Consider the following 57,671-nt stretch of genomic DNA (forward strand, 5'->3'; position numbering starts at 1 on the left):
TGAATAACGTTTGAGAAAACGCTTTCTTAATCTGCGATTTATGTTATACTATTTTCATAAAGTATAACACATAGACAAGGGGTGCTTTCAAATGACGACAAATATTGCAATTAATGGCATGGGAAGAATAGGTAGAATGGTATTGAGAATCGCGCTGAAAAATGAAGATTTAAATGTAGTAGCGATTAATGCGAGTTATCCACCTGAAACCATTGCCCATCTTATTAATTATGATACTACGCATGGTGCATACGATTTAAAAGTAGAACCCACTGAAAATGGTATCAAAGTTAATCAACAAGAAATAAAATTAGTATCTGACAGAAATCCAGAACATTTACCATGGCAATCGCTAGGGATAGATGTAGTAATTGAAGCGACAGGTAAATTTAATCATGGAGATAAAGCTGAAGCACACATTGCAGCAGGTGCTAAAAAAGTATTGTTAACTGGGCCATCTAAGGGTGGACATGTACAAATGATAGTGAAAGGAGTTAATGATGATCGTTTAGATATAGAAAATTATGATATTTTTAGTAATGCGTCATGTACTACCAATTGTATAGGACCAGTTGCTAAAGTATTAAATGATCGATTTGGTATTCAAAACGGTTTGATGACTACAGTACATGCGATTACAAATGATCAAAATAATATAGATAACCCACATAAAGATTTGAGACGTGCGCGTTCTTGTAATGAAAGCATTATACCAACTTCCACTGGCGCAGCGAAAGCCCTTAAAGAAGTGTTGCCGGAGTTAGAAGGCAAATTGCATGGTATGGCATTACGTGTACCAACTAAAAATGTGTCGTTAGTTGATTTAGTGGTTGATTTAGATACAGATGTTACAGTGGATCAAGTTAATCAAGCGTTTAAAGACCACGACTTAAACGGAGTTATTTCCACAGAAGATGCACCGCTTGTATCGATGGATTATAACACAAACCCTCATTCAGCTATCATTGATACACAAAGTACAATGGTAATGGGAGAAAACAAAGTGAAGATTATCGCTTGGTACGATAATGAATGGGGTTACTCTAATAGAGTAGTAGAAGTGGCAGCATATATTGGACAATTATTGAAAAATGATATTGCAGCTGTAGTAAATTAACTTGTTTGAATGTCAAAAGATACTATAAGAATTGTAGTGATATATAAAATAATCTAAATAGTTACTCCTTTTAAAGCGTTACGTTACTTCGTAAAGTGTTAAAAGGAGTGTTTTTTATGAAATAAAGATAACTGATAGTGATGATAACAATAAAGAGCAGTTCTTGTATCTTCGTAGATAATCCACAAATATTAAAATTAAAATTTTAGATGTTAACGTTTGTATAATCATTTTGCTTTTATGTATTCGTTGTATAAGTAAAATGTGTAATAGGCATTCTTTTGTGACGTACATATTTATAGTATAATGGAATATAATCAAATTGAGAGGGTGATAATTCGATGAAATGCCCGAAATGTAATTCGACTCATTCTCGTGTTGTAGACTCTAGACATGCAGATGAAGTTAATGCGATTCGACGTAGAAGAGAATGTGAAAAGTGTGAGACGAGATTCACAACTTTTGAACATATAGAAAAAAGACCGCTAATTGTAGTCAAAAAAGATGGTACAAGGGAACAATTTTTACGTGAAAAAATATTAAACGGTTTAGTACGCTCATGTGAAAAAAGACCTGTACGATATGAACAATTAGAAGAAATTACGAATAATGTTGAATGGAAGTTGCGCGACGATGGGCACGCTGAAATTTCATCAAGAGAAATAGGAGAACATGTCATGAACTTACTCATGCATGTAGACCAAGTATCCTATGTAAGATTTGCATCTGTGTACAAAGAATTTAAAGATGTTGATCAATTACTACAATCGATGCAAGGTATCTTAGCCGAAAATAAACGGAGTGATTCATAGATGGCTTTACAATCATATGATTATGGTTTACGACCGCACGACAATTTCACAGTTATACGGCATTTTCACATAAATCATAGTCATTTAGAAATTTTAAATCGTTTGTATACGCCGATGATAGGATCAAGTGCGATTGGCTTATATCATTACTTAGATCAATTTGTTGAATTTAAGACAGATTCAGTGCTCACACATTACATTATCATGAGTGAATTAAAAATAAATCTTTTAGATTTTAGAAAAAATATGGATTTACTAGAAGGTATCGGTTTAGTTAAATCGTTCGTAAAGCATGATGCACAACATTCTTCGTTTGTATATCAACTGATACAACCGCCTTCCGCAAAGCAATTCTTCTCAGATCCAATGTTATCCGTGTATCTTTTTAGTGAAGTGAGTAAACAACGTTATCAACAATTAAAACAACATTTTGAAGATAAAGATCAATTAGATATGACACTATTTCAAGATGTGACACGCCAATTTACAGATGTTTTTAAAATTCCTAATCAAGAACTACAGAGTGATACTAGCTACATTCAGAGTGAAGAAACATATGAAGGATTAAATTTATCACGTGTGAAGTTTGATTTTGAAACACTTTATGATCTATTACAATCACACTTTGTGAGTACGAAAATCATCGATAAAGAAGCGAAAGCGTTAATCATACAAATTGCTACATTATATGGTTTAACTGCTGAATCAATGAAACGTATTATATTGAAATCTATTACGAGCGCTCAAGAGCTATCATTTGAAGAATTAAGAAAGCATGCAAGAACATTTTATTTGATAGAACATGAACAACAGTTGCCTAAATTACAAGTTAAATCCGAGTCAGCTCAGTCTCATTCATCTGAGACTCTTACTAAGGATAAACAAAGTGAATCAAGTCATTGGTTAGAACAATTAGAAGAAACAAGTCCAATAGATATGTTGGCGTCTTGGTCAGAATCTGAACCTACACCACAACAAAAGTATATGATTGAAGAATTAGTGGAACGTGAACAGTTATCGTTTGGTGTGATTAATATTTTATTACAATTTGTTATGTTGAAAGAAGATATGAAACTGCCGAAAACCTATATACTTGAAATTGCATCCAATTGGAAGAAAAAGGGAATAAAGACAGCAGAAGAAGCATATAACTATGCGTTGAAGGTAAGTCAACCTAAAGATGAACATAAACCAAGCAAACCATATTATAAACAAAAGCAATTAGCTTCAAGAGAAATGACGCCTAAATGGTTAGAAGAACGAGATAATACAAATCAAAATGACAAATCTATGAATCAAACTGAAGATGATGAAAAGTTGAAAAGCGATAGAGAAGCATTTTTAAATCAATTAAAAACAAGATGGAAGGAGGATACTGAATGAAATCCTTTAATAATATCATGGGTGAGTCCAATGATTTGACCAGACGCATAGCTAAAATTAAAAAAGATGTAGTTAGTGATACAGATGTGAAGCAATTTTTAGAATCGCATCAAGCAGAAGTTACAAATGCGATGATTGACGAGGATTTAAATATTTTACAAGAATATAAAGACCAATTGAAACATTATGATGGTCATGCTTATACAGATTGTCCTAACTTTGTGAAAGGGCATGTGCCTGAATTATATATTGAAAATGAGCATATCAAAATTCGTTACTTACCTTGCCCATGTAAAATCAAACATGATGAGGATAAATTTAATGCACATTTAATTACTTCACATCATATGCAAAGAGATACATTAAATGCCAAGCTCAAAGATATTTATATGGATAGAAGAGATAGGTTAGAAGTTGCAATGGCAGCAAATAAAATCTGTGATCAAATTACAAATCACGAGCCACAAGTTAAGGGGTTATATCTACATGGCCCATTTGGCACAGGTAAATCATTTATTTTAGGTGCCATGGCAAACCAATTAAAAACTGAGAAAGTGCCATCTACAATTGTATATTTACCTGAATTTATTCGTTCTTTAAAAGGCGGTTTTAAAGATGGTAGTTTTGAAACAAAATTAGCACGTGTAAGAGAAGCTAACGTATTAATGTTAGATGATATAGGTGCTGAAGAAATTACCCCTTGGGCAAGAGATGAAGTAATTGGACCTTTGTTACATTATCGTATGGTTCAAGAATTGCCAACATTTTTTAGTTCTAATTTAAGTTTTGATGAACTTGAATATCACTTATCTGTAACACGGGATGGGACTGAAAAAACTAAGGCCGCAAGAATCATGGAAAGAATAAAAACATTATCTACACCATACTACTTAGAAGGAAAAAATTATCGCAACGATTGAAATCTAGCATAAATGTTGTATAATATAGTTAAATCTAAATCGAAACGAAATAATACAAAGACACGATGGATAAATCACTGCTTCACAGAAAGCCAATGTCTGATGAAATTTTGGCAAGTATATTTATTGATTACTACTTTGTAAATGATGTCGTAATAAACATCCGGCTCAAGACCGTTATCTTAAGTAGAGTAAAGACGCGTTTGCAAGTTGCGAACAGTTCTTTAATTTAGGGTGGTACCACGAAGACCTCGTCCCTTTCCGGGATGAGGTCTTTTTGTGTACTTCGAAGATAATGGAGTTGTGTTTTGATTTAAGAGCTTGAATAAATTGGAGGGTATTTCATGGATCAAATTAATATTAAGTTTCCTGATGGTAATTCAAAGGTATTTGATAAAGGAACAACTACAGAAGATATTGCACAATCTATAAGTCCTGGACTAAGAAAAAAAGCAGTTGCTGGTAAATTTAATGGTCAACTAATTGATTTAACAAGACCCATTGAGGCAGATGGAGCAATTGAAATCGTAACACCAGGAACTGATGAAGCACTAGAAGTATTGCGCCATTCAACAGCACACCTTATGGCTCAAGCATTAAAACGTCTATACGGAAATGTAAATTTTGGTGTTGGTCCTGTAATTGAGGGTGGTTTTTATTATGATTTTGATATGGAAGAAAGCATTTCTTCTGATGACTTTGAAAAAATTGAAAAAACAATGAAACAAATTGTTAATGAAAATTATCTGATTGAACGTAAAGTTGTAACACGAGATGAAGCTAAAGCCTTTTTCTCAAATGATCCATATAAATTAGAATTAATTGATGCGATTCCAGAAGACGAACTTGTGACTTTATATTCACAAGGTGAATTTACTGACTTGTGTCGTGGTGTCCATGTACCATCAACATCTAAAATAAAAGAATTTAAATTATTATCTACGGCAGGCGCATATTGGCGCGGTGACAGTAACAATAAAATGTTACAACGTATTTATGGTACAGCCTTTTTTGATAAAAAAGAGCTTAAAGCGCATCTTCAAATGTTGGAAGAGCGTAAAGAACGTGATCACCGTAAAATTGGTAAAGAATTAGAATTATTTTCTAATAATCAATTGGTTGGTGCAGGATTGCCATTATGGTTGCCAAATGGTGCAACAATACGTAGAGAAATCGAACGTTATATTGTCGATAAAGAAGTGAGCATGGGATATGATCATGTGTACACACCAGTTATGGCAAACGTGGACTTGTATAAAACATCTGGACACTGGGATCATTATCAAGAAGATATGTTCCCTACAATGAAATTGGATGAAAATGAAGAAATGGTCTTAAGACCAATGAACTGTCCTCATCATATGATGATTTATGCAAACAAACCGCATTCATACCGTGAGTTACCAATTAGAATTGCTGAGTTAGGAACAATGCATCGTTACGAAGCAAGTGGTGCTGTATCAGGTTTACAACGTGTGAGAGGGATGACACTTAATGATGCGCATATATTTGTCAGACCTGATCAAATTAAAGAAGAATTTAAGCGCGTTGTTAACTTAATTATTGATGTTTATAATGATTTTGGTTTTGATAATTATAAATTCAGGTTAAGTTACAGAGACCCAGAAGACAAAGAAAAATATTTTGATGACGATGAGATGTGGAACAGAGCGGAAAGCATGTTAAAAGAAGCATCTGATGAACTTGGCTTAGACTATGAAGAAGCGGTGGGAGAGGCTGCATTCTATGGTCCAAAATTAGACGTTCAAGTACAAACAGCTATGGGTAAAGAAGAAACATTATCTACAGCACAATTAGACTTCTTATTACCAAAAAAATTCGATTTAACTTACATTGGTAATGATGGTGAACATCATAGACCAGTTGTTATTCATCGTGGCGTAGTATCTACTATGGAACGATTTGTCGCATTCTTAACTGAGGAGACTAAAGGTGCATTCCCAACATGGTTAGCGCCTAAGCAAGTAGAAATTATCCCTGTTAATGTAGATATTCATTACGATTATGCAAGAGCCTTACAAGATGAGCTTAAATCACAAGGCGTTAGAGTTGAAATTGATGACCGCAATGAAAAAATGGGTTACAAAATTAGAGAAGCGCAAATGCAAAAAATACCATACCAAATTGTTGTAGGAGACAAAGAGGTAGAGAATAATGAAGTTAATGTAAGAAAATATGGTTCACAAGATCAAGAAACTGTTGAAAAAGATACTTTCATTTGGGATTTAGTAGATGAGATTAGATTGAAAAAACAAAGATAGTCTTGAAAGTCTTGTTAAAATCATGTATATTACTGATGAGTGAAATAAATTAATATTCATATCAAATTTGAGTTAGAGGTTGCATCTTCAAAGAGTAATTATTCAGAAGCTAAATGGGGCGTATGTTGAAATAATGAAAGGTGGAAATGCCGAAACTTGTATTGACCATTTACAATGCGAGTTGGGACAGTTTTCGAAAGAAACTGGACTGTCACATGCGTGATGTGCTACCTATATAAATGCTATTATTAAAATGGTTGCATATCTATTAGGTATGCAACCATTTTATTTTGGGCAAAAATTTATAATGCATATGTTTTCGGGATAGAGCAAAAGTTTATAGTTAAACGTGTAATCGAATGGACTTCATTACAATAAATTGATTGTATACTATAAATGAGACAATCTTAAGCATATAGAAAGTTAACCTCTAAGTTTATAAAGAAAGGAAGCTTCTATGGCAAAACAAGAAATTCAAAATGATGGAATTCAAAGGGGACTAAAAGATCGTCATATTTCCATGATTGCAATCGGAGGATGTATTGGTACTGGTCTATTTATGACTTCAGGAGGCGCAATACATGATGCGGGTGCTTTAGGTGCATTATTAGCCTATGCAATTATTGGTGCGATGGTTTTTTTCCTTATGACATCATTAGGAGAAATGGCAACATATTTACCTGTATCAGGTTCATTTAGTACTTATGCTACACGATTTGTGGATCCTTCCCTCGGATTTGCATTAGGATGGAATTATTGGTTTAACTGGGTAATTACAGTGGCGGCAGATGTTACTATTGCTGCTCAAGTTATACAGTATTGGACGCCGCTGACAGGCATACCAGCATGGAGTTGGAGCTGTCTATTTTTAATTATAATTTTTGGACTTAATGCTTTATCCGTAAGAGTTTATGGTGAAAGCGAGTATTGGTTTGCATTAATTAAAGTAGTGACGGTAATCATCTTTATTATTATTGGATTGTTAACAATACTAGGTATTATGGGTGGAGAATTTGTAGGCTTTGACATCTTCACTAAAGGTGATGGCCCTGTGTTAGGCGGTAATCTTGGAGGTAGTTTGTTAACTATTTTAGGTGTGTTCTTAGTTGCAGGATTCTCATTCCAAGGTACAGAATTAATTGGTATTACAGCTGGAGAATCTGAAAATCCAGAGCGAGCAGTACCAAAAGCAATTAAACAAGTCTTTTGGAGAATATTATTATTCTATATACTTGCGATATTTGTAATTGGCATGCTGATTCCATACGATAGTGCTGCTTTAATGGGTGGCGGAGATGATGTAGCAACATCGCCGTTTACACTTGTATTCCAAAATGCAGGTTTAGCATTTGCTGCATCATTCATGAATGCAGTAATCTTGACTTCGGTATTATCTGCAGGTAATTCGGGAATGTATGCTTCTACCCGAATGCTATATTCAATGAGTAAAGATAAACTCGCATTCCCTGTATTTGGTAAAACAAATAAGAGTGGTGTGCCTTATATGTCATTACTCGTTACTGCAGTGATAGTAATTGGTATTTTTGTTTTACAACACTTGAGTGGTGATGCGTATGAGTATATTGTTGCAGCAAGTGGAATGACTGGTTTTATTGCATGGGTAGGTATAGCGATTAGTCATTATAGATTTAGAAAAGCATTTGATAAACAAAATTATGATAAATCTAAATTGAAATATAAAGCGAAGTTATTCCCATTTGGTCCAATATTCGCAGGTTTCTTATGTGTGATTGTAATCATTGGTCAAGATGTAGACTTTATTAAAACGGGCGCATTTGATCTTAATAGATTCGTTATTACGTATATGGGGATACCAGTATTTTTAGCATTTTTCATTTATCATAAACTGAGATATAAAACAAAAATTGTTCCTTTAGAACAAGTGAATTTAAGACAAGATGTAAAAATGGATAATAAATAAAACATGAAATATTAGAAAAGCTATTGACTTGTCTCGAAATTGTTGCTAATATAGGTAACGTTGAATACGAAACGAACCAAGTAGAAGCTCCCGCTTCTCACCTGTAGCGACGCTAATTGCAGTTGGCAGGTCTATATATACATGGTTATGTCATGTGTAGAAGAGAGCGGGTATATTGTATACTCGCTCTTTTTGCTTGGGATAATTTCGTAAAAATCTTGGAGGTGTCAACCATAGCAAAAGATCAGACTCAAGTTAACGAAAAGATTCGCGCAAAAGAATTACGTTTAATCGGACAAGATGGAGAACAAGTCGGCGTAAAATCTAAGGCTGAAGCTTTAGAAATGGCTGAACGTGTTGGTTTAGATGTAGTCATAATGGCTCCAAATGCTAAACCACCTGTTGCTAGAATTATGGATTACGGAAAGTATAAATTCGAGCAACAGAAGAAAGAAAAAGAAATGAAGAAGAAACAAAAAACAATTAACCTTAAAGAAATTCGTTTAAGTCCTACAATTGAGGAACATGATTTCCAAACTAAATTGAAAAATGGACGTAAATTTTTATCTAAAGGCGATAAATGTAAAGTTTCTATTCGTTTCAGAGGTCGTGCGATTACGCACAAAGAAATTGGTCAACGTGTTTTAGAAAAATTTGCAGAAGAATGCAAAGATATCGCGACAGTTGAGCAAAGACCTAAAATGGATGGGCGTCAAATGTTTATCATGCTTAATCCGATAAATGAAAAATAAAAAAAGATATTACAGGAGGAAATGAATCATGCCTAAAATGAAAACACACCGTGGAGCAGCTAAACGTGTTAAAAGAACTGGTTCAGGCCAATTAAAACGTTCTAGAGCTTTCACATCTCATATGTTTGCAAACAAAACAACTAAACAAAAACGTAAATTACGTAAAGCTTCATTAGTATCAAAATCAGACATGAAACGCGTAAAACAATTATTAGCTTACAAAAAATAATGACTAAAATGTCATAACGTATCAATTTGAAAGATTGAACATATTTAGAGGAGGAATTTATTATGCCACGAGTTAAAGGTGGAACAGTAACAAGAGCTCGTCGTAAAAAGACGATTAAATTAGCTGAAGGTTACTTCGGTGCAAAACGCACATTATACAAAGTAGCAAAACAACAAGTAATGAAATCAGGACAATACGCTTTCCGTGACCGTCGTCAAAGAAAACGTGATTTCCGTAAATTATGGATTACACGTATCAACGCGGCAGCACGTCAACATGATATGAGCTATTCAAGACTTATGAACGGTTTGAAAAAAGCTGAAATCGATGTTAACCGTAAAATGCTTTCTGAAATTGCTATTTCAGATGAAAAAGCTTTCGGTGAATTAGTTGCTAAAGCTAAAGACTCTTTAAAATAATTATCTAAAATAAAGAGATGTACAACTGTGTACATCTCTTTATTTTTGTTTTGATATCTATCGATCATTTGATAAAATAACAAAGAAGTCATATACGAAGGAGAAACTGATGTCTAAATTTGATGAAATGATTACAGTTGTTCCAAGAACAATTTTATTTAATAATGAAAAGAATCAATTTAATGGATTTCTTGATAAAAACTCTGCTAAGGGTCAAGAGGTTTTTGATACGCTTTCTAAATACGAAATTAAGCGACGTGGAGATATGGAAGAAGATCCAACATATAAACAGTTGATTTCATATTGTATTTTAGAGAATGAACATGATGAAATATTGGTTTATGAGCGCTTATCAGGTGGCGGAGAGTCACGTCTTCATGGTCAATCTTCTATTGGTGTAGGCGGTCACATGAACGATGTACTAGGTGCTGAATCCATTAATGAAGTGCTTAGAATCAATGCACAAAGAGAGCTAGAAGAAGAAGTGGGTTTACCTGATCATAAATCTCAAAATTTAGCTTACATAGGTTTTATTAATGATGATACAAATGAAGTTGGAGAAGTTCATTTAGGTGTAGTGTTCAAAATTAAGGTGAGCAGTATCGATGTAGAAGCTAAGGAAACAGATACATTAAGGATTAAATGGGTTGACCAAAGTAAGATAGACAACTATGATGAATTTGAAACATGGAGTTCTTTAATATTAGAAGCATTACAGTAGGGGTGTTTAATAATGTCTGACATCATTCCTTTTCCGCGTTCAAAAGATAAAATAATACGAGAAATTAAACAGTCCTTTAATCAAAATGATTTTGATCAAACTTATGAACTTTTTGAAGTGTTCGAACAACAATTTGAATTAGATGAGCAAATGTCTTTGTTAAAATGTGCGACACTTTATCGAATGGAGCATTATCTTGAATTACGCGAGGAGGCTATCATTTTATTAAAGCAAGGTGTCACTAAATATGATGATTTGATGGTTTATTATGTTAAGAGTTTAAATGGTTTAGGTCAGTATTATGAAGTGATTGAAGTAATTGATCAAATTATGGATGAAGTTAATGAGCATAAAACGAGAATGGAACTTTTTCCTATAAAAGAATATGCTTTAAGTCAAATTGATAAAGATAATGAACATGCAGCGACAATTTTGCAACGATTTGAAACATTGTCGCTGCGTGAACAAATCAATACGATGCTTACTTTAATTGATCATAATCAATACCGTTATACCGAATCGGTAGTCAATTTATTACAAGAAATTTCATTGGCACCTAATGTTATTTGTATAATGCTTGAATATTTACGCTTCGCCGGATACAATCAAAGCATTCGTGTTCAGAAGTTCGGTCACACTATGGAAGTGCGACCAAGCCAACTTTCTGGACTTGAACAAACGGTACTAAAAACAAAAGTGCTTCCAGCAGTTGTTCGTCAGATTGAAGATGACGCAGCGCAACTTATGGATGAAGCAAACCACGTAATGAATAATCATGCTATATTACTTTATCCATTAGATATTGAAAGTATCGCTTCAGTGGATGAGTGGGTGAATGCCTATATAAATTATTTTAAATCAATGTTAGGCTTGGAAGATCTAGACACAACTAATAGTGTTGTCAGTTTTATTGCAACAATAGATTTACCAGAATAATTAACAATTTATAATTTGGGTAGTTAATTATAGTAGTATTATAAAATTAAAATTAATTTCAACTAGCCATATTATATACTTCGTAATTTCATTGTTTGTGTAGAGCAATCACGTATGCTATAATAGTGAAGTTGAAAAAATAAAATAGGATAATCATGGAGGTTTTTATACATGACAGCAACTTGGGAAAAAAAGGAAGGTAACGAAGGAGTTTTATCCGTTACAGTTCCAGCAGAAAAAGTAGACAAAGCAATTGATCAAGCTTTCAAAAAAGTAGTTAAACAAATTAATGTACCTGGATTCCGTAAAGGGAAAGTGCCACGTCCAATATTTGAACAACGCTTTGGCGTAGAAGCATTATATCAAGATGCAGTTGATATCTTATTACCAGAAGCATATGGTGAAGCTATTGACGAAACTGGAATTAAACCAGTTGATCAACCTGAAATCAACGTAACTTCAATCGAAAAAGGTAGCGAGATGACATTTGAAGCTACTGTAGTAGTTGAACCAGAAGTTGAATTAGGTGAATACAAAGGTGTAGAAATCGAAAAACAAGAAGTTGAATTAACTGAAGAAGAAGTTCAAGAATCAATTGACCACCAATTAGGCCACTTAGCTGAAATGGTAGTTAGAGAAGATGGTGCTGTTGAAGATGGCGATACAGTAAACATTGACTTTGATGGTTATGTTGATGGAGAACAATTCGAAGGTGGACAAGCTGAAGGTTACGACCTTGAAATAGGTTCAGGTTCATTTATCCCAGGATTCGAAGAACAATTAGTAGGCGTTAAAACTGGTGAAGAAAAAGACGTTACTGTTACTTTCCCAGAAGAATACCATGCTGAAGAATTAGCTGGAAAAGAAGCTACTTTCAAAACGAAAGTTAATGAAATTAAATATAAAGACGTTCCAGAATTAACAGACGAAATTGCTAATGAGTTAGATGCAGAAGCTAACACTGTTGATGAATACAAAGAAAATGTACGCAAACGTTTAGCTGAACAAAAAGAAACTGATGCTGAAAATGCTCAAAAAGAAGAAGCAATTAATAAAGCTGCAAACAACGCTTCAATTGAAATTCCAGAAGCTATGATTAATACTGAGTTAGATCGTATGGTTCAAGAATTTGGACAACGTATGCAACAACAAGGTCTTAACTTAGAAACTTATTTCCAAATTTCTGGACAAGATGAGTCTCAATTAAGAGAACAAATGAAAGATGATGCAGAAGAACGTGTTAAAACAAACTTAACATTAACTGCAATTGCTGACGCTGAAGCTGTTGAAGTAACAGATGCTGATATCGATGCTGAATTAGAAAAAATGAGTGAACAGTTTAATATGTCTGCTGAAGACATCAAACAAACACTTGGTAATACAGACATCATCAAAAATGATGTGCGTATCCAAAAAGTTATCGACTTATTAGTAAAAGAAGCGAAATTAGTAGAACCATCTAAAGATGACTCAGAAGCGTAACTAAATATAACGAGAGCAAATATTTTGTGAATTATATGTTAGTCGTTTAATATAGTAAACCAGTAGCAGATGCATTCAATTAATGTATCTGCTACACTATTTTGTGCAAATAACTTGTGAAATCAACAAGTTGCATATTAAAATACTATCTAGTATAGTCTTTAGGGAATAGGGGTGTAAATAGAATGTTCAAGTTCAATGAAGATGAAGAAAATTTAAAATGCTCTTTCTGTGGTAAAGACCAAGATCAAGTTAAAAAGTTGGTTGCAGGAAGTGGTGTATATATCTGTAATGAGTGTATTGAGTTGTGTTCAGAGATTGTAGAAGAAGAATTAGCTCAATCAGAAACTGAAGGTTTAACAGAATTACCAACACCTAAAGAAATTATGGATAGATTAAATGATTATGTTATCGGTCAAGAGAAAGCTAAGAAATCGTTAGCAGTGGCTGTCTACAATCATTACAAACGAATCCAACAATTAGGACCAAACGAAGATGAGATTGAATTACAAAAGAGTAATGTCGCTTTAATTGGACCTACTGGTAGTGGTAAAACGCTTTTAGCGCAAACGTTAGCTAGAACATTGGATGTACCATTTGCAATAGCAGATGCAACAAGTTTAACAGAAGCTGGTTATGTCGGTGATGATGTAGAAAACATTTTATTACGTTTAATCCAGGCAGCTGATTTTGATGTTGATAAAGCAGAAAAAGGTATCATCTATGTCGATGAGATAGATAAAATAGCTAGAAAATCAGAAAACACATCTATTACTCGTGACGTATCTGGTGAAGGCGTGCAACAAGCATTACTAAAAATATTAGAAGGCACGACAGCTAGCGTACCACCACAAGGTGGACGTAAGCATCCAAACCAAGAGTTAATTCAAATAGATACGACAAACATCTTGTTTGTACTTGGTGGTGCTTTTGACGGAATTGATGAAGTTATTAAACGTAGATTAGGTGAAAAAGTGATTGGTTTCTCAAGTAGTGAAGCTTCTAAATATGATGAGGATGCAATACTTGAACAAATCAGACCTGAAGACTTACAATCTTATGGTTTAATTCCTGAATTTATTGGCCGTGTTCCGATTGTTGCTAACTTAGAAACATTGGATGTAAGTGCGCTTAATAATATCTTGACGCAACCTAAAAATGCACTAGTGAAGCAATACACTAAAATGCTAGAACTTGATGACGTGGAATTAATATTCACTGACGAAGCTTTAGCAGCTATTAGTAGTAAAGCAATAGAACGTAAAACAGGTGCTCGTGGCTTACGTTCTATTATTGAAGAAGCATTAATTGATATTATGTATGATGTTCCTTCATCTGAAGGTGTTGTAAAAGTCATCATAACGGATGAAACAATTAATGATGAAAAAGAACCTGAATTATACGATAAAGAAGGAAACCTTGTGAACAAGGAACAAACTTCTGCTTAATTTAAGCGTGTGAAAAGCCCTAAGTTGTATATATGCAACTTAGGGCTTTTATTTTATAATAGAAACAACAGATATCATAAAAATACGTATTCATACATGTAATTGTGTAATATAATGGAACAGTTAGTTTAGAAGAAAAGAGGGTCGATAATAATGAAAGTGAATCCTAATGAAATAGAATTATTAATTAGTGCAGTGAAACCAGAACAATATCCTGAAACTGGCTTAAGTGAAGTCGGACTAAGTGGTAGGTCTAATGTTGGTAAATCGACATTTATTAATAGTATGATAGGTAGAAAAAATATGGCGCGTACATCACAACAGCCTGGAAAAACACAAACGCTCAATTTTTATAATATTGATAATCAACTTGTATTTGTTGATGTGCCAGGTTATGGTTATGCGAAAGTAAGTAAAAAACAGCGTGAAGCATTTGGTAAAATGATAGAAAAATATATTTCTAGTAGAGAATCATTGAAGTTAGTCATACAGCTTGTTGATTTAAGACATAATCCATCAGAAGATGACATATTAATGTACAATTACCTTAAATATTTTGAAATACCTACACTTGTAGTAGCTACTAAAGAGGATAAAATACCAAAAGGTAAAGTTCAAAAACATCTAGCTAATATTCAACAAAAATTAGAGATGGAACCAGAAGATGAAATCGTAAGTTATTCTTCTGTTAAAAATAATAAACAACAATTAATATGGGATATGATTGCTGCTTATTTGTAATTACTCAAAAGTAATAATCATATGCTGAAGGTCATTTGTTTATTATAAGTACAATTTATGACAACAATTTGAATGTAAATTATAATTCTTCTAATTTACTAGGCAACTTACTTAAATCATGTCATAATTGTGTTATAATTTACTTATTGTAATATGTATGGAGGGCGTTATAAATGCATTTAATTGCGGTTAGCATTAATCATCGTACAGCAGATGTAGCACTGAGAGAAAAAGTTGCTTTTAAAGATGATGCCATACGTTCAGCCAATGTTGATTTATATGAAACAAAATCTATTTTAGAAAACGTGATATTATCAACTTGTAATCGCACAGAAGTATATGCTGTTGCTGATCAAATACACACAGGTCGCTATTATATACAAAGATTTTTAGCGAGATCTTTTGGATTTGATGTTGAAGAGATTAAGTCTATGACTGAAGTAAAAGTGGGGGACGAAGCAGTAAATCATTTATTGCATGTCACTTCAGGTTTAGACTCTATAGTACTTGGAGAAACTCAAATTCTTGGCCAAATTAGAGATGCATTCTTTATTGCTCAAGAAGAAGAAACAACAGGTACTATTTTTAATCACTTGTTTAAACAAGCAATTACTTTTGCGAAAAAAGCACATAATGAAACTGATATTGCAGATAATGCGGTGAGTGTATCTTATGCAGCTGTTGAACTAAGTAAGAAAGTATTTGGCAAAATTAATAATAAGCAAGCTTTAATCATTGGTGCAGGGGATATGAGTGAACTATCACTTTTAAATTTAATTGGTTCAGGTGTCACTGATATTACTATTGTAAATAGAACGTTAAGTAAAGCTCAAAATTTAGCAAGAAAACATCAAGTGAATTATGAACCGATGGATTCATTACCAAATCTTTTAGCTAAAGTTGATATTGTAATCAGTTCGACGAGTTCAGAGGAATATATAGTAACAAATGAGATGATGCGCACGATCGCTTCTGAACGTAAAAATGATTCACTAGTATTAATTGACATAGCGGTTCCGAGAGATATAGAGCCTAATATAGATGTAATACAAAGTGTTTTTAATTATGATGTAGATGATTTGAAGGGGTTAGTAGATGCTAATCTCAGAGAACGTCAAAACGCAGCAAATGAAATCATGCAGAAGATTCCAAATGAAATTGTAGCTCATAATGAATGGGTGAATATGTTGGGTGTTGTGCCTGTGATTCAGGCATTAAGAGAGAAAGCTATGAATATACAATCAGATACGATGGACAGCATAGATAGAAAATTGCCTGGTTTGACAGATAGAGAGCGTAAAATCATTTCAAAACACACTAAGAGCATCATTAATCAAATGTTAAAAGATCCTATCAAACAAGCTAAAGAATTGAGTAGTGATAAGAAAAGTAACGAAAAATTAGAGCTTTTCCAAAACATTTTTGACATAGAGGCTGAACACGCTTATGAACCTAAAAAGACAAGAAATAAAGTGAGCAGTAGTCAAATTTTAAGTTTTGAATAAGCATATACAAATGGTGATGATATGCAAGAAATTCTGTTCATAAGATTAAATGAACTAATATTATTGATTTATTTATTTAGTATTGCTTGTTATTTTTTCGACTTTGTAAGTAAGCATTATATAGTTAGAAAATTTGGTTTTGTTACATTAGGGATTGTTTGGATGTTACAAACAATCTCTTTATCTTTTTATATTAATGTAACTCAGCAAGTACCATTAGGAAATATTTTTGATGTCTTATTTGCTCTCGCGTGGTTGATTATTTCTATTTCAATTGTGATAAGTGTGATTAAACAAATTAATATTTCTATTTTTTTATTTAATTTAATCGGTTTTTCATTAATTGCGGTTAATACATTTCAACCTATGAATTATCAAAGTTCAGGCAGCAAAATCAATATTATAAATGAATTGCTGATTGTTCATATTGCTTTAGCAACTATAAGTTATGCTTTATTTGCTTTTGCATTTGTAAATTGTGTTTTATACTTAATTCAGTATAAAAACTTAAAGCAAAAACGTTTTACGCAAAAATATTTTAGAATTGGTAGTGTAGCCACACTCGAACAAGTTGTCTTTTATAGTAGTCTAATAGGCTTTATTTTTATCATCTTAAGCATCATCTTAGGTGCACAATGGGGATTTAACACTTTGGGTGCCAATATCTTAATAGATTCTAAGGTGATTATGTCTACAATTATTACTATATTATATGGCGTATATATATATTTAAGAGTTAGAGGGACTATAAATAAAAATAAATTAATATATTTTAATATCTTTTTGTTTGGTTTAAGTATGATAAATTTATTTTTTGCTTCTCATATTTCAGAAATACATTAATTTGGAGATATGAATAATAGCTAGGAATGATTAAGTGTAAATTGCTTAATCATCTATAGGAGGATGTACACGATGCGTAAGTTAGTCGTTGGTTCGCGTAGAAGCAAGTTAGCCATAACGCAAAGCCGACAATTCATTGATAAATTAAAATCTATAGATCCGGATTTAGAAATTGAAATTAAGGAAATAGTGACCAAAGGTGATCGTATTGTCGATAAGCAATTATCTAAAGTTGGTGGTAAAGGCTTATTTGTAAAAGAGATTCAAAATGAGTTATTTGACCACAATATAGACATGGCGATTCACTCATTAAAAGATGTGCCTAGTGTCATTCCTGAGGGGCTGACATTGGGATGTATTCCAGATCGTGAAAATCCATATGACGCATACATCGCTAAAAATCATATACCATTAGATGAACTACCAGATCAAAGTATTGTAGGTACAAGTTCATTAAGACGTGGGGCTCAAATACTTGCTAAGTACCCTAATTTACAAATAAAATGGATACGTGGCAATATTGATACACGTTTAAGTAAGTTGGAAAATGAAGATTATGATGCCATTATACTTGCTGCTGCAGGTCTTAAACGTATGGGTTGGTCAGAAGACATAGTGACGAGTTATTTAGATAAAGGTACTTTAATACCAGCCATTGGACAGGGTGCATTGGGTATTGAGTGTCGTGCAGACGATCACGCATTGTTAGAATTACTTCAAAAAGTACACAACAGTGATGTGGCGGATTGTGTTACAGCAGAGAGAACATTCTTAGAACGCATGAATGGAAGCTGTCAAGTCCCAATAGGTGGTTATGCAACTAAAGACAATGATGGTACTATCGAGTTCACTGGATTAATCATGTCCCCTGATGGTAAAGAACGCTATGAACATACAGAACGTGGTAAACATCCAGTAGAATTAGGTGAAAAAGTAACGGCAGTATTGAATGAACAAGGCGCATACGATGTAATTAAAGCACTGAACGAAGCAGAATAACCGTTTGAGGTGAAAATAATGAGACCAGTTATAGTTATGACACAAACTAGTGAATTTAAAAAAAATGATACGTGTATTCTACATATGCCTTTTATAGATGTAGAGCCACTACCTTTTGATTTAAGTTTATTAGAAAATAACTATGACTGGCTTATTTTTTCGTCAAAAAATGCTGTTAAATATTTTTATCCTTATTTATCTAAAGTCAGTGTATCTCATATTGCTGTAATCGGTGAAAAAACGGCTGAATATTGTCATTCTTTGGGGATAAAGGTGGATTTTTGCCCTGATGATTATTCGCAAGAAGGGTTTCTAAAAACGTTTAAAGCAGCAAAAAGCAGTCATATTTTAATACCTTCTAGCGCATCAGCAAGGACATTGTTGCAAAACACCTTAGCACAACAACCCTATAAAGTTAGTAAAATTGACTTATACCAACCGATTCCACATACTGAAAATATCATTGCAGTTAAAAGATTGATGAGAGACAAAAAAATAGATGCAGTAACCTTTGCAAGCTCTTCCGCAGTAAGATATTTTTTCGAAAATAACGATGTGCCACCTTTTGACAATTATTTTGTTATTGGTCAACAAACATTAGAAACGTTGGAACAATACAATATATGCGCTACAATCGCAGATATTCAAACACTAGAATCCTTAGTAAAAAAAACATTAGAAAGTTGGAAAGATAATGCAATTTGATAGACACAGAAGATTACGTAGTAGTAAAACTTTGAGAAACATGGTAAGTGAAACACAAATCCGTAAAGAAGACTTAATTTATCCTATATTCGTTGTTGAACGCGATAATGTAAAAGAAGAAATAAAATCTATGCCAGGTGTTTATCAACTTAGTTTGAACTTATTAGATGAAGAAATTAAAGAAGCTTACGACCTCGGTATTAGAGGCATCATGTTTTTTGGTGTTCCAAATGAGAAGGATGCAGTAGGTACAGGAGCATACGACCATAACGGTATCGTGCAAGAGGCTACAAGAAAAGCTAAAGCGATGTATAGTGATTTACTGATTGTTGCAGATACTTGTTTATGTGAGTATACAGATCATGGACACTGTGGCGTGATAAATGAACACACCAAAGATGTTGATAATGATAAATCATTGCCATTACTTGTGAAGACTGCAATTTCTCAAGTAGAAGCTGGAGCAGATATCATTGCACCGAGCAATATGATGGACGGTTTTGTCTCAGAAATAAGAGCTGGTCTAGATGAAGCGGGTTATTATAATATTCCTATTATGAGTTATGGTATCAAATATGCTTCAAGTTTCTTTGGACCATTTCGAGATGCAGCAGAATCAACACCACAATTTGGTGATCGTAAAACGTATCAAATGGATCCAGCAAATAGACGCGAAGCACTTAGAGAGCTTGATAGCGATTTAAATGAAGGTGCAGATATGATGATTGTTAAACCAGCGTTGAGCTTCTTAGACATTATAAGAGACGTACGTAATACAACTAATGTACCTGTAGTAGCATATAATGTAAGTGGTGAATATAGTATGACCAAAGCTGCTGCATTAAATGGTTGGATTGATGAAAAAGCAGTAGTGATGGAACAAATGATTTCAATGAAACGTGCAGGCGCAGATTTAATCATCACATACTTTTCAAAAGATATTTGTAGATATATTGATGAACAATAAGGAGGTAATTTATAATGAGATATAAGAATTCTGAAAAGGCAATGGAAGAAGCTGAGCATTTGATGCCAGGTGGTGTCAATAGTCCAGTACGAGCTTTTAAATCAGTAGATACGCCAGCAATATTTATGGACCATGGTAAAGGTTCTAGAATTTATGATATAGATGGTAATGAATATATTGATTACGTTTTAAGTTGGGGTCCGTTAATATTAGGCCACCAAAATAAACAAGTGATTGATAAGATTCACGAAGTTGTGGATAAAGGGACAAGTTTTGGTGCCTCAACTGTTCAAGAAAATAAATTAGCAAAACTTGTTATTGATCGTGTGCCTTCTATTGAAAAGATAAGAATGGTGTCATCTGGGACTGAAGCAACTCTTGATACTCTTCGTTTAGCACGTGGCTACACTGGTCGTAATAAAATTGTTAAATTTATTGGCTGTTATCACGGTCATAGTGATTCATTATTAATCAAAGCTGGTTCGGGAGTTGCAACGCTTGGTTTGCCTGATTCACCAGGAGTTCCAGAGGGAATCGCTAAAAATACAATTACTGTACCATATAATGATTTAGAAGCTATAAAAGTTGCTTTTGAAGAATTTGGTGATGACATAGCAGGTGTAATTGTTGAGCCAGTAGCTGGAAATATGGGCGTAGTGCCACCAGTAGAAGGCTTTTTACAAGGCTTAAGAGATATCACAACTGAATATGGTTCATTATTAATTTTTGATGAAGTGATGACTGGATTTAGAGTAGGTTATCATTGTGCCCAAGGGTACTTCAATGTAACGCCAGATTTAACTTGTCTAGGCAAAGTTATCGGCGGTGGATTACCTGTAGGCGCATTTGGTGGTAAAAAAGAGATAATGGACCAAATTGCACCGACTGGGGATATTTATCAGGCTGGCACATTGTCAGGAAATCCTTTAGCAATGACGAGTGGATATGAAACGCTCAATCAATTAACACCTGAGTCTTACGATTATTTCAATCAACTTGGTGACTTATTAGAAGAAGGTTTGAAAGAGGTATTCAATAAGCATAATGTGCCAATTACTGTAAATCGCGCTGGTTCTATGATAGGATACTTCTTGAATGCAGGGCCAGTTACAAATTTTGAACAAGCGAATGATAGCGATTTAGAAATGTTCAGTCAAATGTATAGAGAAATGGCAAAAGAAGGCGTATTTTTACCACCTTCACAGTTTGAAGGTACATTTCTTTCAACCGCACACACCGAAGAAGATATTAAAGCAACGATACAAGCATTTGATACTGCGCTAAGTAGAATTGTATAAAGTTTTATTTGCGCCCGAGCAACGATTGCGTTGAACGGGTGCTTTTTATTTGGAATCATGTTTAAATAAAATGATATATGAAAGTTGTGAGGACATGAGTAAGCAATTGAGAAACAATTTAATTGTTTTAACAGTAGCAATCCTATTAAGTTTATTACTTCATGCATTACATGTCTTATTACCATTCATGTTTGGACCAATCATTGCTAGTGTGATTTGTATTAAGGTTTTTCATTTAGAAATTCGTTGGCCATTTTGGTTAAGTCAAATTGGACTTATTCTACTCGGTGTTCAAATAGGTTCGACATTTACAGATACGGTTATCGATGATATTAAAAATGATTGGTTTACGATTGTCATGATTACAGTCATGTTACTTGTGCTTGCTTTGCTGATAGCTTATTTTTTTCAAAAGATTGCTAAAGTTAATATTGAAACTGCAATACTTAGTGTAATACCTGGCGCCTTGAGTCAAATGCTCATTATGGCAGAAGAGAATAAAAATGCTAATATCATGGTTGTAAGTTTAACGCAAACCTCAAGAATTATTTTTGTGGTTATTCTTGTTCCGTTTATTTCCTATTTTTTCAAAGACGCTAATGGACATTCATCACTAGGTACAACTGCAACAGAAAAATTAACAGAGGCACTAACGTTGCCCAGTATAGTATGTTTAATTTTAGCTATTATCATTGTTTATTACTTAATGGGGAAAATTAATTTTCCTACTCGACAACTGTTAGCACCAATTGTTGTGTTAATAAGTTGGAATCTAATCACGGGTGTAACATTTACATTAGATAATTACATCATAGCTGCAGCTCAAGTCATTTATATGATAAGAATTGGCATACAGATTGCTAATTTAGTGGATCAAATGAAAGGACGTATAGCTGCTGCAATAGCATTTCAAAATATTTTTCTTATTTTATTAGCCTTTGTTATGGTGTGGTTAATATCAATGTTTTCAAATCACTCTATTAATGAGTTGTTTTTAGGGGCCGCTCCAGGCGGTATGAGTCAGATTGTATTAGTTGCTATTGAAACAGGGGCTGATGTGGCTATGATTTCGAGTTATCATATCTTTAGAATTTTCTTTATTCTCTTTTTAGTAGCACCAATGTTAAACTATTTTCTTAAATATAGAGAAAGAACTCATGCTAAAAATAAATGATATGTAGAATGATTAGACGATTAAATTAAGCTCAGGTTATAAAAATATAAAGTCATTTATTCAGCAATATATACCAATCAGATATAATAATCTGGTTGGTTTTTTTGGTATGATAACCATTAAATTTCAAAATTAAATTCATTATAAAAATAATTTTTTAATGAAGTAAACTCATGGTGTTTTATTATATTTTTTTGAATTATTTGAAAATAAAGTGGCATTTAGATGAAAAATAACTATCAAATACAATTGTGAATTGAGTTAATTTACACTTCGGCACAAAATATCAAATTACACCAAATTATAAATTTTACATTAATATAATAATCGGAATTTTCTGACTGTTAAAAGATTTTAAAACGTTTCTTACGTTTACTACACTGTGAGTAAGCGATTTCTTTAATTGTATCAATTATTTTCTCGCTATTGACGTATTTTTGATTAGTGCTAAAATGACTTCTTGTAATTAAAAGGAGTGTATATGTCATGAAATTTAACAAAAGGAAAATTAACACTGTAGACATAAACCAAGCGAAAAAAAGTGTTTTTGCAACTGGGATTGGAAATGCTATGGAGTGGTTTGACTTTGCTTTATATTCATACTTAGCAGTAATCATTAGTAAAAACTTTTTTAGTCAAGTTGATAATGATGAATTGAAGCTGATTTTTACTTTCGCAACGTTTGCGATTGCATTTTTACTAAGACCAGTTGGTGGTATTGTTTTTGGTAAGATAGGTGACAAATATGGAAGAAAAATTGTATTGACAACTACAATCATGTTAATGGCATTTTCTACATTTTTAATAGGAATTTTACCTACATATGATCAAATTGGCATTTGGGCACCAATTATTTTATTAATTGCTCGTATATTACAGGGCTTCTCAGTTGGAGGAGAATATGCTGGAGCGATGGTTTATATCGCAGAATCTTCACCGGATAACAAACGTATCAGATTAGGTAGTGGCCTTGAACTAGGTACACTGTCAGGTTATATCTTCGCATCTGTGCTTGTTACAATTATGTTTTGGTTAATTCCAAGTAGTAGTATGGAAAGTTGGGGTTGGAGAATACCATTCTTCATTAGTATTCCAATTGGATTATTTGGATTGTACTTAAGAACGCATTTAGAAGAATCTCCTATTTTTGAAAATGATTTGGCACAAGAAGAAGAAGAGGGACCAGGATTCCTACAAATCATTAAAGAAAACAAACGTGATATTTTAATATGTGTGGTATTTGTAGCATTCTTTAACATCACAAACTATATGTTATTAGGCTATATGCCTTCATACTTAGACGAAAATATTGGTATCAAAGATACAATTAGCACGCCAATCACTGCGATTGTATTAATTATCATGTTACCTTTTGCTATTATGTTTGGTCGTTTAGGCGATAAAGTAGGAAATAAGAAAATTATTAGTATTGGATTAATTTTAGGTATCGTATTTTCTGTGATTGCTTTCCAATTCTTAAATATGGGTAGTCTTGCATTCCTATTTATAGGATTATTAATGATTGGTATTGTGTTATCTGTTTATGAAGGGACAATGCCAGGTACATTACCAACATTATTCTTCACAAATGTTCGATATAGAACACTTTCATGGACATTCAATATTGCAGTTTCAATTTTTGGTGGTACAACACCGTTAGTTGCTTCGTGGCTTGTACATGAAACAGGAAGTAATTTAGCACCAGCATTTTACTGGTTAGCATTTAGTATTATAGGACTAATTGTAGTTGTATTTTTATTCAAAGATACTTCAAAACAATCGTTAAAAGGGTCTTATCCAACAGTAGCAAACGAGAAAGAATTTGAAATTGCTGTTGAAAATCCAAAAGATTCACTATGGTGGCATTCAGAAATTAAATAAAAATAATAGCAGCAATGGCTATCGTTTTAATATTAAAAAGGAAATGAATTTGAGTCACTTCCTCAAACTGTCGACAAAGTCTCTGACTTTGTCGACAGTTTTTTTACGCACGCTTTCCTGTAGTCTATGGCTAGTAGTTTTCCCACAGAATCCTGAACAAATAACTGACCAGTATTAAGCGAGACATATTATAAGGTGTGTAAGTTAAATATCAGGGATGTTTATCATGTTGAATAAATAAATTGATAAAAGAGATTAATATATAAATAAACCCTAGGTGAAATGTCACTTAAGGTTTATTTATGTTATAAATTATTTGGATTTTTGGGACAACACTGCAAATGAGCATTATAGAGTCCAGCAGCTTCAAGAAAGGAGAATACAGTTACTGGGCCTAAAAATTTAAAACCATAACTTTTTAGTTTCTTTGATAATTGGGTGGCACGCTCATCTACAGTAATTCGATCACTTGGATGCGTATATTGAAAATCTACAGGCTTACCATCTACATAAGACCAGAGAAAATCACTGAAACTGCCATAATCTTTTACGATTTCAAAATAACCTTTTGCTTGTCCTACAATAGCTTCTAGGTTTTTTCGATTATGCACTATATTGGGAAATGACATTAATGCATCAATGTCTTCCGAAGTCATATTAGAAATTTTTGCAGGATCAAAATTATAAAAAGCTGATTCGTAAGATTCTTTTTTCTTGAGAATCATTAACCAAGATAATCCAGCATGTTGTGATTCAAGTGCCATCAATTTAAATAATTCAAGACTGTCGTATAGAGGCTGTCCCCATACTTCATCATGATACTGTAAATAAATGGGATCTTTCGTTCCAAAAGCACATTCGTTCATAAATTTTACCTCCATTGCATTGACTTATCTTCACATCCATTATACTATAATTAAGGAAACAAATATTGTCTACTGGGAAGAGTAAATAGTGTTAGATTTGACAGAGAGTACATGATTGCTGAAAATGTACAGTTTAACTTATTGAAGGTAGCCCACATTGAACTTTAGCTGAACTGATACAATAATCAATTGTATATAAACTAAGTTAAAGCGTGTTTGAGCGTTAATCATAATTTAAAGTGCATGAAGTTAGCGAACTAATTTCATGAATTTAGGTGGTACCACGGAATATCCGTCCTATATATGTAGGGCGGGTATTTTTATTTTTTAAGGAGGATTTTAACGAATGGAAATGAAACCAAAATATAATCCGAGCGAAGTTGAGTCTGGGCGTTATGACCAATGGGTAAACAACGGTTACTTTAAAGCAGCAGAAGATCATTCAAAAGAAACATACACAATTGTTATTCCACCACCCAATGTAACAGGTAAATTACATTTAGGACATGCATGGGATACAACATTACAAGATATAATTACTAGAATGAAACGTATGCAAGGGTACGATACATTATATTTACCAGGCATGGATCACGCTGGTATTGCTACACAAGCTAAAGTTGAAGCTAAATTAAATGAACAAGGTTTATCACGTCATGATTTAGGAAGAGAAAAATTCCTTGAAAAGGCCTGGGATTGGAAAGAAGAATATGCTGACTTTATCAGAAACCAATGGGCTAAATTAGGACTAGGTTTAGACTATAGCAGGGAGAGATTCACATTAGATGATGGATTAAGCAAAGCAGTTAAAAAAGTTTTTGTTGATATGTATAACAAAGACTTAATCTATCGCGGTGAATATATTATTAACTGGGATCCTATAGCAAGAACGGCTTTATCGGATATCGAAGTTATTCATGAGGACGTACAAGGTAAGTTTTATCATTTTAAATATCCTTATGCAGATGGTGAAGGGTACATTGAGATTGCGACGACACGCCCTGAAACAATGTTAGGTGACACAGCAATTGTTGTAAATCCCAATGACGACCGCTATAAAGATTTAATTGGTAAAAAAGTAATCCTACCAATCGTCGGTAGAGAATTACCTATTTTAGCTGATGAATATGTAGATATTGATTTTGGTAGTGGCGCAATGAAAGTTACACCTGCACATGATCCAAATGATTTTGAAATCGGTAATCGTCATAATTTAGAACGTATTATTGTGATGGATGAATCTGGTAAAATGAATGACAAGGCTGATAAATACGAAGGCATGGATAGATTTGATTGTCGTGAGCAACTTGTTAAAGACCTAGAAGCAGAAGGTTTGGTCATTAAGATAGAAGAGCATGAGCATTCAGTTGGTCACTCTGAACGTTCTGGCGCAGTGGTAGAACCTTATTTGTCAACGCAATGGTTTGTGAAAATGAAACCATTAGCTGAACAAGCGTTGAATAATCAAGAAACTGATAATAGAATCGATTTTGTGCCTTCAAGATTTGAAAAGACATTTAATCGTTGGATGGAAGAAATAAGAGATTGGACTATATCACGCCAATTATGGTGGGGACATCAAATTCCAGCTTGGTACCACAATGAAACTGGAGAAATTTACGTTGGTGAATCAGCACCAGAAGATAGTGAAAATTGGACACAAGATGAAGATGTATTAGATACATGGTTCTCAAGTGCATTGTGGCCATTTTCAACATTAGGTTGGCCAGATATAGATAAAGAAGACTTCCAACGTTATTTCCCAACGAATGTACTAGTAACGGGATATGATATTATTTTCTTCTGGGTAGCTAGAATGATATTCCAAGGATTAGAATTTACTGGAAAACGTCCGTTTAATGATGTATTATTACATGGATTAGTGCGTGGCGATGATGGGCGTAAAATGAGTAAATCATTGGGTAACGGCGTTGATCCGATGGATGTTATTGACGAGTATGGTGCAGACAGCTTAAGATATTTCTTAGCCACTGGCTCATCTCCCGGACATGATTTACGTTACTCTACAGAAAAAGTCGAATCCGTATGGAATTTCATCAATAAAATTTGGAATGCTGCGAGATTCAGTCTTATGAATATCGGGGATGATTTTAAAGTGGAAGATGTTGATTTATCTGGTGATTTATCATTAGCCGATAAATGGATTCTTACACGTTTAAACGAAACAATCGCTAATGTGACTGATTTAAGTGAAAAATATGAATTTGGTGAAGTAGGGCGTGCGCTTTATAACTTTATATGGGATGATTTCTGTGATTGGTATATTGAAATGAGTAAAATTCCTATGAACGGTGAAGATGAGGCGCAAAAACAAGTTACGCGTTCAGTATTGACGTATGTCTTAGATAATACAATGAGAATGCTACACCCATTCATGCCATTCGTGACTGAACAAATTTGGCAAAATTTACCTCACGAAGGTGAAACAATCGTGAATGCAGCATGGCCAACAGTAGACGATGCACTTACTTTTGATGAAAGTAAAGAAACAATGTTACAACTTGTTGAAATCATTAAATCTGTAAGAACATCTCGTTTGGAAGTTGATACACCACTTTCCAAAGCTATTCCTATTTTTATTCAAGCAAAAGATGAAAATATTAAAGCGACATTGCAAAATAATTCAAATTATATAGATAGATTTTGTCACCCAAGCGAGTTAACGATTGAAACTTCTATTGAAATTCCTGAAAAAGCCATAACATCTATTACTACTGCAGGCGAAGTGGTGCTACCATTAGAAGGCTTAATTGATATGGATAAAGAAATTGAACGTTTAGAAAATGAACTTGCAAAATGGGAAAAAGAATTAGATCGAGTAAATAAAAAATTAGCTAATGAAAATTTCGTAAGTAAAGCACCAGAAAAAGTAATCAATGAAGAACGTGAGAAGAAACAAAATTACCAAGAAAAATATGACGGTGTTCAATTACGAATTAATCAATTAAAAGCATAGGAGTCCTAAAACATGAATTACCTAGATAGCTTATATTGGATACACGAAAGAACTAAATTTGGCATTAAACCTGGCGTGAAACGTATGGAATGGATGCTTGAACAACTGAACAATCCTCAATTTAATATAAATGGTATTCATGTTGGTGGAACCAATGGGAAAGGATCTACTGTTGCATATCTTAGATCAGCTTTAGTTGATAATGGGTATGAAGTTGGAACTTTTACTTCACCATTTATTGAAACATTTAATGAACGGATTAGTTTAAATGGCGTTCCAATTAGTGATGATGATATTGTTGAATTAGTTCAAAAGGTAAAACCAGTGAGCGAAGCATTAGAATTAGAAACAGAACTTGGAACAGCAACAGAATTTGAGATTATAACCACAATGATGTTTTTATACTTTGGAGAATTGCACCCAGTAGATTTCGTAGTTGTTGAAGCGGGATTAGGTATAAGAAATGATTCAACAAATGTGTTCAAACCGATATTGTCTATTTTAACAAGCATCGGTTTAGATCACACTGAGATTTTAGGAGACAGTTATGTTGATATTGCTAAAGATAAAGGCGCAATCGTCAAACCTGATACGCCTGTAATTTATGCAGTCAAAAACGAAGAAGCACTTAAAATTATTCGTGGTTTTGTTGAACAACAAAACGCAGAAGGTATCGAACTTGAACGAGACATTAGTATTGTTTCTGAAGGTGAAGAATTTACGTACCGCTATAAAGATTACGAATTAGAAACGCTATTACTTAATATGTTAGGTGAACACCAAAAAGAAAATGCTGCTTTAGCAATAACAGCGCTTATTGAATTAAATGAGTCCGGTATTGTGGATTTAGACTTTAATAAAATGATAGATGGTATTGAATCTGTAAGTTGGACTGGTAGAATTGAACGTGTCAAAGAACAGCCACTAATGATTGTGGATGGTGCACATAACAATGAGAGTGTTGAAGCATTAATCAGTACTTTAAAAGGTTATTATCATGTAGAACAATTAGATATTTTGTTTGCTGCTACTAAAGGTAAACCAGTTAATGTAATGGCGGATCAACTAAAAACAATCGCTTCAACGTTTTATATAACTGATTTTGATTTTCATAAAGCTTTAACAAAAGAAGAAATATTTGATGAAGTACGTTTTGACCATAAAGAATTGGTTGATGATTATGTTAAATTCATTGAGGATTATCAAGGTAAAGGACTGATCATTACTGGGAGTCTTTACTTTATAAGTGAAGTTAAAGCTAAGATAAAATTTTAAATGTAAATAAAAGTATTAAATATGAGTAAGTTACTGTTTATAGTCTTTAATGGGATGTTGCATTTAGCATCGTAAAGAAGATACTCAGTAACTTGCTTATTTTTTTTGTTAATGTGCAGGATTCAGAATTATTCAATTCATTATAACAATATATCAATTTGTAGGGTTTTTTATGGGTGAAACTAAGGTTAGTGAGAATTTTATTAAGTAATTAAATTGACCATGATATAATTTTATCAGGAGGCGCTATATTGATATTACAACTATTATTTTGTCCAATATTGTTTAGTTACCTTTACCAATTATGTCACGTGCAATCATTTAAGTTAAACTATTTATTATTAAGGTCTCGTTGTGATTATTGTCATCAGCAACTCAAATTTATAAATATGATACCTATCTTAAGTTACATGATGCAAAGGGGAAAAACGCGATGTTGTAATCATAAATTAAGTTGTTTTTATATTATTGGAGAGTTATTGGCACTTCTTCCCACAATTATACATACATATATGGCCCTGAATGTAAATTATGCTACGTTCTTACTGATATATTTATTTCTTCTGGTTTTTTCTATTTATGATATTCAAACTTTGACTTTACCGGTACACGTTATTATTATTTTCATTTTTTGTGGCATATTTATTACACATGGAAATCTTTATACATTCCTCTATATAACGATATTACTTCACATATTTTACTTTATTTTTTATCAAGCTATAGGATATGGAGATATCTTACTATTTTCAATATTATCGTATCTATTACCGTATACTATGTTTGTATTAACAATATTGATGACTTTTCTTATAGCAGGGTTATTTGCTTTGGTTGGTATGATGGTGTTCCATCAAGCTAAACGTAAAATACCACTTGTCCCTTTTATATTTATTGCTTTTAATTTTTTAATTATTTTCAATGAACCATTAATATAGGAGTGAATTTATTTTGATGATAAAAGACCTTGCTGATTATCAGAAACCAAGAGAACGTTTACTTAATCATGGTGCCTCACAGCTATCACACGCTGAATTATTAGCTATATTAATAAATACTGGTAGAAAAGGCAGCTCTAGTATAGATATTGCGAATGAACTTTTAAAAACAGTTGATAGTTTAAAGGAATTAAAATCGTTATCGATTAATGATTTGAATAAAATTAAGGGTGTTGGATTATACAAAGCGCTCATTTTAAAAGCAGCTTTTGAACTTGGTGAACGTATGCATTCAAGGACTGTGGAAGATAAAATACAAATCACACATCCACAAGATGTAGCAGAATTTATGATGGGCAAAATGGAACATCTTACACAGGAAAAATTTGTCGTACTTTTTTTAAATTCTAAAAATGTTGTTATCAAGCAAAAGGAGATATTTAAAGGGACGTTAAATAGCTCAATTGTCCACCCACGTGAAATTTTTAGTGAAGCTGTAAAGCATGCAAGTAATGCTATTGTTTTATTACATAATCATCCTTCGGGTGATGTGACACCATCAGGTGAAGATATCAAGACAACGGAAAGGTTGAGAGCATGTGGTGAAATGCTTGGTATAGATGTGTTAGATCATCTTATTATTGGTGACCATGACTATTTAAGCATGGTAGAAGCAGGATATTTCGATTAGATAAAGCAATTTCCGTAGTATATTGATAAGATTAAGGAATAATGCAAATTAGGTATATTTGCTCTGTATCGTCTTTGAAAAAGAATATAATAGGTTATATCATTAATTCAATAACTTTAAACAGCTTTATTTTTCTGGTTGCTTATAAATGGTGGTAGGAGTAGCTATATAGTAGACGAATTAACGTAGTATACAAGGATTAAATGCTATGTCACAAATGATGCGCTGAGTTAGTTTGTTTTCAATATAAACTTGCGATTCAAAATTAGTGAATTTCTTTTTGCATTAAGTATTGTTTTACGCCATAAGTTGTAATGGTTTGACCAGTCTTATGAAAGCCCAAGCATTTATAAATGTTATAGGAAACTTCGTTTGTTTCATTAACTACTAAAGCAATATAATGTATATCCGAGAAATTATTTTTGATATAGTGATTTAATGATTTTATACAGGATTTTGCGTAACCCTTTCTAAGGTAACGCATATCAGTAGAAAAGGATCTAAAAAAAACAGTGTTTTGAGGATTGGTAGCAAAATGTTCTAAGTAGTCACTATTTCTATCTAAAACAAAAAATGTTACAAGTTGGTCATGTGCATCAAAGCCTAAAATACAGTGACAATTTTCATCCTGGCAAGATTGATTAATATGGTATGAAGGTGTCTTTGGAAAGTGTAACTGGTCCTCTTGTAGTTGATAGTCATTTATATTTTTTTCATAACATTTTTTGTATTTTACTAAATGCATGTGCTTCCCTCCATTAAATATTTAACAAATTTAAAGAATATTCCGATAATTAAAATGATTGATAACGTCTATTGATATGTGAAATGTTCCTTATAAATAAAATAATTATACTTGTTAATGTATTTAAATGCAATATAGAAAGTGGCTTTTTAAATATTTTTGAAATACTAAGGAGAAGTGATTAGTATGTAGTTTCAAAATTTAAGTAGTAATGAATCGATTAAAGTTTTACAAAAATAAATGCCGAATTAGCAACGAGCTAATTCGGCATTTATTTACATCTAGTTATGAAATGACCATGGAAACATTGTAATTTGCATGATTGTTTAAGCGTTCTAAAAACTTGTTTAAACTATTATTGTCTGGAAATCTACATTCTAATAAATAACAAGCATCACCAATAACTTTGTAATTATTTAAAATAAAAATAGTTTCTTTGTTTACAAACTCAAGATATGAGCGGTGAGAAATTTTATGCGTATATATATTAATAAAGACATGTACTTTGCAGTCTAATGCTTCTTGATTTAAATCAATGGTATAGCCAGTAATGATTCCAGCATCTTCTAATTTTTTCACTCTATTATTGGTAGCTTGACCAGTTAAGTTTATCTTCTTACCAAGGTCATTCATTGATATCTTACTATTTATTTTTAATTCACTTACGATTGCTTTATCTAATTCATCCAATATTCTTCCTCGCTTTCAAATTCCAAGTAATTAATCAAAATGTTTTTCAATTTTATATTTAAACGGCAGTGGCCTCCACGTAGAATAAATATATAAATTTAATTGGAGGCACATTTATGAAAATAAATCATATCAGAAATGCAACAAGTATAATTGAATACGCAAATACGAGATTTTTAATTGATCCTATGTTAGGAGAAAAGGGTTCTTTTGGGGCATTTCCAAATGCACCTAGGATAGATCAAGGTAATCCAATCGTTGATTTACCGATGTCGTTAGACAAAATCATCAATAACATTGATGCAATTATTTTAACACATTTACATCTTGATCATTTTGATGAAGTAGCACAAAAGGTATTAAATAAAAATATTAAAGTTTTCACGCAAAATGAAAATGAAGCGAGTCAAGTTCGTAATGTAGGTTTTAAAGATGTAGAGGTTTTATCTGAGCATACTACATTTAATGGTATTAAATTAATTAAAACGCCTGGAGAACATGGAAGAGGTGAAATAGTAGAAGACATGGGTCCTGTGTGTGGAGTCATTTTTGAACATCAAAGTGAACAGAAACTGTATATCGCAGGAGATACAGTTATGTATAGTAAAGTTAAAGAAACAATAAATCATTTTGAACCAGAAATAATCGTCGTTAACGGTGGAGACAATCAATTTTATTATGGTAGTTCACTCATTATGAACGGTTATGATGTTTATCAAGTAGCAAAAGCAGCGCCAAATTCAAAAGTCATTGTTGTTCATATGGAAGCTGTAAATCATTGGAACTTATCTCGTCATAGTCTAAAAGAACTTACAAGAGACATGGGTATCGAAAAACAAGTTTTAATACCAAATGATGGAGAGCAATATACTTTTAATAGCTTATCATAATATTGATATAGTCTTGACTTATGGAAAATCCAATATAAAACGAGTTACAACAACTTCGTTTTATATTGGATCTATTTAGAAAGGAGGTAACATGACAAATAAAATATGGACAAAGGATTTTATAATTTATTCAGTTATTAATTTCCTGCTAATATTAGTATATTTTCTATTAAATTCTACTATAACCACTTACGCTCAAAATGAATATAATGCTTCTAGTAAAATGATGGGGCTGTTAGCAGGCATATTTATAGTTGGTGCACTTTTAGGTAGGGTGACAATAGGATTTTTAAAAATAACGAAGAAAATATTAGTCATTAATACATTACTATTAATCTTATCGATAATGTTATATTTTATAAAATTAGACCAATATTTCTTGATGATAGTCCGTTTATTAAATGGTGTATTCATTGGTATTACAACAACTATTGTGGGTACAATTGTTGCCACAGTAATACCCAATCATAGAAAAGGTGAGGGAATCAGTTATTTTGCGGTGAGTACAGCTTTAGCTACTTGTTTAGGACCATTTATAGGTATATCTTTAACGAGCAATAATAACTTCATGAATATATTTTATATTAGCTTTTTATTAGGTATTATTAGTTTTGTCATTACATTACTTTTAAAAAACCAAGAAATTAATAATAAAAAGAAATTTTCATTCAATAATTTATTTGATAGACAAGCTTTACCCATTGCATTCATTATATTCTTAAGTGCTTTATCATTTTCCGGTATAGTATCGTATATAAATTTATATGCTATTGAGATTGATTTGGTAAAAGCAGCGAGTTACTTTTTTATTATCTATACTGCTGCAGTGTTAATTTCACGACCCTTCACTGGTAAAATTGTAGATGCATATGGAGCCAATATTATTATTTATCCAGCAATTATATTATTTGTATTAGGATTATGCTTATTAGGAATAAGTCATAGTGCTTGGTTACTACTTGTTTCGGGACTATGTATTGGATTAGGATTTGGTAATATTTCCTCAATTACTCAAACAATAGCAGTAAGTCATGCTAAACCACATAATATTGGATTAGCAACCTCTACTTTTATGATTTTTATGGATTTAGGGAATGGTATTGGACCATATACTCTAGGTTTGATAACGCCTTTTTTAGGTTATGCTGGTATGTATAAATCGTTAGCCATTTTGATGATATTTACGTTTGTTTTATATTACTTTATCTATGGTAAACATAGTAAAAAATTTAAACATTAGATTTCTTGAAGCAGCAGATAAATATTCATGCTGCTTCTTTCACGATAATAACTGATAGTGTAATTTAACGGAAAGTAGAAGTTGCTACTTGTTCAATGAAAGAAAAATTGAAGCTTTGTTTGGGTATGACTTATTATAGAAGTTATACTGACAACCCAATCTATGTTTAACTAAAGGCTTGAACAATGTCTTGATAAGCTCATTTCAAAATAAAAATTAAATGTTCTTTTATGACTTAAATTTAGAAAACATTAAACAATATAGATGTTAAAACCTTTTATTATGTAAGTAACCACAACCATTTTAACTAAATGGATGTGGTTTTTCTGTATCTATAAAGTCATTTATGACTTATTTCTGTTTAGTATAGATGTTTGTACTTTGGAATAATGTTTTATTTTTTAATAATGTGATAGTATTTTAAGAAAGGGAGGGAAAGATTAAAATGACAGATAAGAAATTCCCAAAGGATGCAATGCGCGTGTTAAAAGAAACAAGCCGTACATTTTATATTCCAATTACTTTTTTAGAAAAAGAATTAAAACATACGGTGGTATGTGGTTACTTAGTAATGAGAGCGATAGATGAAATCGAAGATCACGAAGAAGTTGAAAATGATGTGAAATATACGATCTTAATGCAAGTGAGCGATCTATTAAAGAAACCTTTTGATGAAACAGAATACTTCCGAATACTTGGGCCAATAAAAGAAATGATGCCTGAAGTTACTGTGCGTTTAGGTGATTGGTTAGATGCATGTCCAAATAGTACATTACCAATTGTTACGGATGCTTCTAGTGAAATGGCATTCGGGATGGCGAAATGGGCAAAAGCAAATTGGGAGGTCCATACTCGAGAAGATTTAGATGATTATACATATTACGTTGCAGGACTTGTTGGAGTAATGCTTTCAGAATTATGGGAGTTTTGTGCTGGCATCAAGACTGACCGAGATTTAGCCATTGGTTATGGGCGTGGGCTTCAGGCCGTGAATATTTTAAGAAATGAGAAAGAAGATTTAGAAGAACGTGGCGTGAATTTCGTACCAGATGGTTGGACACGCGCAGATTTATTTGATTATGCTGAGCAAAACTTGGCAAAAGCTGATGAATATATGAAGGCGATTAATAAGAGAAGTATTATACTTTTCTGTCGTTTACCTTTAGCACTTGCACATAAATCTCTAAAAGCTATGAGAGATGGGCGCGAAAAGATGTCTCGTAAAGAAGTGGAAGAAACGGTAGAAGAAGTTAAGAAAGACTAATAGTTGAAAACTGAATAAGTATTTAAATCTTAAAAAATGAAGATAATAGAAATGCTCAAAATAATAGGATAAGCTATAAGTAATATATACTTATAGCTTTTTTGTGATTTTATACATTAATAGCAAGTAGGAAAAAATGTGGCATTTTTCATAATAAGTGAAAGCATTAGTATATAGTTTTTGTTAATGATAGGGAATAAAAAAGGAATGATTATAGGGGGGTTCTTATTAAAGCGTTTGAAGCATATCAATCACTGAAAATATTTGAGATGATTTCAGATTCCATGGACAATATGAAAATTACAAATGTTGAAGTGGAATTATGGAATAGGGATTATGAGGCAATTAATTTATGCTACGGAAACACAAATGTAAAAAGTAGATTAGCAAAAAAGACACCTAAAAAGAGAGGGTATTTTATAGCTGTTTGGAGAAAAAATAATGCAAACATGAATGAGCCGTTTACTTATCAATCGTTTCAAGATAGGTTAGTGATCAATGTCAGTGATGGTCATTACAAAGGACAGTTTGTTTTTCCAAAAAGTGTATTAATAGAGCACGGCATTGTAAGTTCACAAGATAAAAAAGGTAAAATGGCGATGCGTCTTTATCCTTCATGGGAAACCGATTTAAATAAAACAGCATATCATACGCAATGTTGGCAAACTAAATATTTTGTCGATTTAATAAAAGTAAATGAACTCTATTTTCTAAATAATAATTTAAAGTAAACATACAAAAAATGCGACTTATTTTGTGTTGAAATAGAAGTGTACGAGATAATTCTGAAAAGTGTAGTATAGGAAAATGAAATCAACGAGTAATCTATTAGGAATGAATGTGAATCTTATGAACAATGATTAATTCGCTGACGTATTGATCTGTGGGATAAAAGTGTAGTGATTTTTGAAAATAATATAGATATGTGAATTTTAATTTTAATTCATATGTTGTTGGCCGAAATTTTGCGTTTATATAGAATATCAATATAGGAGTGATTAGATGCTAATGACTAAACGACTTATAATGGTAAAGCCTGATTTAAAATATGCTGATGAACTTTTTAATATACATTCAGATCTAATTGCTACACAATTCACACCACTAACTAGACATTTAACAATTGAAGATACAAATCAAATGATACGGAATTGGATTAGATATTGGGATGAAAATAATTATGGGTATTTTATTTTTATAGATAGATGTAATGGAAATGTATTGGGGAGCGGAGGAGCTATAAAGAAAGAGTATTTTGGCGATATATTTTTAAATGTTTATTATCGTATATGTCCTAATTATACAGGGGAAGGATTAGCTTATGAAGCTATGAATAAAATAATTGACTGGTTAAAATCAAATGTAGATGATAAGTCAAAATTTATCATAAGAACGGATAAAAACAATGTAGCTTCCATTAAATTAGCAGAAAAGCTAAACTTTCAATACAGGTCTACAAGAGATAATCATTTAAACTGTGGTGATATATTTTATATTAAATAAATAGCAACATCAGAAAATACTATTATCGTAAGAAAAATTATTTGTGAGGAGGGATTAAATGGAAATTAAAGTAGCCACAAGCATGGATGTAGCACTAATTAATTATATTATGAAAAGTGCTTTCGCAGAATATAAAGCAAGTGAATTACCTTCGAGTGCACTTCAAGAAACGGAAAAAATGATTTTAAATGCTTTTAAACAAGGGGAAAAAGCACTCATTGCTTACGATAAACAAGAACCGGTAGCGATGGTTCGATTTAAGCAAATAGGTAATAATATACATTTTACGCGTTTATCTGTTATTCCTGACAGACAAGGGGAAGGGATTAGTAAAATGTTATTAGTATCATTGGAGCTACGTGCCCAAAAATGTGGTATGACTAATATAGTGTGTAAGGTACGCGCAAACGTACCAAGAAATATTAATATTTATAAATCAATGGGATATAAGCAGTGTGAGGAGCAAGTGATATATAAGGAATATGGGCAACCATTAAAAGTTGTAACTATGTTAAAGGAGTTATAACATATACAATAATGAAAAATTATTTTAATTACTTATTCATTTACTATATTGATTTAATAATATTGGTTGAAGTGGTTCTACTCATCCCTTGGAAGAGATAAGCAATAAAGACTTTTAAATAATTAGCATATAGTGGGTGAATTATGGAACGAAAAAATTTCTAAATTTTATAAATGGTAGTACTAAACAAAAATATATGGTTGTATCTGAAAGAGTATCCTTTAACTTTTCTATGGTTAGTAAAATAGTAGGAGATAAGATTAAGCTGATAAATAAAAAAGATAAACACATCACAGCACATCCTGAGCTTTCTCGTAATATATTACGAGAACAACACATGCTACTTAACCTGTTGTTCTTATAACATAGTATGTTATAACCGAAGCGTTAATATTGCTTGAGAAGAAAGATCGGTATTGCTAATGAATATTTCAAACTGTACGTAAAATACCAACTTTTATTTCTGGATAACTACTAATATGATTTGAAAATATGAAGTTAAAGTCGCTATATAACCTTTATAAGCAGCGGCTAAATTGTTTATAGTAGTTATTATTCACATAAAAAGGATGATGGAGTCATGAAGTACTTGATAGCAATTTTAATCATAATTTGCATAGCAAGCTTATTTACTTTAGTAAAATGGATGGATGACAGACTTTTTGTGAAACGAGATAGTAAAAGTGCGAAAGAGTTGCGAGATGATAAGAAATGGTTATTAATATCGTTGATTGGTGGGCTGATCGTTGGTACACTGTTCGTTATGATATATTATTTATAATTGATTTTGTTAGTGTGAGTATAATCGATGATTTGGATTTAATTGCATAGACCCCTGTATTTTTATTCATTGTTACATTTATAGGTGCTGCCATTACTATATTTCCAATAGGATTTTTTATGTACCAATTAGTGTACATGGACAAATACAAAAAATAGAAAAGATGGATTAGGAGTGTACTTGATTATGCACAACTCTATATTATGGTCGAAGGTTTTATACCTGTTTATTTTTTAGCTGCATTGCTTCATTTTATTTTATTTTATTTAAAATTTATATACAACCTGAAGGGGATGCGATATATTTGCAAACGCTTATGTTAGTCGGGTTAGGCATTGCATCGTTACTATATAACTATAATAGGCAAGAAAATTAAATAATACTTATTAAAAGATCGGACGTTATATTAAACTAACGTTCGACCTTTTACATATAATCGAATATTAAGGACGCATTTGTAAACCCTGTATAATGTAATAATGATGTCAGTTGGTAAGAAACAGTTTGTTAGTGAATAAAGTGTAATATGCATTGTTCTATTTAAGGAATAATTTGCAATTATGCAATATATAGTAGTTTGCCGAAAGTGTTTTCTGAAGTACAAAATATATTGTATAATTAAAGTGAAAATTAAGGGAGGATCATCAATTGGGAAGTATATTATTGATAGGGTTATTAATACCAATCGTATATTTAATGCAACTTACAAAACAACAACAACAGATTACAATAAAGCGTGTAGGTTTTACAACGTTGATATCAGTGATTGGTGTGGTCGTTGCTGCAATATTATTTAGCATATTCACTGCTATTGAAACTTCATTTTGGATATATATGTTAAGCGCTATTATTGTTGGGATTGTATGGGCGTTAATACTAAGCGGTTGCTACTATATTTATCAACTATTAACAAATCATATAGAAAAGTAGTGTTTGAGAGGCTAAGAAGTTTTTAAGTGCACTGAGGTTTTGAGGATGAGATGATTTAATGTTGTTACTTTATTAGAATAAAAAATAAAATGCGCTTAATTGACTCCTCGGTCATTAAGCGCTAAAATTTTAATTTATAAAATTGAAATAGGTATTGAAATTTTCTATTAACCAAAGGATACCTTGATATCCTAGATATATACATAAAACAATGATTCCAACATATATTAAAAATCTTAAGATTGATAAACCTACTCTAAATAATAAAATAACTAAGAGTGCAAGTAGGATTATAAACAATATACTCATAGTGTATTCACTCCCTTTAATGATATTGTACTATGAATATATATTAGATGCATCAGCCTATAGTAATGTTTTAAATACTCCTAGAGACTGATGATATTTAGCGAGGTGCACTTTATAATATAATATGACGAAATAGGAGGGTGGTTCATGCGATTTATATTCGGAATTATTAAAAACATTATAGCTGTTATTGCAATTATAATGATTGTATTTTTTGCATTTAAATATGCCCCTTTTTTAAAAGATCAAGAATGGAATCCGATACACAATAATGAGCCATCTATGAATAATTCTGAGCCTAGAGAACAATTAACAGGGGGACAAAGATATTCGGTTGAAGAAAATGATATTTTAAATAATGTACCACTTAGCCAAACTAAAAACGTATTTAATTGGATCAACAAAAAAGAATTTATGTCAGTTTCTGGCATTGGAAGAATGGGTTATAACGATCAGTATATAGCGGGGCAACGTGGCGACGAATTTATCATTTATAAGTTTGGATCAGATTCAATCAGAGTTTATAAAACTGAGATAGAGATGCAACAAGATTTAAATCAATTAGGACAGCACATTGAATTACAACCGCCTTCAAGTTACGAGTAATGCGTTTGAATTCTTTATTAAAATACGTTAGCCTAGAGAAGTAAAATAGTTAAAGGTTGGTGTATAAATATGAGTGAAAAGTCTAGCGAGAAAAAAGCGGATGAGCAAGCAAAAGCACAAAATTTATTTGCACGTTGGCGTAAAGAAGAAAAATTATACAAAGAAGATGAAAAAGAATCTAAAGATTCAGCTGACACAGATAAGTCTGAAGAAAAAGAAAAGTAATATAAATTTGGTTGCGCCTCTACTATTGAGTAGAGGCGTTTTTTATAGTTGTTTCCGTCATTTATTTCCATTAATTATAATGCGAGTCATTGATTCTCAGTACAATAAAAAAATTGTAAAGAATGTATAAGAGATTAAAATGTGATGAGAGGCTTTGCAAAGTAGTAACTATAGTTGAACGATTGTATATAAATGTTTTGTTAAACTAATACTTTTTAATACACTATTGGCTATAGATATTGTTATAATAATTATCAGATAACTCAAATTGCACCTTAAATACGTTTTGGAAATTTGAAGTTACTTTTAAAAATGATCATTTAAAATAAAAATGATCTTTTATTGAGTATTATTAGGGTTCGTGCTTTATTTCGGGCTATTAGTAATATAAAATGATAAGAGAACATAAAATAGTTGGTTAATAGAGGTGTTAAGGTTGTCAAAGTTTTTTAAAAACAACAAATTGATTGTTATTTTATGTGCAATCATAGTGTTTATAGCCTTAATTGGCGTGTCTTTACGTTCGCAAACACAATCACCGGTGGAACAATATGTTGGAGATTCTGTTGCTTTTGGACAAAGAGTGGTTAGTTATCCAGTACAATTTGTATCAGGATCTATAGGTACACTCTTTTCAAAAGAAAGTTCTAAAGAGCAATCTAGTAAGGTTAAACAATTAGAAGTGGAAAATGAAAGGCTCAAAGCAGAGAATAAGAAGTACAAAAAAGAGTTAGATATTGAAGATATATCTAAATTCGAACCTATCTCTAGCACGGTCCTATCAAGAAATCCAGACCAATGGATGAACACTTTAGTTATTAACCAAGGATCTAAAGATGGTATCCAAAAAAACATGGCTGTGTTGACATCTGAAGGCTTAGTTGGTCGTATTTCAAAAGTGAATCAGTTCTCATCACAAGTGGATTTAATTTCCACAAACACGCGTTCAAATCGCTTGTCTGTCAATATCCAACATAAAGGTAAAAATATTTTTGGTTTAATAGATCATTATGATACTAAAAATAATGAATTGGTGATTGCAGATATTAGCAACAAAAATAGTGTTAAAAAGGGCGATAAAGTTGTTACAAGTGGATTGGCTGATCAACTTCCTAGCAGTATATACATAGGTGAAGTATCTAAAGTTGAAAATGATCAATATGGTTTATCTAAAGAAGTGAGAGTGAAAACAGCAGCCAACTTATCTGATTTAAATCACGTATATGTCGCTAAAAGAAATCCTGAAACAATACCAAATAATGAAAGCGGGGATAATTAATGCGCGCATTATACTACTTTCTTATTGGTATTGTATTATTTTATATTGATACCGTGATTGGACTCGTTATACCAATGCACATAGGAGATAAGGATATTATCTTTGTGCCACACTTAACGTTTATGTATATTTTAATTGTCTGTGTATATAGAAGCTTTGGTGTCGCAATGGTTTTATCAGTAGTGCTGGGATTAATTACAGATCTCTATTTTGGCAGTTTTTATGGATTATACTTATTTGGTTATATTTTACTCGTTGTCATTATGGATTATTTCTTTAAAACATTTTATAGAGATAAGACGATGCTTTTTATCATTATCTTAGTTAGTACATTAATATTGGAAATTTATGTTGCAATTATCTATGCAATTTTAGGACTAATACAATTTGAATTCTTTAATTTTATTATTTTTAGATTAGTTCCTACATTTATAATCAATTTTATTTTACTTATTATTATGTTTCCGGTTATTACAAAATTTTTGGAAAATGTACAAATGAAGATTGACAGTAAGAATGGCTAATGCTAAAATGCAGTAGTTGAGTAGTTTACTAGCTACATACAACCGCTCAGATTCAGGTTCAAGTACATCTATGTCACCTGTATTTGGCGTGACTTATATTATAGGAGGTGCAAAGTATGTTTGCTATTATTGAAACAGGTGGAAAACAAGTTAAAGTCGAAGAAGGTCAAGAAATCTTCGTAGAAAAATTAGAAGTTAATGAAGGAGATTCATTCACTTTTGATAAAGTATTATTTGTAGGTGGAGACGCAGTTAAAGTTGGTGCGCCAACAGTTGAAGGTGCTTCAGTTTCTGCTACCGTTCAAAAACACGGTCGCGGTAAAAAAATCACTGTATTCACGTATAAACGTCGTAAAGACTCAAAACGTAAAAAAGGTCATCGTCAACCTTATACTAAATTAACTATCGACAAAATCAACGCATAATTATGATTACTGTTGATATTACATTGAACGATGCCGGTCAAGTCACTGACGTTATCATGGATGGCCATGCTGACCATGGTGATTACGGACATGATATCGTTTGTGCTGGTGCATCTGCAGTTCTATTCGGTAGTGTTAATGCTATAATGGGATTAACAAGTGAAAAGCCAGATATCGATTATAATGATGATGGTGGTCACTTTCATATCAGAAGTGTAGACACTAGCAATGAAAAAGCGCAATTAATTCTTCAAGCTATGTTAGTATCATTACAAACAATTGAAGAAGAATATAAAGAAAATATCAGACTAAATTATAAGTGAGGTGCAACCTAATGTTAAAGTTAAACTTACAATTCTTCTCATCTAAAAAAGGAATAAGTTCTACAAAAAACGGACGTGACTCAGAATCAAAACGTTTAGGAGCTAAACGTGCTGATGGTCAATACGTTTCAGGTGGTTCTATTTTATACCGTCAACGTGGTACAAAAATCTATCCTGGTGAAAATGTAGGTCGTGGTGGCGACGATACATTATTCGCTAAAATCGACGGCGTTGTTAAATTCGAACGCAAAGGTCGCGACAAAAAACAAGTTTCTGTTTACGCAGCAGCTGAGTAATTTTGTCAACGTTAACACCAGAAGTTATAACTTCTGGTGTTTATTTTTTGTCTTTATTTTCTAGTTATAAAGATAATGTTATAATATAAAAGATATGTTAAGAACAATTTTAGAAAAAGAGGTGAAATCATGTTTGTCGATCAAGTTAAAATATCACTTAAAGCAGGTGATGGCGGTAATGGTATCACAGCCTACCGCAGAGAAAAATATGTCCCATTCGGTGGTCCAGCTGGCGGCGATGGCGGTGACGGTGCATCAATTATATTTGAAGTTGATGAAGGTTTAAGAACTTTATTAGACTTTAGATACCAAACACATTTCAAAGCCAAAAGAGGCGACACTGGTCAAAGTAGTAATATGCATGGTAGAAATGCAGAAAATTTAATTTTAAAAGTACCCCCGGGCACTATAATTAAGAGCGTTGAAACTGAAGAAGTATTAGCTGATTTAGTTGAAGATGGTCAACGCGCTGTTGTAGCTAAAGGCGGCCGAGGTGGTCGAGGTAACTCTCGTTTTGCATCTCCAAGAAACCCGGCACCAGACTTTAGTGAGAATGGTGAACCAGGTGAAGAAATAGATGTTACATTAGAACTGAAATTATTAGCAGATGTAGGATTAGTTGGTTTCCCAAGTGTCGGAAAATCTACATTGCTTTCTATCGTTTCTAAAGCAAAACCTAAAATTGGTGCATACCACTTTACAACTATTAAACCCAACTTAGGTGTTGTTTCAACTAAAGACCAACGAAGCTTCGTAATGGCTGACTTACCTGGACTTATCGAAGGTGCATCTGACGGTGTGGGCTTAGGTCATCAATTTTTAAAACATGTTGAGCGTACTAAAGTCATCGTTCACATGATAGATATGAGTGGTTCAGAAGGACGTGATCCATATGAAGACTACAAAATCATCAATGACGAACTTAAAGCATATGAACACCGTTTAGAAGACAGACCACAAATCGTGGTTGCAAATAAAATGGATATGCCTAATTCAGAAGATAATTTAAAATTATTTAAGGAAGAATTGAATGATGACAGTATAAAAATTATTCCACTTTCTACATTTATGCATGACCATGTAGATGAACTTTTATATGCTATTGCGGACAAATTAGAAGAAGTAAAAGATATTGATTTCAGTAAAGATGAAGAGGAAGATTTAGGCATTAATAGAGTGTTGTATAAACATACACCAAGCCAAGATAACTTCACTATTACTAGAGACGATGATGCAGCATATGTTGTTAGCGGTAAAGCAATTGAAAGAATGTTTAAAATGACTGACTTCAATAGTGATCCTGCAGTACGCCGATTTGCACGTCAAATGCGTTCTATGGGCATTGATGAAGCGTTAAGAGCGCGTGGTTGTGAAAATGGCGATATTGTAAGAATACTTGGCGGAGAATTTGAATTTGTAGAATAGGAGTGCTGGAGATGGACAAAAAAGATTATAAAAAGTTTTACTTAATTAGAGAAGATGTGCTACCTGAATCTGTAGTAAAGACTCTAAAAATCAAAGACCTATTAAAAAATGATCCTTCCTTGTCCATATTTGAAGCAGTTAAACAATTCGATTTATCTAGAAGTGCATTTTATAAATATCGTGATACTATATTTCCCATAGATGAGAAAATGGAAGAGACGCGGGAGTTTACATTGATATTGTATGTCAATGATATCGTAGGTATGTTAGCGGGTGTCTTAAATACATTATCCAATTTGAACTTATCTGTACTGACAATCCATCAAAGTATTCCAATGGAAGGTAGAGCAACGATTACACTTTCGTTAGATGCTAAAGGGACAAATTTAGAAATTGATGATGTAATGGAAGCACTAAAAAAAGTTGAGCATGTTTCTAAAGTTGAATTAATTAGTATGACTATATAAGGAAGTGTAGACATGTACGCATATATCAAAGGCACATTAACAGAATTGAATCCAACCCACGTCGTTGTTGAAGCATCGGGAGTTGGTTTTGAAATTCAAACACCAAACTCATATCGTTTTCAAAAGTACATGGATAAAGAAGTCATTGTTCACACTTCTCTTATTGTAAGAGAAGATGCACAATTACTGTATGGATTCATTAACCAAGAAGAAAAAGATATGTTCCATAGTTTAATAAAAGTGACAGGTATTGGTCCGAAATCTGCATTAGCAATATTAGCCAGTAGTTCACCTAATGACGTTAAAATTGCCATCGAAAATGAAAATGATGCTTACTTGACCAAGTTTCCAGGTATTGGTAAAAAGACAGCGCGTCAAATTGTATTAGACCTTAAAGGAAAAGTACAAATTAACGATATTGATAGTAAACAAGCTTTAGAGTTAGGGGTGGATAGTAGCAGTGCTGCGCCAATTATCAACGAAGCATTACTTGCGCTTGAAGCATTAGGATACTCTAAACGCGAACTGACTAAAGTTGAGAAAGCATTGAATAAAGATTCGTTTGATTCGGTGGATGATGCTGTAAAAAGAGGTTTGCAATTACTTATATCATAGAACTAAAATTCATATTTTTAAAAAGGGGGTTAGGCAATGGATGATAGAATGGTAGACCAGTCTGTACATGAGGATGAATCATCATTTGAATTATCTTTGAGACCGACAAAGTTGCGTCAGTATATAGGACAATCTACGATTAAATCGAATTTAGAAGTGTTTATAAAAGCGGCTAAAATTCGACAAGAACCGTTAGACCATGTCTTATTATTTGGCCCCCCTGGCTTAGGTAAGACAACGTTATCGAATATTATTGCAAATGAGATGGAAGTTAATATTAGAACAATTTCAGGACCATCTGTAGAGCGTCCAGGTGATTTGGCAGCGATACTTTCTGGTTTGCAGCCGGGTGACGTTTTATTTATAGATGAAATTCATAGACTAAGTAGTGTTGTTGAAGAAGTATTGTATTCCGCAATGGAAGACTTCTTTTTAGATATTGTGATTGGTAAAGGTGAAGAAGCGAGAAGTATTCGTATAGATTTGCCTCCCTTCACATTAATTGGAGCAACAACAAGAGCTGGGAGTTTAACTGCACCATTGCGTGATAGATTTGGTGTTCATCTCAGATTAGAATACTATAAAGAACATGAATTGAAAGAAATTATTTTACGAACAACTGAAGTGCTCGGTACATCTATAGATGATGATAGTGCAATAGAATTAGCCAAGCGTAGCCGAGGGACTCCGAGAGTTGCCAACCGTCTTCTAAAACGTGTGAGAGATTTTCAACAAGTTAAAGAAGATGATTTAATCCATATTGATACTACAAAGCAGTCTTTACAGTTACTCCAAGTAGATGATGAAGGCTTAGACTATATCGATCATAAGATGATGAATTGCATAATCAACCAATATAAAGGTGGACCAGTTGGTTTAGATACAATTGCGGTGTCTATTGGTGAAGAACGTGTAACCATTGAAGATGTATATGAACCATTTTTAATTCAAAAAGGCTTTATTGAACGTACACCAAGAGGACGTAAAGCAACTGCTTATGCATTTGAACATTTTAGCAAGAATGAAAAGAGGGAATAAGTTGGATATTGAAGCATTTGATTACCATTTGCCTGAAAGGTTAATTGCGCAAACGCCTTTAAAAAATAGAGATGAGAGTAGATTGCTTGTTCTAGGCAGAAAATCAGGTAATATTGAACATAAACAATTTAAAAATGTAATTGATCACTTAGAAAGTGGTGACACTCTTGTACTAAATGATACAAGAGTTATGCCGGCCCGATTATTTGGTTTAAAAGAAGATACAGGTGCAAAAGTGGAAATGCTTATGCTTACTCAAATAGAGGGAAATGACTGGGAAGTATTATTAAAGCCAGCCAAGAGAATTAGAATAGGTAACAAGTTGTCATTTGGAGAGGGCAAAATTGTTGCTGAATGTATTGAAGAGTTAGACCAAGGTGGTCGCATTATGCGATTACATTATGAAGGTATCTTGCAAGAGCGTTTAGATGAACTTGGAGAAATGCCTTTACCACCATATATTAAAGAACGTTTAGACGATCCTGATCGTTATCAAACAGTATATGCTAAGGCAACTGGATCTGCAGCTGCACCAACAGCAGGATTACATTTTACAGATGATTTGTTAAATCAAATTAAAGCTAAAGGTATTCATATTGCTTTTATAACCTTGCATGTTGGATTAGGTACCTTTAGACCTGTAAGCGTTGATAATATTGACGACCACGAAATGCATAGTGAATACTATCAAATGGATGAAGATACAGCGAAATTATTAAATGAAACGAAAGCAAATGGGAAAAGAATCATCTCGGTTGGTACCACGTCAACTCGAACATTAGAAACAATTATGCAATCCAATGATCAATTTGTGGCTAAAAGTGGATGGACTGATATATTTATCTTCCCTGGATTTGAGTATAAGGCAATAGATGGTTTGATTACTAACTTCCATTTACCCAAATCGACATTAGTTATGCTAGTTTCAGCTTTTAGTACAAGAGATTTTATAATCAATGCATATCAACAAGCTGTAGAGGCTGAATATAGATTCTTTAGTTTTGGAGATGCAATGTTAATTATTTAGGGAATGAAAGGAGATTTTTTATGCCAGCCGTTACATATGAGCATATAAAAACCTGTAAGCAATCTGGAGCTAGATTAGGAATTGTGCATACACCACATGGTTCATTTGAAACACCAATGTTTATGCCTGTAGGTACTAAAGCAACAGTTAAAACAATGAGTCCTGAAGAATTACATCAAATGGAGTCTAAAATCATTTTAGGAAACACATATCATTTGTGGTTACAACCAGGAAATGATATTATCAAAAAGAGTGGGGGCTTACATCAGTTTATGAACTGGAACGGTCCTATACTGACTGACTCTGGTGGTTTCCAAGTATTTAGTTTAAGTAACCTGAGAAATATTACTGAAAAAGGCGTAGAGTTTCGTCATCATACTAATGGATCTAAATTATTCTTGAGTCCTGAGAAATCAATGCAAATTCAAAATGATTTAGGTTCAGATATTATGATGGCTTTTGACGAATGCCCGCCAATGCCTGCTGAATACAAATATGTGAAAGATTCTATTGAGAGAACTACAAGATGGGCTGAAAGATGCCTTGAAGCACATAAGAGACCCGAAGATCAAGCTTTATTTGGCATTATCCAAGGTGGAGAATATAAAGACTTGCGTCAGCAAAGTGCTGAAGATTTAGTAGCTTTAGATTTTCCAGGATACGCAATTGGTGGCTTATCCGTTGGAGAACCAAAACCGGTAATGTACGATATGGTACAACACACTGAACAATTTATGCCTAAGGATAAACCACGTTACTTAATGGGCGTTGGCTCACCTGATGCTTTAATCGAGTGTAGTATCCGCGGGATGGACATGTTTGATTGTGTATTACCAACGCGTATTGCACGTAATGGTACATGTATGACATCACATGGTCGGTTAACTGTTAAAAATGCCAAATATGCGGATGATTTACGTCCGATTGATGATAATTGTGACTGCTATGCTTGTAAAAATTACAGTAGAGCTTACATAAGACATTTAATCAAAGCAGAAGAGACTTTTGGTATCCGTCTTACTACTTATCATAATTTACATTTTCTGCTTAAATTAATGGAAAATATCCGTCAAGCTATCCGTGAAGATCGTCTTCTTGATTTTAAAGAAGAATTTTTCGAGCAGTATGGACTTAATGTAGAGAACCCCAAAAACTTTTAAAAGGGAGAAATAAAATCATGCAATTTACTTCATTGATATTACCAATTTTATTATTAGTATTAATGTGGTTCTTCTTAATTAGACCACAACAGAAAAAGGCTAAAGAGCATCGTGAAATGATTAGTCAAGTAAGTTCAGGACAACATGTAACTACAATTGGTGGTATTAAAGGTACTGTTCGTAGTGTAGATGAAACTACAGTAGTATTAACTTTAAACAGTAATGGTACTGAAATCACTTTAGAAAAGCCAGCTATTAAGCAAGTAGATCCATCATAATTAAGTAAAGAACTAATGTTAAACATTAGTTCTTTTTTTGTATCGGAATTTAAGCAGTTGTTAACATATAAGATTGGCACTTTTACTTTAATCGTAAATAGGGTATATAGTGTTATACTTTAACAAGGTTATTGGTGAGCGTACCAAGATTGTTTATTATGTAGTTAAAGTTTATGAAACATCTTCTTTAAATAAACCGCTTACACCGAAAAGTTATATGCAAAACCATTGAGTTAGTTTTTACCTACGATGTAATATGTTAAGATATATAAGGTTGTTTAGAAGAATAATATGATTTTATTAAGCTTGCATTATATTGAGTCAATCAAGTATTCTTATAAAATAAGCTTACAATGAGGTGTTCAAGTGAAGAAAAGTAGTAGAATAGTTGCATTTATATTACTTGTAGTTCTTTTGTTTGCAGGCATGGGACTTACATATAAGAATGTAATTAAAGACGTCAATCTTGGTTTGGATTTACAAGGTGGTTTTGAAGTCTTATATCAAGTAGATCCTTTGCAAAAAGGTGATAAAATAGACGAAAAAGCGGTGAAAGCTACGGCTAAAACGCTTGAAAATCGTGTAAACGTATTAGGAGTATCAGAACCAAAAATTCAGGTCGAAGATAAGAATAGAATTCGTGTGCAACTTGCGGGGGTTAAAAACCAATCTCAAGCACGTGAAATATTATCTTCCCAAGCTAATTTAACAATTAGAGATGCGGATGACAAAGTTAAATTAACTGGTAAAGACATTCAACAAGGTTCTGCAAAACAAGAATTCAAGCAAAACACAAATCAACCTGCAGTTACTTTTAAATTAAAAGATAGTGATAAATTTAAAAAAGTAACAGAAGAAATTTCTAAAAAAGATGAAAACGTGATGGTCGTTTGGTTAGATCATGAAAAAGGTGATACTTACCAAAAGGAAAAAAATAAAAAAGATCCTAAATATGTTTCGGCTGCATCAGTTGATAAACCTATCAATTCCGACAGTGTAGAGATATCTGGTGGATTTAACGGCGAAAAAGGCGTTCAAAAAGCAAAACAAATTGCTGACTTATTAAATTCTGGCTCATTACCAGTAGATTTGAATGAAATATATTCAAATTCAGTAGGCGCACAATTTGGACAAGATGCTTTAGATAAAACAGTATTAGCAGCAGTTATAGGTATTGCAGTTATTTACCTGTTTATGCTAGGCTTTTATCGTTTGCCTGGTTTAGTAGCAGTCATCGCGTTAACTGCTTATATTTATTTAACATTATTAGCATTTAACTTTATATCTGGGGTCTTAACGTTGCCTGGTTTAGCAGCTTTAGTACTCGGTGTAGGTATGGCAGTCGATGCTAACATCATTATGTATGAGCGGATAAAAGATGAGCTGAAAATAGGACGGACGCTTAAACAAGCGTACAAAAAAGCCAATAAGAGTTCCTTCTTAACGATTTTCGATGCGCAGTTAACTACTGTAATTGCAGCGGCAGTACTGTTCTTCTTCGGTGAAAGTTCAGTTAAAGGTTTCGCAACAATGTTACTCTTAGGCATTTTAATGATATTTGTGACGGCAGTATTTTTATCTAGATGGTTATTGTCATTACTTGTTTCTTCTAACTTCTTTAAAAAATCAAATTGGCTATTTGGTGTAAATAAAAAGGATACCTTTGATATTAATCAAGGTAAAGAAATACATGATTTGAAAACACCATATGAGCGTATTAATTTTATGAAGTTAGCCAAGCCATTACTATCACTGAGTATTATTATTTTGATACTTGGTGCAATTGTACTCTTTATCTTCAGATTAAATCTTGGTATTGATTTTACAAGTGGTACACGTGTAGACTTCGAGTCAGATCAAAAAGTTTCTGATGACAAAGTGACTCAAGTATTAAAAGATAAGCATTTCGAACCAGACCAAGTTTCAATCGGTGAAAAGGGCAAAAATGTTTCGGTACAATTTAAAAATGCTTTATCTAAAGATGATGTGGCTAAAATTAAAGACACTGTAGATAGTAGCTTTGGACATGATCCAACGGTTAATACAGTTTCACCTGTTATAGGACAAGAACTAGCTAAAAATGCAATGCTTGCCTTAATATATGCAGCGATAGGTATCATTATCTATATTACATTTAGATTCGAATGGCGTATGGGCTTGTCTTCTATTCTTTCTTTACTGCATGACGCATTTATGATTGTGGCAGTCTTCAGTTTGTTTAGACTTGAAGTTGACATTACATTTATTGCTGCAGTATTAACGATTATAGGTTACTCTATTAATGATACGATAGTAACCTTTGATAGGGTCCGGGAAAACTTACACAAAGTGAAAGTGATTACGGACAAAGCGCAAATTGATGATATTGTGAACAGATCAATTCGTCAAACGATGACACGTTCCATTAATACAGTGCTCACTGTAGTTATAGTTGTTATCTCGTTATTGATTTTTGGTGCACCAAGTATTTTTAATTTCTCATTAGCATTATTAATAGGATTAATCACAGGTGTATTTTCATCTGTATTTATTGCAGTACCGCTATGGGGCATTATGAAAAAACGTCAACTTAAAAAATCAGAAGATAACAAATTAGTAGTATATAAAGAGAAAAAATCAAATGATGAAAAAATTGTAGTTTAATTATTTTAATTTTTTGAGAGGTATAAAGGTTATAATTTATGTTAATCATGAATTATAGCCTTTTATTTTTGGGTTTAGTTATTGAGTGGCGAAGAAAGTAGAATTGCTTAGATGAATCAATCATAGTTCATATTTGGAGTATTGTATTATTTCTTATACATACTTAAATGTAAGTACTTTTTATTTTGGGTTATCTTTTGTATAATTGCTTGTGGAAATGAGGGAGAATAGTATGATTAAATCAAAGTATACTTGGGACGTTAATTCACCCGAAACTGAGATTACAGAGGATGTTTCGTCAGATTTAAAACTAACTCCTATTGTAAAAAAAATCTTAGAAAGTAAAGGATTAACTGATAAATCATCAATTGCTGATGTACTTAATGGTAAGCAAATTGCACATGATCCATGGTTAATGAGCGATATGTCAAAAGCAGTTGAACGTATTAATTTAGCAATAGATGAAAATCAAAAGATTTTAGTCTATGGCGATTACGATGCTGATGGTGTCACATCGACTACAATTCTTGTCGATACTTTAAAAGAATTAGGTGCACATGTTGGATGGTACATACCTAATCGCTTTTCAGAAGGCTATGGGCCTAATGAAATGGCCTTTAAGAATGCTTATGATGAAGGTATTTCTTTAATTATAACTGTAGATAACGGTATCCAAGGACATGATGAAATTCAAATGGTTCAAGACTTAGGTGTAGATGTTATTGTGACAGATCATCATGAAATTGGTAAAACAATGCCTAATGCCTTTGCCATTGTGCATCCAATGCATCCAGAATATGAATATCCATTTCAATATTTATGTGGTGCAGGGGTAGCATATAAATTAGCCCAAACATTATTAGCACAACCACCCGCATATTTTCTTGGCTTAGTGGCTATTGGAACGATTGCTGACTTAGTATCTTTAACTGACGAAAACCGTTCGCTAGTACAAAATGGTCTAGAAGTACTTAACGAACATTGCCCAGTTTCAATTAAAGCAATACTCAAACAAGCAGGTTATAATGATGAGATTACTGAAGAAACAATTGGTTTTATCATTGGCCCTCGACTCAATGCGGTTGGAAGATTAGAAGACGCTGCCTTAGCTGCAGAACTGTTAATGACTGAAACAGATGAAGAAGCAGAGTTTTTAGCAGAGCAGGTAGAATTCTTTAATCAAGAACGTAAAGATATCGTTGCACAAATTACCGACGAAGCATTACAGGTTGCTGAAACACAAGTACAAGATGGATCTAAATTCTTACTTTTAGCTCAACAAGACTGGCATGAAGGGGTACTAGGAATCGTAGCTTCAAAGGTTGTTGAAACCTATGGCTTACCTACGTTAATATTAAATATTGATGAAGCACAAAATCACGCAAAAGGATCAGCGCGTAGTATAGAACAGGTATCAATGTTTGATATCTTAACCGCACATGCAGACTTAATTAGTAAGTTTGGTGGCCACCATATGGCAGCAGGTGTCACGATGCCAATTGAAAATATTGAATCATTAAGACAAGGACTTAATCAATGGATGAATCAACTTGCTGAAACAACATCCTTAGAACCTCGAAAGAAAGTGGATGTGAAAATTTCTGAGTCTGATATTACTATTAAAAATATTCAAGACATACAAAGGTTACGTCCGTTTGGTACAGATTTTACAAGTCCTTGTTTTGAACTGGAAGACGTATTAGTGCATCAAGCTAAAGGTATTGGTCAAGAGCAGAAACATCTTAAACTCGTTATGGGTGAAAGTCAATTGCAAGCGATATTTTGGCAAAATGGACATCTTGTTAAAGAGTTGGGTGTGGAACAGCCAATCAATGTTATAGGTACATTACAAATTAATGAGTGGAATGGATTCCAGTCACCTCAATTTATGATTCAAGACTTAGCAAGTAATAATTTACAGATTTTAGATTACCGTAGTAAAAGTAAAGTTAATGAATTTGCACAAGACGCGACAGACGTTGCTTATTTAATCAATAAAAAGAGTGAAAAATTAAATGGTAATTACTATTATTATGGTGATGAGATTCAATCAAACTATAATAAATATGTATTTCGTGATTTGCCTTCTTCCATTGAAGAAATTAAAATAACATTAAAAATGGTAGATGTGTCGCAAATTTATCTCGTTTTAAATCATGAACACTCTGTTTATTTTGAAGGTATGCCTAAAATGGAAACATTTAAACAATGTTTTAAAGCATTGGCAACGAAAAAAGAAACAAATTTAGCACAAGATGGCATGCAACTCTGCCAATATTTAAACATTCAACCCAATATGCTTAAATTTATACTAAAAGTTTTTCTTGATTTAGGCTTTATAAAAGATGAAAATGGTATAATCAAAATGAATAACATTTCTGACAAAAGAGATATCGAATCGAGTAAGTTTTATCAAGGCCGACTCGAAAGAATACAAGTTGAAAAAATGTTACTTTATGAAGATTTTAATAACTTAAAACAGTGGATTAAATCGGAACTGATAGATAAATAGGAGGAAGTTTGTATGGATTTAAAACAATATGTGTCTGAAGTACAGGATTGGCCAAAACCAGGAGTGAACTTTAAAGATATAACAACAATTATGGATAATGGTGAGGCTTATGGCTATGCTACAGATCAAATTGTAAAATATGCGAAACAAAGAGATGTCGATGTGATTGTCGGACCGGAAGCTCGTGGCTTTATTATTGGGTGTCCGGTTGCTTATTCCATGGGTATCGGTTTTGCACCTGTAAGAAAAGAGGGCAAGCTTCCGCGTGAAGTGATTCGTTACGAATATGACTTAGAATATGGCACAAACGTATTAACAATGCACAAAGATGCAATTAAACCCGGTCAACGTGTTCTTATCACAGATGACTTATTAGCTACAGGTGGAACAATCGAAGCGGCTATTAAGCTTGTAGAAGAATTAGGTGGTATCGTTGTAGGTATTGCGTTTATTATTGAACTTAAGTATTTGAATGGTATTGAGAAAATTCAAGATTATGATGTTATGCGTTTAATTTCATATGATGAGTAATATCTAAAATTAAAAAAGTCAGATGAAACCATTTAAAAATGAGCTTTCATTTGGCTTTTCTTTTTTATGTTGTGTAAATTGTATGTGATTCTATGAAACAAAGAATAATAAAAGGTGAAATTTAACAACATTTTCTAATAGGTCCAATGAACTCGTTTATTTATTTAATGACATGTAGTATTATATAACTATTATACAAAATTTGACCTAAAATAAAGAAAGTACGTTATAATCGGAATTAAAAATAACTAGGTTAAGCGAATAAAATATTAAATTGGGTATTTAATAACAATTAATATTTAGTGTGGGGGTGTCTTAAGTGAACAATGAATATCCGTATAGTGCTGATGAAGTATTATCCAAAGCCAAATCATATTTATCTAAAGAAGATTATGAATATGTTTTAAAAAGTTACCATATTGCTTATGAGGCACATGAGGGTCAATTTCGCAAAAATGGTTTGCCTTATATCATGCATCCAATACAAGTTGCGGCTATTCTAACTGAAATGCATTTAGACGGGCCAACGATAGTTGCAGGATTTTTACATGATGTAATTGAAGATACACCGTATACATTTGATGATGTTAAGGGCATGTTTAACGAAGAAATTGCCATCATTGTAGAAGGTGTTACAAAATTAAAAAAAGTGAAATATCGTTCAAAAGAAGAGCAGCAGGCAGAAAATCATAGAAAATTATTTATTGCTATTGCTAAGGACGTACGTGTTATTTTAGTGAAATTAGCAGACCGTTTACATAATATGAGAACATTAAAAGCAATGGCTAGAGAAAAGCAAATTAGAATTTCTAAGGAAACTTTAGAAATCTATGCGCCATTAGCACATAGACTTGGTATCAATACAATAAAGTGGGAATTAGAAGATACATCTTTAAGATATATTGATAGCGTACAGTATTTTAGAATAGTCAATTTGATGAAAAAGAAACGTAGCGAACGAGAAGAGTATATTCAGAATGCTATTAATCGCATTGATGAAGATATGGCTAGTATGAATATCCAAGGAGATATTAATGGTAGACCAAAGCACATATATAGTATCTATAGAAAAATGGTTAAACAAAAGAAACAATTCGATCAGATATTTGATTTATTAGCCATAAGAGTTATAGTTAATTCTATTAACGATTGTTACGCTGTATTAGGTTTAGTGCATACACTTTGGAAACCGATGCCTGGTAGATTTAAAGATTATATCGCGATGCCAAAACAAAATATGTACCAATCTTTACATACAACGGTGGTAGGTCCAAATGGCGACCCACTAGAAATTCAAATACGCACATTTGAGATGCATGAAATAGCTGAACATGGTGTGGCAGCACATTGGGCATATAAAGAAGGCAAAAAAGTAACTGAAAAAAATAAAAATTTCAATAATAAATTGAATTGGCTCAAAGAACTAGCAGAAACAGATAATACTACTTCAGATGCTGAAGAATTTATGGAAACTTTAAAATTTGATTTACAAAGTGATAAAGTTTATGCATTTACTCCAGAAAGTGATGTTATTGAATTACCATATGGTGGTGTTCCTATCGATTTCGCTTATGCCATTCATAGTGAAGTCGGTAATAAAATGATTGGTGCTAAAGTGAACGGTAAGATTGAACCAATAGATTATGTACTCCAAACAGGAGATATTGTAGAGATAAGAACAAGCAAACATTCTTATGGGCCGAGTCGAGATTGGCTGAAAATAGTAAAATCTTCTAGCGCTAAAAGTAAAATTAGAAGTTTCTTTAAAAAACAAGATCGTTCTTCTAATATTGAAAAAGGTAAATTCATGGTGGAAGCTGAAATTAAAGATCATGGTTTCAGAGTAGATGATGTTTTAACAGATGAAAATATTGAAATTGTTAATGAAAAATATAATTTTGCAAATGAAGAAGATTTATTTGCAGCAGTAGGTTTTGGTGGCGTGACTGCATTACAAATTGTAAATAAATTAACAGAAAAGCAACGTATTCAAGATAAACAAAAAGCTTTAAATGAAGCTCAAGAAATCACCAAATCCGTTCCAATTAAGGATGATATTACAACAGATAGTGGAGTTTATGTAGAAGGTATAGAAAATGTATTGATTAAACTGTCA

General features: G+C 32.7%; 56 protein-coding genes, 1 riboswitch and 3 other annotated features (1 of these 60 only partly in view). Of the genes, 52 read left to right on the forward strand and 4 right to left on the reverse strand.

Annotation, left to right across the window (positions count from 1 at the left end; all coding sequences use genetic code 11):
• Positions 1-91: 91 nt before the first annotated feature.
• The 22 genes from gap (at position 92) to PYW31_RS06020 (ending at position 24,556) form a co-directional block, all read left to right on the forward strand.
• Positions 92-1,117, forward strand: coding sequence for a type I glyceraldehyde-3-phosphate dehydrogenase (gene gap / locus PYW31_RS05915; protein WP_046836675.1), 1,026 nt, complete (start codon positions 92-94; stop codon positions 1,115-1,117).
• 341 nt (positions 1,118-1,458) lie between these two features.
• Positions 1,459-1,929: a transcriptional regulator NrdR gene (gene nrdR / locus PYW31_RS05920; RefSeq protein ID WP_046836674.1), complete on the forward strand. Its 471-nt coding sequence runs from the start codon at positions 1,459-1,461 to the stop codon at positions 1,927-1,929.
• Positions 1,930-3,312 carry a replicative helicase loading/DNA remodeling protein DnaB gene (locus PYW31_RS05925; RefSeq protein ID WP_046836673.1) on the forward strand — a complete coding sequence of 461 codons (1,383 nt, stop codon included), beginning with the start codon at positions 1,930-1,932 and terminating at the stop codon, positions 3,310-3,312. It begins immediately after the preceding gene.
• On the forward strand, positions 3,309-4,232 hold the full coding sequence (gene dnaI, locus PYW31_RS05930) for a primosomal protein DnaI (protein WP_046836672.1): 924 nt from the start codon (positions 3,309-3,311) through the stop codon (positions 4,230-4,232). The genes PYW31_RS05925 and dnaI overlap by 4 nt, the downstream gene beginning before the upstream one ends.
• Before the next feature lie 344 nt (positions 4,233-4,576).
• Complete coding sequence (gene thrS / locus PYW31_RS05935; RefSeq protein ID WP_046836671.1) at positions 4,577-6,514, forward strand: threonine--tRNA ligase; 1,938 nt, start codon at positions 4,577-4,579, stop codon at positions 6,512-6,514.
• A 65-nt stretch (positions 6,515-6,579) separates the two neighbouring features.
• A riboswitch (Lysine riboswitch) is annotated at positions 6,580-6,752 on the forward strand.
• 219 nt (positions 6,753-6,971) lie between these two features.
• The gene (locus PYW31_RS05940) at positions 6,972-8,456 is read left to right on the forward strand and encodes an amino acid permease (RefSeq protein WP_046836670.1); all 1,485 of its coding nucleotides are present in this window, start codon (positions 6,972-6,974) and stop codon (positions 8,454-8,456) included.
• A gap of 72 nt (positions 8,457-8,528) precedes the next feature.
• Positions 8,529-8,657 (forward strand) — a sequence feature (ribosomal protein L20 leader region).
• A 23-nt stretch (positions 8,658-8,680) separates the two neighbouring features.
• On the forward strand, positions 8,681-9,208 hold the full coding sequence (infC, locus tag PYW31_RS05945) for a translation initiation factor IF-3 (RefSeq protein ID WP_046836832.1): 528 nt from the start codon (positions 8,681-8,683) through the stop codon (positions 9,206-9,208).
• 28 nt (positions 9,209-9,236) lie between these two features.
• Positions 9,237-9,437: a 50S ribosomal protein L35 gene (gene rpmI, locus PYW31_RS05950; protein WP_046836669.1), complete on the forward strand. Its 201-nt coding sequence runs from the start codon at positions 9,237-9,239 to the stop codon at positions 9,435-9,437.
• Positions 9,438-9,499: 62 nt separating this feature from the next.
• On the forward strand, positions 9,500-9,856 hold the full coding sequence (gene rplT / locus PYW31_RS05955; protein ID WP_046836668.1) for a 50S ribosomal protein L20: 357 nt from the start codon (positions 9,500-9,502) through the stop codon (positions 9,854-9,856).
• 109 nt (positions 9,857-9,965) lie between these two features.
• Complete coding sequence (locus PYW31_RS05960) at positions 9,966-10,577, forward strand: NUDIX domain-containing protein (RefSeq protein ID WP_046836667.1); 612 nt, start codon at positions 9,966-9,968, stop codon at positions 10,575-10,577.
• Positions 10,578-10,589: 12 nt separating this feature from the next.
• Positions 10,590-11,513, forward strand: coding sequence for a hypothetical protein (locus tag PYW31_RS05965; RefSeq protein WP_046836666.1), 924 nt, complete (start codon positions 10,590-10,592; stop codon positions 11,511-11,513).
• Between the two features lie 171 nt (positions 11,514-11,684).
• The gene (gene tig, locus PYW31_RS05970; RefSeq protein ID WP_046836665.1) at positions 11,685-12,995 is read left to right on the forward strand and encodes a trigger factor; all 1,311 of its coding nucleotides are present in this window, start codon (positions 11,685-11,687) and stop codon (positions 12,993-12,995) included.
• Between the two features lie 185 nt (positions 12,996-13,180).
• A complete protein-coding gene (clpX, locus tag PYW31_RS05975; RefSeq protein WP_046836664.1) occupies positions 13,181-14,443 on the forward strand; it encodes an ATP-dependent Clp protease ATP-binding subunit ClpX in 1,263 nt (420 codons plus the stop codon).
• Between the two features lie 153 nt (positions 14,444-14,596).
• The gene (gene yihA / locus PYW31_RS05980; protein WP_046836663.1) at positions 14,597-15,184 is read left to right on the forward strand and encodes a ribosome biogenesis GTP-binding protein YihA/YsxC; all 588 of its coding nucleotides are present in this window, start codon (positions 14,597-14,599) and stop codon (positions 15,182-15,184) included.
• A 173-nt stretch (positions 15,185-15,357) separates the two neighbouring features.
• Positions 15,358-16,689, forward strand: coding sequence for a glutamyl-tRNA reductase (hemA, locus tag PYW31_RS05985; RefSeq protein ID WP_046836662.1), 1,332 nt, complete (start codon positions 15,358-15,360; stop codon positions 16,687-16,689).
• Positions 16,690-16,710: 21 nt separating this feature from the next.
• Positions 16,711-17,532, forward strand: a complete 822-nt coding sequence (gene ccsA / locus PYW31_RS05990) for a cytochrome c biogenesis protein CcsA (protein ID WP_046836661.1) — start codon at positions 16,711-16,713, stop codon at positions 17,530-17,532.
• 72 nt (positions 17,533-17,604) lie between these two features.
• Positions 17,605-18,531: a hydroxymethylbilane synthase gene (gene hemC / locus PYW31_RS05995; RefSeq protein ID WP_046836660.1), complete on the forward strand. Its 927-nt coding sequence runs from the start codon at positions 17,605-17,607 to the stop codon at positions 18,529-18,531.
• 18 nt (positions 18,532-18,549) lie between these two features.
• Entirely contained in the window at positions 18,550-19,236 is a 687-nt protein-coding gene (locus tag PYW31_RS06000) for a uroporphyrinogen-III synthase (protein WP_046836659.1), read from the forward strand.
• The gene (hemB, locus tag PYW31_RS06005; protein ID WP_046836658.1) at positions 19,226-20,203 is read left to right on the forward strand and encodes a porphobilinogen synthase; all 978 of its coding nucleotides are present in this window, start codon (positions 19,226-19,228) and stop codon (positions 20,201-20,203) included. The genes PYW31_RS06000 and hemB overlap by 11 nt, the downstream gene beginning before the upstream one ends.
• A 14-nt stretch (positions 20,204-20,217) precedes the next feature.
• A complete protein-coding gene (gene hemL / locus PYW31_RS06010; RefSeq protein WP_046836657.1) occupies positions 20,218-21,501 on the forward strand; it encodes a glutamate-1-semialdehyde 2,1-aminomutase in 1,284 nt (427 codons plus the stop codon).
• Between the two features lie 94 nt (positions 21,502-21,595).
• Complete coding sequence (locus PYW31_RS06015) at positions 21,596-22,675, forward strand: AbrB family transcriptional regulator (protein ID WP_046836831.1); 1,080 nt, start codon at positions 21,596-21,598, stop codon at positions 22,673-22,675.
• 486 nt (positions 22,676-23,161) lie between these two features.
• On the forward strand, positions 23,162-24,556 hold the full coding sequence (locus tag PYW31_RS06020; RefSeq protein ID WP_046836656.1) for an MFS transporter: 1,395 nt from the start codon (positions 23,162-23,164) through the stop codon (positions 24,554-24,556).
• Between the two features lie 305 nt (positions 24,557-24,861).
• Here PYW31_RS06020 and PYW31_RS06025 read toward each other — a convergent pair whose 3' ends face one another.
• Positions 24,862-25,422, reverse strand: coding sequence for a DNA-3-methyladenine glycosylase I (locus PYW31_RS06025; protein WP_046836655.1), 561 nt, complete (start codon positions 25,420-25,422; stop codon positions 24,862-24,864).
• Between the two features lie 59 nt (positions 25,423-25,481).
• Positions 25,482-25,725 (forward strand) — a binding site (T-box leader).
• Between the two features lie 43 nt (positions 25,726-25,768).
• Here PYW31_RS06025 and PYW31_RS06030 point away from each other — a divergent pair.
• The 4 genes from PYW31_RS06030 to radC all read left to right on the forward strand — a co-directional run bounded on the left by PYW31_RS06030 (position 25,769) and on the right by radC (position 31,303).
• Entirely contained in the window at positions 25,769-28,399 is a 2,631-nt protein-coding gene (locus PYW31_RS06030; RefSeq protein ID WP_046836654.1) for a valine--tRNA ligase, read from the forward strand.
• A gap of 12 nt (positions 28,400-28,411) precedes the next feature.
• On the forward strand, positions 28,412-29,674 hold the full coding sequence (locus PYW31_RS06035; RefSeq protein WP_046836653.1) for a bifunctional folylpolyglutamate synthase/dihydrofolate synthase: 1,263 nt from the start codon (positions 28,412-28,414) through the stop codon (positions 29,672-29,674).
• Between the two features lie 281 nt (positions 29,675-29,955).
• Entirely contained in the window at positions 29,956-30,612 is a 657-nt protein-coding gene (locus PYW31_RS06040) for a prepilin peptidase (RefSeq protein ID WP_256201632.1), read from the forward strand.
• Between the two features lie 13 nt (positions 30,613-30,625).
• Positions 30,626-31,303, forward strand: a complete 678-nt coding sequence (radC, locus tag PYW31_RS06045; protein ID WP_046836651.1) for a RadC family protein — start codon at positions 30,626-30,628, stop codon at positions 31,301-31,303.
• A gap of 265 nt (positions 31,304-31,568) precedes the next feature.
• Here the strand turns inward: radC and PYW31_RS06050 are convergent, their stop codons facing one another.
• Positions 31,569-32,048 carry a GNAT family N-acetyltransferase gene (locus tag PYW31_RS06050; protein ID WP_046836650.1) on the reverse strand — a complete coding sequence of 160 codons (480 nt, stop codon included), beginning with the start codon at positions 32,046-32,048 and terminating at the stop codon, positions 31,569-31,571.
• A gap of 285 nt (positions 32,049-32,333) precedes the next feature.
• Entirely contained in the window at positions 32,334-32,741 is a 408-nt protein-coding gene (locus PYW31_RS06055) for an Lrp/AsnC family transcriptional regulator (protein ID WP_046836649.1), read from the reverse strand.
• A 113-nt stretch (positions 32,742-32,854) separates the two neighbouring features.
• On the opposite strand from PYW31_RS06055, the gene PYW31_RS06060 reads away from it, so the two are divergent.
• The 8 genes from PYW31_RS06060 (at position 32,855) to PYW31_RS06095 (ending at position 39,872) form a co-directional block, all read left to right on the forward strand.
• Complete coding sequence (locus PYW31_RS06060) at positions 32,855-33,628, forward strand: MBL fold metallo-hydrolase (RefSeq protein WP_046836648.1); 774 nt, start codon at positions 32,855-32,857, stop codon at positions 33,626-33,628.
• 91 nt (positions 33,629-33,719) lie between these two features.
• Complete coding sequence (locus PYW31_RS06065; protein WP_046836647.1) at positions 33,720-34,868, forward strand: MFS transporter; 1,149 nt, start codon at positions 33,720-33,722, stop codon at positions 34,866-34,868.
• A 445-nt stretch (positions 34,869-35,313) separates the two neighbouring features.
• Entirely contained in the window at positions 35,314-36,132 is an 819-nt protein-coding gene (locus PYW31_RS06070) for a squalene/phytoene synthase family protein (RefSeq protein ID WP_046836646.1), read from the forward strand.
• A gap of 293 nt (positions 36,133-36,425) precedes the next feature.
• Positions 36,426-36,863, forward strand: coding sequence for a MepB family protein (locus tag PYW31_RS06075; RefSeq protein ID WP_235602280.1), 438 nt, complete (start codon positions 36,426-36,428; stop codon positions 36,861-36,863).
• A 271-nt stretch (positions 36,864-37,134) separates the two neighbouring features.
• Positions 37,135-37,635: a GNAT family N-acetyltransferase gene (locus PYW31_RS06080; RefSeq protein WP_046836644.1), complete on the forward strand. Its 501-nt coding sequence runs from the start codon at positions 37,135-37,137 to the stop codon at positions 37,633-37,635.
• A gap of 58 nt (positions 37,636-37,693) precedes the next feature.
• Positions 37,694-38,161 (forward strand): GNAT family N-acetyltransferase, encoded by a 468-nt coding sequence (locus PYW31_RS06085; protein ID WP_046836643.1) that lies wholly within the window; start codon positions 37,694-37,696, stop codon positions 38,159-38,161.
• A 580-nt stretch (positions 38,162-38,741) separates the two neighbouring features.
• A complete protein-coding gene (locus PYW31_RS06090) occupies positions 38,742-38,942 on the forward strand; it encodes a hypothetical protein (protein WP_046836642.1) in 201 nt (66 codons plus the stop codon).
• Between the two features lie 648 nt (positions 38,943-39,590).
• The gene (locus PYW31_RS06095) at positions 39,591-39,872 is read left to right on the forward strand and encodes a hypothetical protein (protein ID WP_046836641.1); all 282 of its coding nucleotides are present in this window, start codon (positions 39,591-39,593) and stop codon (positions 39,870-39,872) included.
• 129 nt (positions 39,873-40,001) lie between these two features.
• On the opposite strand, the gene PYW31_RS06100 is transcribed toward PYW31_RS06095, so the two are convergent.
• Positions 40,002-40,181: a hypothetical protein gene (locus tag PYW31_RS06100; RefSeq protein ID WP_073504264.1), complete on the reverse strand. Its 180-nt coding sequence runs from the start codon at positions 40,179-40,181 to the stop codon at positions 40,002-40,004.
• Positions 40,182-40,328: 147 nt separating this feature from the next.
• On the opposite strand from PYW31_RS06100, the gene PYW31_RS06105 reads away from it, so the two are divergent.
• From PYW31_RS06105 to PYW31_RS06190, 18 genes are all read left to right on the forward strand, one after another.
• Positions 40,329-40,787 (forward strand): DUF4930 family protein, encoded by a 459-nt coding sequence (locus tag PYW31_RS06105; RefSeq protein WP_046836640.1) that lies wholly within the window; start codon positions 40,329-40,331, stop codon positions 40,785-40,787.
• A gap of 69 nt (positions 40,788-40,856) precedes the next feature.
• Positions 40,857-41,012, forward strand: coding sequence for a hypothetical protein (locus tag PYW31_RS06110; RefSeq protein WP_101117425.1), 156 nt, complete (start codon positions 40,857-40,859; stop codon positions 41,010-41,012).
• Positions 41,013-41,448: 436 nt separating this feature from the next.
• Positions 41,449-42,291, forward strand: a complete 843-nt coding sequence (gene mreC / locus PYW31_RS06115; RefSeq protein WP_046836639.1) for a rod shape-determining protein MreC — start codon at positions 41,449-41,451, stop codon at positions 42,289-42,291.
• Entirely contained in the window at positions 42,291-42,815 is a 525-nt protein-coding gene (mreD, locus tag PYW31_RS06120; RefSeq protein WP_046836638.1) for a rod shape-determining protein MreD, read from the forward strand. The genes mreC and mreD overlap by 1 nt, the downstream gene beginning before the upstream one ends.
• Before the next feature lie 30 nt (positions 42,816-42,845).
• Positions 42,846-42,919 (forward strand) — a sequence feature (ribosomal protein L21 leader region).
• Between the two features lie 12 nt (positions 42,920-42,931).
• Positions 42,932-43,240 carry a 50S ribosomal protein L21 gene (gene rplU, locus PYW31_RS06125; protein ID WP_046836637.1) on the forward strand — a complete coding sequence of 103 codons (309 nt, stop codon included), beginning with the start codon at positions 42,932-42,934 and terminating at the stop codon, positions 43,238-43,240.
• Positions 43,241-43,242: 2 nt separating this feature from the next.
• Entirely contained in the window at positions 43,243-43,563 is a 321-nt protein-coding gene (locus PYW31_RS06130; RefSeq protein ID WP_046836636.1) for a ribosomal-processing cysteine protease Prp, read from the forward strand.
• A gap of 11 nt (positions 43,564-43,574) precedes the next feature.
• Positions 43,575-43,859: a 50S ribosomal protein L27 gene (rpmA, locus tag PYW31_RS06135; RefSeq protein ID WP_046836635.1), complete on the forward strand. Its 285-nt coding sequence runs from the start codon at positions 43,575-43,577 to the stop codon at positions 43,857-43,859.
• A 129-nt stretch (positions 43,860-43,988) separates the two neighbouring features.
• Complete coding sequence (gene obgE / locus PYW31_RS06140) at positions 43,989-45,284, forward strand: GTPase ObgE (RefSeq protein ID WP_046836634.1); 1,296 nt, start codon at positions 43,989-43,991, stop codon at positions 45,282-45,284.
• Between the two features lie 11 nt (positions 45,285-45,295).
• Entirely contained in the window at positions 45,296-45,751 is a 456-nt protein-coding gene (locus PYW31_RS06145; protein ID WP_046836633.1) for an ACT domain-containing protein, read from the forward strand.
• A 12-nt stretch (positions 45,752-45,763) separates the two neighbouring features.
• Complete coding sequence (ruvA, locus tag PYW31_RS06150) at positions 45,764-46,366, forward strand: Holliday junction branch migration protein RuvA (protein ID WP_046836632.1); 603 nt, start codon at positions 45,764-45,766, stop codon at positions 46,364-46,366.
• Positions 46,367-46,402: 36 nt separating this feature from the next.
• Positions 46,403-47,404: a Holliday junction branch migration DNA helicase RuvB gene (gene ruvB / locus PYW31_RS06155; protein ID WP_046836631.1), complete on the forward strand. Its 1,002-nt coding sequence runs from the start codon at positions 46,403-46,405 to the stop codon at positions 47,402-47,404.
• Between the two features lies 1 nt (position 47,405).
• The gene (gene queA, locus PYW31_RS06160) at positions 47,406-48,431 is read left to right on the forward strand and encodes a tRNA preQ1(34) S-adenosylmethionine ribosyltransferase-isomerase QueA (RefSeq protein WP_046836630.1); all 1,026 of its coding nucleotides are present in this window, start codon (positions 47,406-47,408) and stop codon (positions 48,429-48,431) included.
• A gap of 20 nt (positions 48,432-48,451) precedes the next feature.
• Complete coding sequence (gene tgt, locus PYW31_RS06165; protein ID WP_046836629.1) at positions 48,452-49,591, forward strand: tRNA guanosine(34) transglycosylase Tgt; 1,140 nt, start codon at positions 48,452-48,454, stop codon at positions 49,589-49,591.
• Between the two features lie 17 nt (positions 49,592-49,608).
• On the forward strand, positions 49,609-49,869 hold the full coding sequence (gene yajC, locus PYW31_RS06170) for a preprotein translocase subunit YajC (RefSeq protein ID WP_046836628.1): 261 nt from the start codon (positions 49,609-49,611) through the stop codon (positions 49,867-49,869).
• 366 nt (positions 49,870-50,235) lie between these two features.
• The gene (gene secDF, locus PYW31_RS06175; protein ID WP_046836627.1) at positions 50,236-52,512 is read left to right on the forward strand and encodes a protein translocase subunit SecDF; all 2,277 of its coding nucleotides are present in this window, start codon (positions 50,236-50,238) and stop codon (positions 52,510-52,512) included.
• 232 nt (positions 52,513-52,744) lie between these two features.
• Complete coding sequence (recJ, locus tag PYW31_RS06180; protein ID WP_046836626.1) at positions 52,745-55,024, forward strand: single-stranded-DNA-specific exonuclease RecJ; 2,280 nt, start codon at positions 52,745-52,747, stop codon at positions 55,022-55,024.
• Positions 55,025-55,036: 12 nt separating this feature from the next.
• The gene (locus PYW31_RS06185) at positions 55,037-55,555 is read left to right on the forward strand and encodes an adenine phosphoribosyltransferase (protein WP_046836625.1); all 519 of its coding nucleotides are present in this window, start codon (positions 55,037-55,039) and stop codon (positions 55,553-55,555) included.
• 319 nt (positions 55,556-55,874) lie between these two features.
• On the forward strand, positions 55,875-57,671 hold the 5' portion of the coding sequence (locus PYW31_RS06190; RefSeq protein WP_046836624.1) for a RelA/SpoT family protein. Its footprint extends 393 nt past the window's final position; 1,797 of the gene's 2,190 nt are visible here — the first part of the coding sequence; its start codon is at positions 55,875-55,877; its stop codon lies off the right edge, out of view.

This window comes from Staphylococcus succinus (genome assembly GCF_029024945.1).
In the GTDB taxonomy this organism is placed as follows: domain Bacteria; phylum Bacillota; class Bacilli; order Staphylococcales; family Staphylococcaceae; genus Staphylococcus; species Staphylococcus succinus.

Bases quoted from the DNA above. Each gene is read 5' to 3' on its own strand.
- gap (WP_046836675.1), top strand. From the start codon at position 92: ATGACGACAAATATTGCAATTAATGGCATGGGAAGAATAGGTAGAATG.
- ccsA (WP_046836661.1), top strand. From the start codon at position 16,711: ATGCAAGAAATTCTGTTCATAAGATTAAATGAACTAATATTATTGATT.
- PYW31_RS06185 (WP_046836625.1), top strand. From the start codon at position 55,037: ATGGATTTAAAACAATATGTGTCTGAAGTACAGGATTGGCCAAAACCA.
- PYW31_RS06015 (WP_046836831.1), top strand. From the start codon at position 21,596: ATGAGTAAGCAATTGAGAAACAATTTAATTGTTTTAACAGTAGCAATC.
- PYW31_RS05965 (WP_046836666.1), top strand. From the start codon at position 10,590: ATGTCTGACATCATTCCTTTTCCGCGTTCAAAAGATAAAATAATACGA.
- thrS (WP_046836671.1), top strand. From the start codon at position 4,577: ATGGATCAAATTAATATTAAGTTTCCTGATGGTAATTCAAAGGTATTT.
- ruvB (WP_046836631.1), top strand. From the start codon at position 46,403: ATGGATGATAGAATGGTAGACCAGTCTGTACATGAGGATGAATCATCA.
- PYW31_RS06080 (WP_046836644.1), top strand. From the start codon at position 37,135: ATGCTAATGACTAAACGACTTATAATGGTAAAGCCTGATTTAAAATAT.
- rplT (WP_046836668.1), top strand. From the start codon at position 9,500: ATGCCACGAGTTAAAGGTGGAACAGTAACAAGAGCTCGTCGTAAAAAG.
- PYW31_RS06090 (WP_046836642.1), top strand. From the start codon at position 38,742: ATGAAGTACTTGATAGCAATTTTAATCATAATTTGCATAGCAAGCTTA.
- PYW31_RS06035 (WP_046836653.1), top strand. From the start codon at position 28,412: ATGAATTACCTAGATAGCTTATATTGGATACACGAAAGAACTAAATTT.
- nrdR (WP_046836674.1), top strand. From the start codon at position 1,459: ATGAAATGCCCGAAATGTAATTCGACTCATTCTCGTGTTGTAGACTCT.
- PYW31_RS06060 (WP_046836648.1), top strand. From the start codon at position 32,855: ATGAAAATAAATCATATCAGAAATGCAACAAGTATAATTGAATACGCA.
- hemA (WP_046836662.1), top strand. From the start codon at position 15,358: ATGCATTTAATTGCGGTTAGCATTAATCATCGTACAGCAGATGTAGCA.
- PYW31_RS06030 (WP_046836654.1), top strand. From the start codon at position 25,769: ATGGAAATGAAACCAAAATATAATCCGAGCGAAGTTGAGTCTGGGCGT.
- rpmA (WP_046836635.1), top strand. From the start codon at position 43,575: ATGTTAAAGTTAAACTTACAATTCTTCTCATCTAAAAAAGGAATAAGT.
- PYW31_RS06085 (WP_046836643.1), top strand. From the start codon at position 37,694: ATGGAAATTAAAGTAGCCACAAGCATGGATGTAGCACTAATTAATTAT.
- PYW31_RS06000 (WP_046836659.1), top strand. From the start codon at position 18,550: ATGAGACCAGTTATAGTTATGACACAAACTAGTGAATTTAAAAAAAAT.
- recJ (WP_046836626.1), top strand. From the start codon at position 52,745: ATGATTAAATCAAAGTATACTTGGGACGTTAATTCACCCGAAACTGAG.
- PYW31_RS06100 (WP_073504264.1), bottom strand. From the start codon at position 40,181: ATGAGTATATTGTTTATAATCCTACTTGCACTCTTAGTTATTTTATTA.
- hemC (WP_046836660.1), top strand. From the start codon at position 17,605: ATGCGTAAGTTAGTCGTTGGTTCGCGTAGAAGCAAGTTAGCCATAACG.
- clpX (WP_046836664.1), top strand. From the start codon at position 13,181: ATGTTCAAGTTCAATGAAGATGAAGAAAATTTAAAATGCTCTTTCTGT.
- PYW31_RS05925 (WP_046836673.1), top strand. From the start codon at position 1,930: ATGGCTTTACAATCATATGATTATGGTTTACGACCGCACGACAATTTC.
- yajC (WP_046836628.1), top strand. From the start codon at position 49,609: ATGCAATTTACTTCATTGATATTACCAATTTTATTATTAGTATTAATG.
- mreD (WP_046836638.1), top strand. From the start codon at position 42,291: ATGCGCGCATTATACTACTTTCTTATTGGTATTGTATTATTTTATATT.
- PYW31_RS05940 (WP_046836670.1), top strand. From the start codon at position 6,972: ATGGCAAAACAAGAAATTCAAAATGATGGAATTCAAAGGGGACTAAAA.
- obgE (WP_046836634.1), top strand. From the start codon at position 43,989: ATGTTTGTCGATCAAGTTAAAATATCACTTAAAGCAGGTGATGGCGGT.
- PYW31_RS06145 (WP_046836633.1), top strand. From the start codon at position 45,296: ATGGACAAAAAAGATTATAAAAAGTTTTACTTAATTAGAGAAGATGTG.
- PYW31_RS06075 (WP_235602280.1), top strand. From the start codon at position 36,426: ATGAAAATTACAAATGTTGAAGTGGAATTATGGAATAGGGATTATGAG.
- PYW31_RS06070 (WP_046836646.1), top strand. From the start codon at position 35,314: ATGACAGATAAGAAATTCCCAAAGGATGCAATGCGCGTGTTAAAAGAA.
- tgt (WP_046836629.1), top strand. From the start codon at position 48,452: ATGCCAGCCGTTACATATGAGCATATAAAAACCTGTAAGCAATCTGGA.
- rplU (WP_046836637.1), top strand. From the start codon at position 42,932: ATGTTTGCTATTATTGAAACAGGTGGAAAACAAGTTAAAGTCGAAGAA.
- PYW31_RS06105 (WP_046836640.1), top strand. From the start codon at position 40,329: ATGCGATTTATATTCGGAATTATTAAAAACATTATAGCTGTTATTGCA.
- tig (WP_046836665.1), top strand. From the start codon at position 11,685: ATGACAGCAACTTGGGAAAAAAAGGAAGGTAACGAAGGAGTTTTATCC.
- yihA (WP_046836663.1), top strand. From the start codon at position 14,597: ATGAAAGTGAATCCTAATGAAATAGAATTATTAATTAGTGCAGTGAAA.
- ruvA (WP_046836632.1), top strand. From the start codon at position 45,764: ATGTACGCATATATCAAAGGCACATTAACAGAATTGAATCCAACCCAC.
- hemB (WP_046836658.1), top strand. From the start codon at position 19,226: ATGCAATTTGATAGACACAGAAGATTACGTAGTAGTAAAACTTTGAGA.
- hemL (WP_046836657.1), top strand. From the start codon at position 20,218: ATGAGATATAAGAATTCTGAAAAGGCAATGGAAGAAGCTGAGCATTTG.
- rpmI (WP_046836669.1), top strand. From the start codon at position 9,237: ATGCCTAAAATGAAAACACACCGTGGAGCAGCTAAACGTGTTAAAAGA.
- PYW31_RS06110 (WP_101117425.1), top strand. From the start codon at position 40,857: ATGAGTGAAAAGTCTAGCGAGAAAAAAGCGGATGAGCAAGCAAAAGCA.
- dnaI (WP_046836672.1), top strand. From the start codon at position 3,309: ATGAAATCCTTTAATAATATCATGGGTGAGTCCAATGATTTGACCAGA.
- PYW31_RS06025 (WP_046836655.1), bottom strand. From the start codon at position 25,422: ATGAACGAATGTGCTTTTGGAACGAAAGATCCCATTTATTTACAGTAT.
- PYW31_RS05960 (WP_046836667.1), top strand. From the start codon at position 9,966: ATGTCTAAATTTGATGAAATGATTACAGTTGTTCCAAGAACAATTTTA.
- PYW31_RS06065 (WP_046836647.1), top strand. From the start codon at position 33,720: ATGACAAATAAAATATGGACAAAGGATTTTATAATTTATTCAGTTATT.
- PYW31_RS06020 (WP_046836656.1), top strand. From the start codon at position 23,162: ATGAAATTTAACAAAAGGAAAATTAACACTGTAGACATAAACCAAGCG.
- PYW31_RS06130 (WP_046836636.1), top strand. From the start codon at position 43,243: ATGATTACTGTTGATATTACATTGAACGATGCCGGTCAAGTCACTGAC.
- PYW31_RS06050 (WP_046836650.1), bottom strand. From the start codon at position 32,048: ATGCATTTAGTAAAATACAAAAAATGTTATGAAAAAAATATAAATGAC.